The sequence below is a fragment of the Streptomyces sp. NPDC059861 genome, from assembly GCF_042731435.1.
In the GTDB taxonomy this organism is placed as follows: Bacteria; Actinomycetota; Actinomycetes; order Streptomycetales; family Streptomycetaceae; genus Streptomyces.
On the sequence record NZ_JBHWJQ010000011.1, the window covers coordinates 1 to 54,722 of the forward strand.

59 protein-coding genes, 1 tRNA gene and 2 pseudogenes (1 of these 62 running past the window's edge) are annotated in these 54,722 nt (G+C 69.7%); 26 read left to right on the plus strand and 36 right to left on the minus strand.

Features of this window, described 5'->3' with window-relative positions:
- Positions 1–35: 35 nt before the first annotated feature.
- Complete coding sequence (locus ACFV6X_RS12175) at positions 36–455, minus strand: STAS domain-containing protein (RefSeq protein WP_385381398.1); 420 nt, start codon at positions 453–455, stop codon at positions 36–38.
- Positions 443–748 (minus strand): hypothetical protein, encoded by a 306-nt coding sequence (locus ACFV6X_RS12180; RefSeq protein WP_385381401.1) that lies wholly within the window; start codon positions 746–748, stop codon positions 443–445. Before ACFV6X_RS12180 ends, ACFV6X_RS12175 begins: the two co-directional genes overlap by 13 nt.
- A 116-nt stretch (positions 749–864) precedes the next feature.
- On the opposite strand from ACFV6X_RS12180, the gene ACFV6X_RS12185 reads away from it, so the two are divergent.
- Positions 865–1,524: a TetR/AcrR family transcriptional regulator gene (locus ACFV6X_RS12185; protein ID WP_385381404.1), complete on the plus strand. Its 660-nt coding sequence runs from the start codon at positions 865–867 to the stop codon at positions 1,522–1,524.
- 22 nt (positions 1,525–1,546) lie between these two features.
- Here the strand turns inward: ACFV6X_RS12185 and ACFV6X_RS12190 are convergent, their stop codons facing one another.
- Entirely contained in the window at positions 1,547–2,782 is a 1,236-nt protein-coding gene (locus ACFV6X_RS12190; protein ID WP_385381407.1) for a cytochrome P450, read from the minus strand.
- Between the two features lie 161 nt (positions 2,783–2,943).
- On the opposite strand from ACFV6X_RS12190, the gene ACFV6X_RS12195 reads away from it, so the two are divergent.
- Positions 2,944–4,113: a steroid 3-ketoacyl-CoA thiolase gene (locus ACFV6X_RS12195; RefSeq protein ID WP_385381410.1), complete on the plus strand. Its 1,170-nt coding sequence runs from the start codon at positions 2,944–2,946 to the stop codon at positions 4,111–4,113.
- Here ACFV6X_RS12195 and ACFV6X_RS12200 read toward each other — a convergent pair.
- Together ACFV6X_RS12200 and ACFV6X_RS12205 are read right to left on the minus strand one after the other, a co-directional pair.
- A complete protein-coding gene (locus ACFV6X_RS12200; protein WP_385381413.1) occupies positions 4,097–4,306 on the minus strand; it encodes a DUF397 domain-containing protein in 210 nt (69 codons plus the stop codon). The two genes, ACFV6X_RS12195 and ACFV6X_RS12200, sit on opposite strands and share 17 nt — an antisense overlap.
- Entirely contained in the window at positions 4,266–5,114 is an 849-nt protein-coding gene (locus ACFV6X_RS12205; RefSeq protein ID WP_385381415.1) for a Scr1 family TA system antitoxin-like transcriptional regulator, read from the minus strand. Before ACFV6X_RS12205 ends, ACFV6X_RS12200 begins: the two co-directional genes overlap by 41 nt.
- 92 nt (positions 5,115–5,206) lie before the next feature.
- Between ACFV6X_RS12205 and ACFV6X_RS12210 the strand changes: the two genes are divergently transcribed.
- Positions 5,207–5,641: an ATP-binding protein gene (locus ACFV6X_RS12210; protein ID WP_385381417.1), complete on the plus strand. Its 435-nt coding sequence runs from the start codon at positions 5,207–5,209 to the stop codon at positions 5,639–5,641.
- A 51-nt stretch (positions 5,642–5,692) separates the two neighbouring features.
- Here the strand turns inward: ACFV6X_RS12210 and ACFV6X_RS12215 are convergent, their stop codons facing one another.
- Positions 5,693–5,824, minus strand: a complete 132-nt coding sequence (locus ACFV6X_RS12215; protein ID WP_385381420.1) for a hypothetical protein — start codon at positions 5,822–5,824, stop codon at positions 5,693–5,695.
- Entirely contained in the window at positions 5,821–7,896 is a 2,076-nt protein-coding gene (locus ACFV6X_RS12220; protein ID WP_385381423.1) for a bifunctional glycosyltransferase 87/phosphatase PAP2 family protein, read from the minus strand. Before ACFV6X_RS12220 ends, ACFV6X_RS12215 begins: the two co-directional genes overlap by 4 nt.
- A 360-nt stretch (positions 7,897–8,256) precedes the next feature.
- Between ACFV6X_RS12220 and proP the strand changes: the two genes are divergently transcribed.
- From proP to ACFV6X_RS12235, 3 genes are all read left to right on the plus strand, one after another.
- The gene (gene proP / locus ACFV6X_RS12225; protein WP_385381425.1) at positions 8,257–9,738 is read left to right on the plus strand and encodes a glycine betaine/L-proline transporter ProP; all 1,482 of its coding nucleotides are present in this window, start codon (positions 8,257–8,259) and stop codon (positions 9,736–9,738) included.
- A 298-nt stretch (positions 9,739–10,036) separates the two neighbouring features.
- The gene (locus ACFV6X_RS12230; RefSeq protein WP_385381428.1) at positions 10,037–10,303 is read left to right on the plus strand and encodes a MarR family transcriptional regulator; all 267 of its coding nucleotides are present in this window, start codon (positions 10,037–10,039) and stop codon (positions 10,301–10,303) included.
- Between the two features lie 45 nt (positions 10,304–10,348).
- Positions 10,349–11,020: an O-methyltransferase gene (locus ACFV6X_RS12235; protein ID WP_365445516.1), complete on the plus strand. Its 672-nt coding sequence runs from the start codon at positions 10,349–10,351 to the stop codon at positions 11,018–11,020.
- A gap of 17 nt (positions 11,021–11,037) precedes the next feature.
- Here the strand turns inward: ACFV6X_RS12235 and ACFV6X_RS12240 are convergent, their stop codons facing one another.
- Entirely contained in the window at positions 11,038–11,430 is a 393-nt protein-coding gene (locus tag ACFV6X_RS12240) for a hypothetical protein (protein ID WP_385381431.1), read from the minus strand.
- Positions 11,431–11,701: 271 nt separating this feature from the next.
- On the minus strand, positions 11,702–12,004 hold the full coding sequence (locus tag ACFV6X_RS12245; protein WP_385381434.1) for a hypothetical protein: 303 nt from the start codon (positions 12,002–12,004) through the stop codon (positions 11,702–11,704).
- Between the two features lie 150 nt (positions 12,005–12,154).
- Here ACFV6X_RS12245 and ACFV6X_RS12250 point away from each other — a divergent pair, with 150 nt between their 5' ends.
- Positions 12,155–12,370 carry a winged helix-turn-helix domain-containing protein gene (locus tag ACFV6X_RS12250; RefSeq protein WP_385381435.1) on the plus strand — a complete coding sequence of 72 codons (216 nt, stop codon included), beginning with the start codon at positions 12,155–12,157 and terminating at the stop codon, positions 12,368–12,370.
- A gap of 399 nt (positions 12,371–12,769) precedes the next feature.
- Here the strand turns inward: ACFV6X_RS12250 and ACFV6X_RS12255 are convergent, their stop codons facing one another.
- The 6 genes from ACFV6X_RS12255 to ACFV6X_RS12280 form a co-directional block, all read right to left on the minus strand.
- The gene (locus ACFV6X_RS12255; protein WP_385381438.1) at positions 12,770–13,579 is read right to left on the minus strand and encodes a hypothetical protein; all 810 of its coding nucleotides are present in this window, start codon (positions 13,577–13,579) and stop codon (positions 12,770–12,772) included.
- 919 nt (positions 13,580–14,498) lie between these two features.
- Complete coding sequence (locus ACFV6X_RS12260; protein WP_385381441.1) at positions 14,499–14,867, minus strand: helix-turn-helix domain-containing protein; 369 nt, start codon at positions 14,865–14,867, stop codon at positions 14,499–14,501.
- A 757-nt stretch (positions 14,868–15,624) separates the two neighbouring features.
- Entirely contained in the window at positions 15,625–16,242 is a 618-nt protein-coding gene (locus ACFV6X_RS12265) for a helix-turn-helix domain-containing protein (RefSeq protein ID WP_385381444.1), read from the minus strand.
- Positions 16,235–16,447, minus strand: coding sequence for a hypothetical protein (locus ACFV6X_RS12270; protein WP_385381447.1), 213 nt, complete (start codon positions 16,445–16,447; stop codon positions 16,235–16,237). The genes ACFV6X_RS12265 and ACFV6X_RS12270 overlap by 8 nt, the downstream gene beginning before the upstream one ends.
- A 127-nt stretch (positions 16,448–16,574) precedes the next feature.
- Positions 16,575–16,790, minus strand: a complete 216-nt coding sequence (locus tag ACFV6X_RS12275) for a hypothetical protein (RefSeq protein WP_385381450.1) — start codon at positions 16,788–16,790, stop codon at positions 16,575–16,577.
- A 282-nt stretch (positions 16,791–17,072) separates the two neighbouring features.
- Positions 17,073–18,596, minus strand: coding sequence for a recombinase family protein (locus ACFV6X_RS12280; RefSeq protein WP_385381453.1), 1,524 nt, complete (start codon positions 18,594–18,596; stop codon positions 17,073–17,075).
- A gap of 81 nt (positions 18,597–18,677) precedes the next feature.
- On the opposite strand from ACFV6X_RS12280, the gene ACFV6X_RS12285 reads away from it, so the two are divergent.
- Positions 18,678–19,046, plus strand: coding sequence for a DUF1992 domain-containing protein (locus ACFV6X_RS12285; protein ID WP_385381828.1), 369 nt, complete (start codon positions 18,678–18,680; stop codon positions 19,044–19,046).
- 55 nt (positions 19,047–19,101) lie between these two features.
- Here ACFV6X_RS12285 and ACFV6X_RS12290 read toward each other — a convergent pair whose 3' ends face one another.
- Both ACFV6X_RS12290 and ACFV6X_RS12295 read right to left on the minus strand, forming a co-directional pair.
- Entirely contained in the window at positions 19,102–19,434 is a 333-nt protein-coding gene (locus ACFV6X_RS12290; protein WP_385381456.1) for a hypothetical protein, read from the minus strand.
- Positions 19,435–19,697: 263 nt separating this feature from the next.
- On the minus strand, positions 19,698–20,369 hold the full coding sequence (locus ACFV6X_RS12295; RefSeq protein ID WP_385381459.1) for a hypothetical protein: 672 nt from the start codon (positions 20,367–20,369) through the stop codon (positions 19,698–19,700).
- Positions 20,370–20,514: 145 nt separating this feature from the next.
- Here ACFV6X_RS12295 and ACFV6X_RS12300 point away from each other — a divergent pair, with 145 nt between their 5' ends.
- Entirely contained in the window at positions 20,515–20,997 is a 483-nt protein-coding gene (locus ACFV6X_RS12300) for a GNAT family N-acetyltransferase (RefSeq protein ID WP_385381462.1), read from the plus strand.
- A gap of 251 nt (positions 20,998–21,248) precedes the next feature.
- Here the strand turns inward: ACFV6X_RS12300 and ACFV6X_RS12305 are convergent, their stop codons facing one another.
- Positions 21,249–23,303 (minus strand): DHA2 family efflux MFS transporter permease subunit, encoded by a 2,055-nt coding sequence (locus tag ACFV6X_RS12305; protein WP_385381465.1) that lies wholly within the window; start codon positions 23,301–23,303, stop codon positions 21,249–21,251.
- A gap of 190 nt (positions 23,304–23,493) precedes the next feature.
- Between ACFV6X_RS12305 and ACFV6X_RS12310 the strand changes: the two genes are divergently transcribed.
- Positions 23,494–24,423, plus strand: coding sequence for a peptidoglycan-binding protein (locus tag ACFV6X_RS12310; protein WP_385381468.1), 930 nt, complete (start codon positions 23,494–23,496; stop codon positions 24,421–24,423).
- Between the two features lie 98 nt (positions 24,424–24,521).
- On the opposite strand, the gene ACFV6X_RS12315 is transcribed toward ACFV6X_RS12310, so the two are convergent.
- Positions 24,522–25,181, minus strand: a complete 660-nt coding sequence (locus ACFV6X_RS12315) for an HAD-IA family hydrolase (RefSeq protein WP_385381471.1) — start codon at positions 25,179–25,181, stop codon at positions 24,522–24,524.
- A gap of 193 nt (positions 25,182–25,374) precedes the next feature.
- Positions 25,375–25,956 carry a TMEM165/GDT1 family protein gene (locus tag ACFV6X_RS12320; RefSeq protein ID WP_385381473.1) on the minus strand — a complete coding sequence of 194 codons (582 nt, stop codon included), beginning with the start codon at positions 25,954–25,956 and terminating at the stop codon, positions 25,375–25,377.
- 403 nt (positions 25,957–26,359) lie between these two features.
- Here ACFV6X_RS12320 and ACFV6X_RS12325 point away from each other — a divergent pair, with 403 nt between their 5' ends.
- The 5 genes from ACFV6X_RS12325 (at position 26,360) to ACFV6X_RS12345 (ending at position 32,483) form a co-directional block, all read left to right on the plus strand.
- Positions 26,360–27,004, plus strand: coding sequence for an HNH endonuclease family protein (locus ACFV6X_RS12325; protein WP_385381476.1), 645 nt, complete (start codon positions 26,360–26,362; stop codon positions 27,002–27,004).
- A 161-nt stretch (positions 27,005–27,165) separates the two neighbouring features.
- A complete protein-coding gene (locus ACFV6X_RS12330; RefSeq protein ID WP_385381479.1) occupies positions 27,166–28,806 on the plus strand; it encodes an alkaline phosphatase D family protein in 1,641 nt (546 codons plus the stop codon).
- A gap of 329 nt (positions 28,807–29,135) precedes the next feature.
- Positions 29,136–31,001 carry an FAD/NAD(P)-binding protein gene (locus ACFV6X_RS12335; protein ID WP_385381482.1) on the plus strand — a complete coding sequence of 622 codons (1,866 nt, stop codon included), beginning with the start codon at positions 29,136–29,138 and terminating at the stop codon, positions 30,999–31,001.
- A 93-nt stretch (positions 31,002–31,094) separates the two neighbouring features.
- Positions 31,095–31,700 carry a VTT domain-containing protein gene (locus ACFV6X_RS12340; protein ID WP_365445551.1) on the plus strand — a complete coding sequence of 202 codons (606 nt, stop codon included), beginning with the start codon at positions 31,095–31,097 and terminating at the stop codon, positions 31,698–31,700.
- A 165-nt stretch (positions 31,701–31,865) separates the two neighbouring features.
- Positions 31,866–32,483, plus strand: coding sequence for a hypothetical protein (locus ACFV6X_RS12345; RefSeq protein WP_385381485.1), 618 nt, complete (start codon positions 31,866–31,868; stop codon positions 32,481–32,483).
- A gap of 314 nt (positions 32,484–32,797) precedes the next feature.
- Here ACFV6X_RS12345 and ACFV6X_RS12350 read toward each other — a convergent pair whose 3' ends face one another.
- Positions 32,798–33,028 carry a DUF2277 domain-containing protein gene (locus ACFV6X_RS12350; RefSeq protein WP_385381488.1) on the minus strand — a complete coding sequence of 77 codons (231 nt, stop codon included), beginning with the start codon at positions 33,026–33,028 and terminating at the stop codon, positions 32,798–32,800.
- A gap of 155 nt (positions 33,029–33,183) precedes the next feature.
- On the opposite strand from ACFV6X_RS12350, the gene ACFV6X_RS12355 reads away from it, so the two are divergent.
- Positions 33,184–34,086 (plus strand): ketopantoate reductase family protein, encoded by a 903-nt coding sequence (locus ACFV6X_RS12355; RefSeq protein ID WP_385381491.1) that lies wholly within the window; start codon positions 33,184–33,186, stop codon positions 34,084–34,086.
- Between the two features lie 52 nt (positions 34,087–34,138).
- On the opposite strand, the gene ACFV6X_RS12360 is transcribed toward ACFV6X_RS12355, so the two are convergent.
- The 3 genes and pseudogenes from ACFV6X_RS12360 to ACFV6X_RS12370 all read right to left on the minus strand — a co-directional run bounded on the left by ACFV6X_RS12360 (position 34,139) and on the right by ACFV6X_RS12370 (position 35,296).
- Positions 34,139–34,504 (minus strand): iron chaperone, encoded by a 366-nt coding sequence (locus ACFV6X_RS12360; protein WP_385381494.1) that lies wholly within the window; start codon positions 34,502–34,504, stop codon positions 34,139–34,141.
- A 10-nt stretch (positions 34,505–34,514) separates the two neighbouring features.
- Positions 34,515–35,099 (minus strand): annotated as a pseudogene (locus ACFV6X_RS12365) (ergot alkaloid biosynthesis protein); the annotation flags it as partial.
- Positions 35,081–35,296 (minus strand): hypothetical protein, encoded by a 216-nt coding sequence (locus ACFV6X_RS12370; RefSeq protein WP_385381497.1) that lies wholly within the window; start codon positions 35,294–35,296, stop codon positions 35,081–35,083. The pseudogene ACFV6X_RS12365 and the gene ACFV6X_RS12370, both read right to left, overlap by 19 nt.
- Before the next feature lie 227 nt (positions 35,297–35,523).
- On the opposite strand from ACFV6X_RS12370, the gene ACFV6X_RS12375 reads away from it, so the two are divergent.
- The 3 genes from ACFV6X_RS12375 to ACFV6X_RS12385 all read left to right on the plus strand — a co-directional run bounded on the left by ACFV6X_RS12375 (position 35,524) and on the right by ACFV6X_RS12385 (position 36,875).
- Positions 35,524–35,859 carry a hypothetical protein gene (locus tag ACFV6X_RS12375; RefSeq protein ID WP_385381500.1) on the plus strand — a complete coding sequence of 112 codons (336 nt, stop codon included), beginning with the start codon at positions 35,524–35,526 and terminating at the stop codon, positions 35,857–35,859.
- A 99-nt stretch (positions 35,860–35,958) separates the two neighbouring features.
- A complete protein-coding gene (locus tag ACFV6X_RS12380; protein WP_385381503.1) occupies positions 35,959–36,582 on the plus strand; it encodes an SMI1/KNR4 family protein in 624 nt (207 codons plus the stop codon).
- Between the two features lie 62 nt (positions 36,583–36,644).
- Positions 36,645–36,875: a hypothetical protein gene (locus ACFV6X_RS12385; RefSeq protein WP_385381506.1), complete on the plus strand. Its 231-nt coding sequence runs from the start codon at positions 36,645–36,647 to the stop codon at positions 36,873–36,875.
- Between the two features lie 545 nt (positions 36,876–37,420).
- Here the strand turns inward: ACFV6X_RS12385 and ACFV6X_RS12390 are convergent.
- Entirely contained in the window at positions 37,421–38,197 is a 777-nt protein-coding gene (locus tag ACFV6X_RS12390; protein ID WP_385381509.1) for an SDR family NAD(P)-dependent oxidoreductase, read from the minus strand.
- Between the two features lie 114 nt (positions 38,198–38,311).
- Positions 38,312–38,944 (minus strand): FMN-dependent NADH-azoreductase, encoded by a 633-nt coding sequence (locus ACFV6X_RS12395; RefSeq protein ID WP_385381512.1) that lies wholly within the window; start codon positions 38,942–38,944, stop codon positions 38,312–38,314.
- Between the two features lie 211 nt (positions 38,945–39,155).
- Between ACFV6X_RS12395 and ACFV6X_RS12400 the strand changes: the two are divergent.
- A pseudogene (locus tag ACFV6X_RS12400) lies at positions 39,156–39,251 on the plus strand (TetR family transcriptional regulator); the annotation flags it as partial.
- 335 nt (positions 39,252–39,586) lie between these two features.
- Here ACFV6X_RS12400 and ACFV6X_RS12405 read toward each other — a convergent pair.
- Positions 39,587–39,661, minus strand: a tRNA-Val gene (locus tag ACFV6X_RS12405).
- 213 nt (positions 39,662–39,874) lie between these two features.
- On the opposite strand from ACFV6X_RS12405, the gene ACFV6X_RS12410 reads away from it, so the two are divergent.
- The 5 genes from ACFV6X_RS12410 (at position 39,875) to ACFV6X_RS12430 (ending at position 44,029) form a co-directional block, all read left to right on the plus strand.
- The gene (locus ACFV6X_RS12410) at positions 39,875–40,765 is read left to right on the plus strand and encodes a DUF4097 family beta strand repeat-containing protein (protein WP_385381515.1); all 891 of its coding nucleotides are present in this window, start codon (positions 39,875–39,877) and stop codon (positions 40,763–40,765) included.
- Positions 40,766–40,842: 77 nt separating this feature from the next.
- The gene (locus ACFV6X_RS12415) at positions 40,843–42,228 is read left to right on the plus strand and encodes a hypothetical protein (protein ID WP_385381518.1); all 1,386 of its coding nucleotides are present in this window, start codon (positions 40,843–40,845) and stop codon (positions 42,226–42,228) included.
- A 134-nt stretch (positions 42,229–42,362) separates the two neighbouring features.
- Positions 42,363–42,947 carry a DUF4383 domain-containing protein gene (locus ACFV6X_RS12420; protein WP_385381521.1) on the plus strand — a complete coding sequence of 195 codons (585 nt, stop codon included), beginning with the start codon at positions 42,363–42,365 and terminating at the stop codon, positions 42,945–42,947.
- 9 nt (positions 42,948–42,956) lie between these two features.
- Positions 42,957–43,181 (plus strand): zinc ribbon domain-containing protein, encoded by a 225-nt coding sequence (locus ACFV6X_RS12425; RefSeq protein ID WP_385381524.1) that lies wholly within the window; start codon positions 42,957–42,959, stop codon positions 43,179–43,181.
- A gap of 68 nt (positions 43,182–43,249) precedes the next feature.
- The gene (locus ACFV6X_RS12430; protein WP_385381527.1) at positions 43,250–44,029 is read left to right on the plus strand and encodes a DedA family protein; all 780 of its coding nucleotides are present in this window, start codon (positions 43,250–43,252) and stop codon (positions 44,027–44,029) included.
- A 386-nt stretch (positions 44,030–44,415) separates the two neighbouring features.
- Here ACFV6X_RS12430 and ACFV6X_RS12435 read toward each other — a convergent pair whose 3' ends face one another.
- From ACFV6X_RS12435 to ACFV6X_RS12445, 3 genes are all read right to left on the minus strand, one after another.
- Positions 44,416–45,228, minus strand: a complete 813-nt coding sequence (locus ACFV6X_RS12435) for an HAD family hydrolase (protein ID WP_385381530.1) — start codon at positions 45,226–45,228, stop codon at positions 44,416–44,418.
- Positions 45,228–47,765, minus strand: coding sequence for a phosphoribosyltransferase (locus ACFV6X_RS12440; protein ID WP_385381533.1), 2,538 nt, complete (start codon positions 47,763–47,765; stop codon positions 45,228–45,230). Before ACFV6X_RS12440 ends, ACFV6X_RS12435 begins: the two co-directional genes overlap by 1 nt.
- Positions 47,766–47,881: 116 nt before the next feature.
- Positions 47,882–49,078, minus strand: a complete 1,197-nt coding sequence (locus ACFV6X_RS12445) for an HpcH/HpaI aldolase/citrate lyase family protein (RefSeq protein ID WP_385381535.1) — start codon at positions 49,076–49,078, stop codon at positions 47,882–47,884.
- Between the two features lie 209 nt (positions 49,079–49,287).
- Here ACFV6X_RS12445 and ACFV6X_RS12450 point away from each other — a divergent pair, with 209 nt between their 5' ends.
- On the plus strand, positions 49,288–50,154 hold the full coding sequence (locus tag ACFV6X_RS12450) for a TerD family protein (protein WP_385381538.1): 867 nt from the start codon (positions 49,288–49,290) through the stop codon (positions 50,152–50,154).
- 430 nt (positions 50,155–50,584) lie between these two features.
- Here ACFV6X_RS12450 and ACFV6X_RS12455 read toward each other — a convergent pair whose 3' ends face one another.
- The 6 genes from ACFV6X_RS12455 to ACFV6X_RS12480 all read right to left on the minus strand — a co-directional run.
- On the minus strand, positions 50,585–51,322 hold the full coding sequence (locus ACFV6X_RS12455) for a Tellurium resistance (RefSeq protein WP_385381541.1): 738 nt from the start codon (positions 51,320–51,322) through the stop codon (positions 50,585–50,587).
- 138 nt (positions 51,323–51,460) lie between these two features.
- Positions 51,461–52,594, minus strand: coding sequence for a DUF475 domain-containing protein (locus ACFV6X_RS12460; RefSeq protein ID WP_385381544.1), 1,134 nt, complete (start codon positions 52,592–52,594; stop codon positions 51,461–51,463).
- Positions 52,595–52,652: 58 nt separating this feature from the next.
- Entirely contained in the window at positions 52,653–53,228 is a 576-nt protein-coding gene (locus ACFV6X_RS12465) for a TerD family protein (protein WP_385381546.1), read from the minus strand.
- A gap of 101 nt (positions 53,229–53,329) precedes the next feature.
- On the minus strand, positions 53,330–53,905 hold the full coding sequence (locus ACFV6X_RS12470) for a calcium homeostasis/redox stress adaptation protein (RefSeq protein WP_385381549.1): 576 nt from the start codon (positions 53,903–53,905) through the stop codon (positions 53,330–53,332).
- A 112-nt stretch (positions 53,906–54,017) separates the two neighbouring features.
- Positions 54,018–54,476 (minus strand): peroxiredoxin, encoded by a 459-nt coding sequence (locus ACFV6X_RS12475; protein ID WP_385381551.1) that lies wholly within the window; start codon positions 54,474–54,476, stop codon positions 54,018–54,020.
- A gap of 109 nt (positions 54,477–54,585) precedes the next feature.
- Positions 54,586–54,722, minus strand: partial view of a DUF3052 domain-containing protein gene (locus ACFV6X_RS12480; RefSeq protein ID WP_365445614.1) — the 3' end only. The gene runs 301 nt beyond the window's last position; 137 of the gene's 438 nt are visible here — the last part of the coding sequence; its start codon lies off the right edge, out of view; the stop codon is at positions 54,586–54,588.

Genomic DNA, 54,722 nt, shown 5'->3' on the forward strand with positions numbered 1-54,722 from the left:
GGCCCCCGATCCCCGGGGCCGCCGCCTCCCGCATGTCACCCCGCTCGCCCGGCCTCGACGACGCCCGCCGGCCCGTGGCCGTCCGTCCGCGTCACCGGGGGGTCCTCGTCCGGGCCCGGGGTCAGAGCCTCCGCGAGAGTCGCGTGGACCGGGATCAGCGTCGCCAGAGCCGTGATCCGCAGCACGAGGCTGATCATCCCGTCCGGGCACACCAGGCGCAGCCGGCCGTGTCTCCTGAGCACGGCCCGGTGCGCGCCGACCAGTACGCGCAGACCGCTCGCGTCGCAGAACTGCAGCCTCGACAGGTCCAGCACGACCCCGACCGGCGCGTAGGCCGCGACGATGCCGTCGAGGTATCCGCGCAGCGCGTCCGCGGTCGCGATGTCCAGCTCGCCCGTGACCTCGACCACGGTCCAGCCCTGGCGGCGGCGGTAGGAGACCGTCAGAGGATCCATGACGCGTGCCCTGCCGTGGAGGCGGCGGTCGGCAGCGGGGTCGCCGTGAAGACGCCGTCGGGGTCGAACCGGGCCTTGGCGGCCAGGAGACCGTGGCGCCGGGCCGCGAGCACCGCGGCCCGCACGTCCTCCTGGCCGTGGGCGTGGACGACGAGGGCGGGGCTGGTGGGCGCGGCGCCGTTCCGGACGCGTCGCGTGGCCTCGTAGGCCGTGCCGGATGTGTGGACCTGATCCGGTGCCAGGCGTGCGACCAGTTCCTGAACGGCGGCCGTGGTCCTGGGTTGTGCGCTCATGATGCGGCCCCTGGGGCGAGTTCTCTTCAGCAGAGTGTGGCTCTAGCGAGAAGAGCACTCCCCCGATTTTCAGACGCAAACTACTCTCAGTAGACCCGGGCTGTACACTCGTCCCCATGAGTCCTCGGAGCGAGCGTCCAGGCGAGCCCGGCACCGCCGGCGGGAGGCGACCGGGCGAGCGGCCCAGTCGCCGAGCGGAGTACGCGGAGGCGACCCGGCGCGCCGTCATCGACGAAGCGCGCCGCCTGTTCAGCGAGCGCGGTTACTTCGCCACGAGGGTCGACGACATCGCGGCGGCCGCGCGCGTCTCACCGGCGACGGTGTACGTCATCGGCGGCAAACAGGGCCTCTTGCGGATCCTGGTGGACCGCTGGTCCGCCGCGCCGGAGGTCGAGACGGCACGGCAGGAGCTGGAGGAGGCCGGTGACCCGGCAGAGATCCTGCGCGTCGTGGCGGACCTGACCCGGCGGATGCGCGAGGACTACGGCGACATCATGCGCGTGGTGCTGGCCACGGCCCCGCACGACGCGGCGGCGGCCGAGGGCCTCGCCCTCGCCACCCGGCGCTATAGCGACGGCACGGCGGTGGCCGCCCGGCGCCTCGCGGAACTCGGCGCGCTCCGGGACGGCACCGACGCCGACGGGGCCCTGGACATCCTGTGGTTCTACTTCGGCTACCAGGGCTTCTTCACCCTCGTCGACGACAACGGCTGGTCCCACGCGCAGGCCGAGAAGTGGCTCCTCGACGCCGCGCGCCAGGCCCTGCTGCGACCGTGACGACGGCGGCGCCCCGCCCTGGCTAGCGCGCCGTGACCCGCAGCTCCTTCACCCCGTTGATCCACGCCGACCGCAGCCGCCGCGGCTCCCCCACCAGCCGCAGGTCCGGCATGGCGTCGGCGAGGGCGTTGAAGATGAGGTCGATCTCCAGGACCGCGAGGGATTTGCCGAGGCAGTAGTGGGGACCGCCGCCGCCGAAGCCCAGGTGGGGGTTGGGGTCACGGGTGATGTCGAAAGTGTCCGGGGAGTCGAAGACCTCGGGGTCGTGGTTGGCCGAGGCGTAGAAGATGCCGACCCGGTCGCCCTTGCGTATCCGCTTGCCGCCCAGCTCGGTGTCCTGCGTCGCCGTCCGCTGGAAGGACACCACCGGCGTCGCCCAGCGCACGATCTCCTCGGCAGCCGTCGAGGGCCGCTCCCGCTTGTAGAGGTCCCACTGCTCGGGATGGGTGAGGAAGGCGTGCATGCCGTGCGTGATGGCGTTGCGGGTCGTCTCGTTGCCCGCCACCGCCAGCATCAGCACGAAGAACCCGAACTCGTCCGAGGCGAGGTTGCCCTCGTCCTCCGCCGCCACCAGGGTGCTGACGATGTCCCGCGCCGGGCACTGCTTGCGGTCGGCGGCCATGTTCATGGCGTACGCGATCAGCTCGGTGGCCGATTCCTTGCCGACCTCCTCCGTGATGGCGTACTCGGGGTCGTCGTACGCGATCATCTTGTTGGACCAGTCGAAGAGCTTGGCCCGGTCGTCCTGCGGTACGCCGATCAGCTCGGCGATCGCCTGGAGCGGCAGCTCGCACGCGACCTCCGTGACGAAGTCGAACGGCCCGGAATGCGCGCGGGCGCCCTCGACTATGGCGTGCGCCCGGGCCCGCAGCCGCTCCTCCAGCGCCCGGATGGCCCGGGGCGTGAACCCCCGTTGCACGATCTGCCGCACCCGGGTGTGCTCCGGCGGGTCCATGTTCAGCAGGATCAGCCGCTGCATGTCGATCGCGTCGCGCTCGATGTGCTCGTTGAAGCGGATGATCGCGGTGTTGAGGGTGGAGGAGAACAACTCGGGGTGCGTGGAGACGTGCTTGACGTCGGCGTGCCGCGTGACGGCCCAGTAGCCCTCGTCCTGGAATCCGGCCAGGTTCACGGGCTGGGCGATCCAGGTCACCGGCTCGACGCGGCGCAGTTCGGCGAACTCCGGCAGGGGCACGCGATGGTGCAGCAGATCGGGGTCGGTGAAGTCGAACCCGTCGGGAAGCGCTGGACAGGGCATGGCGGCTCCAGCCATCTGACGGCCAGTCAGGAAGTGCCGTGAACGTAACGGCGGACTCCGAAGACTGCAAGACCCTTGCGGTGACGGACGTCACGTCAGCAGACTGCACACAGAACTAGAACACGTATCAGTTGCTGGTTCTGGACGAGAGGACCGCCTTCATGGCCGCCGAACCCGTCATCGTCGAAGCCGTCCGCACCCCCATCGGCAAGCGCGGCGGCGCGCTCGCCAATCTGCATCCCGCCTATCTGCTGGGCGAGACGTACCGCGAACTCCTCGGCCGCACCGGCATCCCCGCCGACTGCGTCGAACAGATCGTCGGCGGCACGGTCACCCACGCCGGCGAGCAGTCCATGAATCCCGCGCGGACCGCCTGGCTGACCATGGGCCTGCCGTACGAGACGGCGGCGACGACGGTCGACTGCCAGTGCGGGTCCTCGCAGCAGGCGTCCCACATGACCGCCAACCTCATCGCGGCCGGCGTGATCGACGTCGGCATCTCCTGCGGCGTCGAGGCGATGTCCCGCGTACCGCTCGGGTCGGGCTCCAGGCACGGGCCCGGAAAGCCGTTCCCCGACGAGTGGAACGTCGACCTGCCCAACCAGTTCGTGGCGGCCGAGCGCATCGCGAACCACCGCGGACTGACCCGGGAGAACGTCGACGCCCTCGGCCTGCTCTCCCAGGAGCGCGCCGCCAAGGCCTGGTCGGAGGAGCGCTTCAAGCGCGAGACCTTCGCCGTACAGGTCCCCACCACGGAGGACGAGCAGCACGCCGGGCAGGGCATGTGGCGGCTCGTCGACCGCGACGAGGGGCTCCGCGACACGTCGGCGGAGGCACTGGCGGGGCTCAAACCGATCATGCCGACGGCCGTCCACACGGCCGGCAACTCCTCGCAGATCTCGGACGGCGCGGCGGCCATCATGTGGGCCTCGAAGCGCATGGCGCGTGCGCTGAAGCTGAAGCCGAGGGCGCGGATCGTGGCGCAGGCCCTCGTCGGCGCCGACCCGCACTTCCACCTGGACGGCCCGATCGACGCCACCCGCGCGGTGCTGGGCAAGGCGGGGATGTCCCTGAGGGACATCGACGTGGTCGAGATCAACGAGGCGTTCGCGTCAGTGGTGCTTAGCTGGGCGCGGGTCTTCGAGCAGGACCTGGAGAAGGTCAACGTCAACGGCGGTGCGATCGCGCTCGGGCACCCGGTCGGAGCGACGGGTGCCCGGCTCATCACGACGGCACTGCACGAACTGGAGCGGACGGACAAGGAGTTCGCGCTGGTGACGATGTGCGCGGGCGGCGGACTCGCCACCGGCACGATCATTCAGCGGCTGTAGCCCCGGACCACGAGACGAACGCCGTGAAGGTGGCGGGGTCGAAGGTGAGGACGGGGCCGGTGGGGTTCTTCGAGTCGCGTACGGCGACGGTGGTTTCGCCGAGCTGTGCGCACTCGACGCAATCGCCGCCCTGGTCACCGCTGTAGCTGGACTTACGCCACTGGGCCACCGTCAACATCGCGTTGCTCGCCATAGCGTTCCTCCATCACGCGCCGGATCAACTCCGCCGAGTCCCTGAGGGAGAGAGCGGCGGCCTGGAGATGATCGTAACGGAGCGAGCAGTCGATGACGGTGTCCGGATTGGCGGTCGGATGCCCGCTGCCGTACCCCTCGGTGTAGACGATGGTGGGATCGCTCGGGAAGCGGTAGAGGTTGAACGAGCCTTGCAGACCTGCGTGCGCCCCCGCCGAGAACGGCAGCACTTGGATGTTGATCCGGGGGGCATGCTCGAACGCCAACAGGTGGGCCAGTTGGTCCCGCATGGTCTCCGGGCTGCCGATCTGCTGGTACAGCGCGGCCTCGCTGAGGATCGCCCAGAAGACCGGGGGCTCCTCCTTCTCGAAGGTGCGCTGGCGGGCGAGTCGCACGGCGGTGCGGTCGTCGAGGTGGCTCTGGTCCAACGCGCCGAGCACCGCCCGCGCGTAGGCCGACGCCTGGAGAAGACCGTGCACCATATGGGTCTGGAAGGTGCAGATCTCGACGGCCCGCACTTCAAGTTCCGCCGTCTGCTGGAACCAGGCCGGAAGTTGGCTGCGCAGCACCAGCTCGGTCAGCCGGGAGAGCAGGCCGCCCGTCCCCAGTGCCGCGTCCACCCGTTCACTGAACGCGGGTGTCGGGAGCTTGCGCGCGGTCTCGATCTGCCCCACCAGCGAGCCGGTGTAGTTGATGATCTCGCCGAGCTGTCGCTGCGTCAGTCCGGCCACCTCACGATGGCGCCGCAGCTCGTAGCCGTAGTAGTCCAGCGGCGAGGCACCCGGGTCGAGGGCGTTGATGTGGGTCACGCACGGTCCCCTCTCACGCGACTCCGCCCACAACGGGACGGGTTGTATCCGTTCCGTTGCCCACAGTAGTGACGGCTGGCCAGCCTCGTAGCGTGAACGAATACATTCCACCGGCCTACTTGGCCCCTCGCCCCGTCCAGTACCGCATGAACCTCACCGTGGGCGAGCACTCGGCACGGCATGTGCGCCGTATCGTCCGCTCGCTCCTGACGGAGTGGGAGATGACGGAACTGACCGAAGCGGTGGAACTGGGTGTGACGGAGCTGGTCGCCAACGTCGTACGGCATGTCCGGGACCGGCGCTGCGTGCTGCTGGTGCTGCGGCTGAGGACGGGGGTGCGGGTGGAGGTGTCGGACGGATCGCCCCAACTCCTCGCCCCCGCCCTCACCTTGGCCCCTGACGCGGAGAACGGCCGCGGACTGGTGCTGCTCGACGCGGTGGCGGACAAGTGGGGCGTGGAGCCGGGTGCCGACGGCGGCAAGACGGTCTGGTTCGAGTGCGGGACCGTGTCCGTCGTCCTGCCGTGAGGACATTCGCAGACTCGGGGACGGCGCGAGTGGCGCGAACCGTCCCCGCGCTCACTCGCCGCCCAGCGACTTCAGCTCACGGGACAGAAACCCGTTCTCAATCAGGTCGAAATGATCGAGTCCGGTGATGTTGAACGAGACATTCGCAGTCGGCGAACCATGACGCCGCAGCGCGTCCCTCATTCCCGCGAGATGCTCCTCGTAGTCGGCGGAGAGGACGATATTGACCACGTCCGCGATTTCTGCCGCGCTTCCCGCTCCGCGTCGACCGCCGCCGTCACCGTCCGCGCCCGCGGACCCTGGAACAGATACGCCAGCCCGAAGCCCGCGCCCACCACGATCGCGCCGCCCACCGCGTCCAGCACCCAGTGGTTGCCGGTCACGACGATCGCGGTGACCGTGAAGGCCGGATGCAGCAGGCCCAGCGCCTTCATCCACACCTTGGGCGCGACGATCGCGATCACGACGCCGCACCACAGGGACCAGCCGAAGTGCAGCGAGGGCATGGCCGCGTACTGGTTGGTGAGGGAGGTCAGGGTGCCGTAATCCGGCTGGGAGAAGTCCTGGACGCCGTGGACCGTGTCGATGATGCCGAAGTCCGGCATCAGGCGCGGCGGGGCGAGCGGGTAGAGCCAGAAGCCGATCAGGGCCAGCAGGGTCGTCAGGCCCAGCGTCGAGCGGCCCCAGCGGTAGTCGACGGGGCGGCGCCAGTACAGGACGCCGAGGACGGTCAGCGGGACGACGAAGTGGAACGACGTGTAGTAGAAGTCGAAGAACTGACGGAGCCAGTCGACCTTCACCGTCGCGTGGTTGAGCGTGTGCTCGATGTCGATGTGGAGGAACCGCTCCAGGGAGAGGATCTGCTCGCCGTGCGCCTCGGCGCGCTCCCGGCCGCCGGATATCGTGCCGCCGGTGGCCGCGAGCCGGACCTGCGAGTACGCGGCGTACGTGACGCGTATGAGGAGCAGCTCCAGCAGGAGGTTCGGACGGCCGAGGACGCGGCGCAGGAAGGGCAGCAGCGGTATGCGCTGCCAGCGGGCCGGGACCGGCCGGGCGTACCGCGTGGGGATGGGGTCGCGGTAGTGGGGCGAGGTGCGCGACAGGAACGGCACGGCCGTGGCCGCGGCGATCGCGGCGAGCAGGACGGCGTTGTCGCGCAGCGGGTGCAGCGCCGCCATGTTCGGCAGGAGCATCTTCGCCGGGAGCGTCATGACCAGCACCACCGCCACCGGCCACACCAGGCGGTCGGAGGCGCGCCGGCCGACCCGGCCGACCACCGCGAGCAGCACCCACAGCAGCTGGTGCTGCCAGGCCGTCGGCGCCACGACGATCGCGGCACAGCCGGTGAGGGCGACGGCGAGCAGGAGCTGCCCGTCGCGGGCGTAGCGGACGGCCCGGCGCAGGCCCAGGGCGGCGACCACCGCGCCCAGGGTCAGGAAGAGGGCGATCTCCAGCGGGCCGGACAGGCCCAGCCGCAGCAGCGCGCCGTGCAGGGACTGGTTGGCGAGGTCGTCGGCCCGCCCGCCGAGACCGACGCCGGCCATGTGGTGCACCCAGTACGTGTACGAGTCGTGCGGCATCGCCAGCCACGCCAGCGCCGTGGTCCCGGCGAAGGTCGCGCCCAGGGAGGCCGCGGCCTGCCGGCGGCCCGTGAACCACAGCAGCGGGGCGAAGAGCAGCACCGTCGGCTGGAAGGCGGCGGCGACACCGATCAGCGCGCCCCCGGCCCGTTCGCCGCGCACCGCGAGGCAGCCGAGCAGCACCAGCAGGACCGGGATGATGCTGGTCTGGCCGAGCCAGAACGCGTTGCGCACCGGCAGGGACAGCATCAGCAGGCAGATCGCGACGGGTGCCGCGACCAGCGTCGTACGGCGGCTGACGGGGCGCGGCAGGGCGCGGGCGGCGACCAGGCCGAGCACGACCACCAGCAGCAGCGTGCCGAAGGTCCAGCCCCAGCCGAGCGCCTGCTCCGCCGCGCGCGTCAGTGGCTTGAGCACCAGGCCCCCGAAGGGGGTGCCGGTGAAGCGGGTGGAGTCGTAGAGCGAGCCCTCCACGTGCAGCACGCCGTCCGGGCCGACCCAGGTCTCCAGGTCGGTCAGCCGCTCGCCCCGGGGAGTGCCGAGGACGACGGCGATCTGCCGTATGCCGAGAATCGCGGCGACCAGCCACAGGGCCAGGCGCGCGGCGCGCAGCCGTGCGCCCGCCGTCGCTCCGAAAGCCCCCACCGGTCTTCCGCCGTGTTCCGCGTTCGCCACGCCTCGTCGGCCTCCCGCCCCATCGATCGCGCACCCTGTGGGGTCGCACCGCCCCCCGGAGAAGGGACGCAGGCAACCCCTCATTCACCTGACGTCCGCTCTCCTTTTGTCCGGAAGACGATAGTGGGAGGGGGGTCGGGTTGCTTCGGCCGGGCGCGAGATAGATCACAGGGCGTGGACCGGAAAGGCGGCCGGACGCGCGTCGACAGTCCTGCACACGGCACCTTTATGTGCCCCATGCATCGAAATGGCCACCCTACGTAATCGGGACAAGACCCCCTATCGTCGACTTTCGGCCTGCCGCCGACGCTGCCGCGTGGGCCCGTCCCTGTCCCCGTCGAAAGGTAGGCGAGCGAAGTCTTGTCGAGTGCCAACGTCGCCGCACCGAATCCGTTCCCCGTCCGTACCCGCCCGCCGGTACAGGACCCCACCGTCACCGACCCCGCCCTGGTCAGGCGAGCCGTGAAGGCAGCAGCGCTCGGCAACGCCATGGAGTGGTTCGACTTCGGTGTCTACAGCTACATCGCGGTGACGCTCGGCAAGGTCTTCTTCCCGTCCGGCAACCCGACGGCGCAGCTCCTGTCCACCTTCGGCGCCTTCGCCGCGGCCTTCCTGGTCCGCCCGCTGGGCGGCATGGTCTTCGGCCCGCTGGGCGACCGCGTCGGCCGCCAGAAGGTCCTGGCGCTGACGATGATCATGATGGCCGTCGGCACGTTCGCGATCGGCCTGATCCCGTCGTACGCCGCGATCGGCGTCGGCGCGCCGATCCTGCTGCTCGCCGCGCGCCTCGTACAGGGCTTCTCCACCGGCGGTGAGTACGCCGGCGCCTCCACCTTCATCGCCGAGTACGCCCCCGACAAGCGGCGCGGCTTCCTCGGCAGCTGGCTCGAGTTCGGCACGCTCGCCGGCTACATCGGCGGCGCGGGCCTGGTCACCCTCATGACCGCGCTGCTCTCCTCCGAGGACCTGCTGTCCTGGGGCTGGCGGATCCCGTTCCTGATCGCGGGCCCCATGGGAATCGTCGGCCTCTACCTGCGGATGCGCCTGGAGGAGACCCCGGCGTTCGCGGCGGAGGTCGAGAAGGCGGAGACGGAGCGGCCGAAGGTGCCGCTGCGCGAGATGGTCACGGGCCAGTGGAAGGCGCTGCTGCTGTGCATGGGCCTGGTGCTGGTCTTCAACGTCACCGACTACATGCTGCTGTCGTACATGCCGAGCTACCTCACGAGTGAGCTGCACTACGACGAGACGCACGGCCTGCTGGTCGTCCTGGCGGTGATGGCCCTGATGATGATCGCCCAGCCGTTCACGGGCGCCCTCACCGACCGCGTCGGCCGCCGCCCGGTCATCGCCGTCGGCTGCGCGGGCTTCCTGCTCCTCTCCGTCCCCGCCCTGCTGCTGATCCGCCAGGGCAGCCTGCCGGCCATCGGCCTGGGCATGGGCGCGCTCGGCCTGCTGCTGGTCTGCTTCACCGCGGCGATGCCGTCGGCCCTCCCGGCCCTGTTCCCGACCCGGGTCCGCTACGGCTCCCTCTCCATCGGCTTCAACATCTCGGTCTCCCTCTTCGGCGGCACGACCCCCCTGGTCGTCACGGCCCTGATCGGCGCGACCGGCGACATGATGATGCCCGCCTACTACATGATGGCCGCGGCCGTGATCGGCGGCGTGGCGGTGTGGTTCATGACGGAGTCGGCGGGACGGCCACTGCCGGGGTCGGCACCTTCACTGGAACCGGCGGAGGCAGAGGCGGCCGCGAAGCCGGCGGACACCGCCGAGCCCGCGGGCGCCGCGAAGGTGCCAGGTCCCGCCAGGGCCGTGGAGGCCGTGAACGCCTCGGGACGCTGAGGACGGCGCCGGGCCCGGGCTTCGGCCCGGGCAGTGGCCGGATCGGCGACCGTGCCCGCGGTCTGGGTCCGGGACGCGCGGTGCCGGCTGGTGTCCAGGCGGGCCGCGACCCGGGCCAGGGCCCGGACCCCGGGACGGGTGGCGATGTGGAGGTGCGACACCTTCACCGGGGCCCAGGTCACCGCCCCACACCACCGTGCCGTCGCAGTCCGCCAGGATGTCCCGCACGATCGCCTCCTGATGCGGCCACAGACGCTTTTCGACGCGAAGTCCGCGCCGACCGTCCCTGTCCCGGCTGTTGGGCCGCCCCCGCGCGGCCGTCCTGGAGGAGAGCGCGGCGTCCAACGGCACGACGGGCAGGGAACTGGCCCGGCGGCTGGGCATATCGGCCGCCTCGGCGAGCGAGCACGCGGCGACCATGCGGGACGCGAACCTGATCACCAGCCAGCGGGTGACGAACACCGCATGGCACACCCTGTCGCCCCTCGGCCAGGCACTGCTCGAAGGCCGCCTTCGCCCCATTGGCCCCGTGGGGCAGGAACCTGCACCCACCCCCACTCGTTAGACCATCTAGTTAGCACCTCTAACTAGATGACGAGAGGCAGAGCGCATGAGCGAGTCGCAGATCTGGGACACCGTCGACGCGTACTTCACGACCCATCTCGCCGGCGACGACGAGGCCCTCCAGGCGGCCCTGCGGGACAGCGACGCGGCCGGTCTGCCCCCGATCGGTGTCACGGCGAGCCAGGGCAAGCTCCTCCAGCTCCTCGCCGAACTGCAGGGCGCCCGCGCCATCCTGGAGATCGGCACGCTCGGCGGCTACAGCACGATCTGGCTGGCCCGCGCCCTCCCGGCCGACGGCCGCCTGGTCACGCTGGAGTACGACCCGAAGCACGCCGAGGTCGCGAGCCGCAACATCGCGCGGGCCGGTCTCGACAAGGTCGTCGACGTACGCGTCGGCGCCGCCCTGGACTCCCTGCCGCAGCTCGCCGACGAGAACCCCCCGCCCTTCGACCTGGTCTTCATCGACGCCGACAAGGCCAACAACGCCCATTACGTGGAGTGGGCGCTGCGGCTCTCGCGCGAGGGCAGCCTGATCGTCGTCGACAACGTGGTCCGAGGCGGCCGCGTCGCCGACGCGGACAGCTCCGCGCCCGACGTGAAGGGCACCCGCGCCGCCATCGAGCTCATCGGCTCCCACCCGAGGCTCTCCGGCACCGCGATCCAGACGGTGGGCGGCAAGGGCTACGACGGCTTCGCCCTGGCGCGCGTCCTCGGCTGACGGGGCCGCGCCGCCGCTCAGACCTCGTGGTAATAGCCCACGTTCACGCTGCGCGGTCCGGTGCGGTCCTGGATGACGATCTCGCCGTTGCCGCCCCTGGGCAGCGGCAACGTGCCGCCGTACGCGAGCGGCTGCGCGTACTCGCCGGACACCAGCCGGACCTCGGAGGAGGGGTCCGGCTGCGAGCCGCGCAGCCAGGTCACCTGCCAGTCGCCGTCCGGCCCGCACAGGAACTCCAGGTGCACCCGCGAGACGAACAGCCATTCGTCGGGCGTCGCGAGCCGGCACACGGTTCTGTCCCGGCCCACCCGCAGCATCGTTCCCGGCTCGCTGGGCGCGTCAGCCATGATCATGCCGGCCGTGACACCCGCGTCCGCACCGGAGACGGTGGCCATGGTCAGTTCGAGCACGTGCGCTCCCTTGCAACGTCCTGAGGCGGCAGCCCGGTTGGCCTGCCGCCGCCGCATGATAAATCGCCCGGCGCGGCGGCGTCCGGCACAATGGCCTCATGACCGAGCGAAAGCCACCGGGTGTCAGCTTCGAGTCCTGGACGGACAAGCAGATCCAGAGGTTTCCACAAAGAACCTGTCTGACCAGCCATGATGACTGTCTGTGCATCTGGGCATGAGAAGGCCCCTGGTCATCGGCGCAACCAGGGGCCCCAGACAGGAGGAGAGACAGCTACTCCATGGAGTCCAGCCGCTCACCGCGACAGCCAGCCACATCAACGGCAGCCTTGGCAGACTGATACAGGAACCCCAGAGCCATGGTCAGTTCATGCTTGGTCGTGCCGCTCTGATCCAACAGCTCCTTGACCTTCCTCAGATCCTCCATGGTCGCCTCCAAGATGGCTTCCTCCATGCCGTCCGCCATGGACGAGATGACACCCCCCGGCTGACAGAACCCCGCCTTCCCCGCAGCGTCCGCCGGCATCCTGCGAAGGCTCTTGGCCTCTCCGTGCTGTCCCTCTGGGATGATGCTCACGGTCCCTACCTCCATAGGGGCAAGGGTCGGCAGGTGAGTCGCTAGCTCCCTGCCGGCCCGCCTTTCGTAGCTCACTCTGTAGCAAGCTATTCGCGGATAGCGAGCATAGCGCGGATGCGTCACACAGTGCAGTAACCGAGCATGATCCGCATGGACGCAGCACAGCCACCGTGGCGACGCGTTGCCACTGCACTTGAGCAGCGGATAGCCGACGGCACCTACGCCCCAGGGACACGCCTACCGGGGACCGTGCCCCTCAGTGTGGAGTTCGGTGTGGCTCCGAGCACCGTGGCCAAGGCTGTGCAGGATCTCAAGAGGCGTGGTCTCGTCACCGCTTCACCGGGATGGGGCACGTTTGTCGTGTGACGTTTCCTAGGGCCTTGATAGGCATTGAGCATCTTTACTCGAATGCCGTTGCCTGCCATTCCTACTGGCATTCCCATGCCTGGTTTCAAGTGCCATCCATGCCGTTATGCCGGCATGTCATGCGCTCCCGCGGATTATCACGCCATGGGTACCCATGGGGTAATGCCTGCGAATGTGTTGAGAGACCCCGCCGGGGGTGCCTTCCTCCAATCGTGTACAGGTTTCCAAGTTTTCGTGATCTAGGAAAATGAGGGCACTTCGGGTGCCCAAACACAAAAGGGCGCCCCAGGGTCATTAAACCCTGGGGCGCCTATTCTTCCAGAGGCAACTACATGGCTAATAGAGTTGCCGCAGCACCTTTACGGCACTGCTATCCCTGAGTGGCTTTCTCGGGGAATCCTATCCGTCAAAGTGCCGGCTGTAGTCCTCAGACGAGAGCGCAGCAATGTTGTAGACAGCCTCGGCCCGTACATCGTCCTCAGGGCTGTTACCAATAGCCGTGGCAACCTCATCCGACCGGGGATGTACGGGCGCAGCACCGCCCCAATCAACCAGTTCGGCGTAGGCCACCACAGAGCCTTCCTGGTACGTCTCCAGACCAATAGCCTGTGCGGCCCCACGGGTAAGCCTGCCGTCCGCGGTGAACTCAAGAGCCTCGGTATCCGCGTAGTCTGCCCAACCCTCGCCGGCCGAACGATTCATGCGGGAGTCTGTGGCTGCCCATAGTAGCCGGTTGACCGCAGCAGTCATACGAGCCTCTGCGTCTCTGGCAGCCTCTACAGCAGCAGACCAATCCTTGTGAACCTGAGAACACTCCTCCAGAGCCTTACTGGCCAGGGACGGCATCTCAGCAATGATGGCGTCTTCCGCCGCCCGGAAAGCCTCTGCGTAAGCGGCTTGCATAGCCGCAACAGTTCGCTTGTATCCCTCTGCCTTGGACCGGTAGGGGGCCAAAAACTCATCACGGCTGGTCAGAGGCTTACCGTTCTTCACAGCCTCTTTGTCCAGCTTCCTCAGTTCTACTTCCGCCTTGCTGATAGCCGGAATCCGCGCACCATGAGGCCCCGGCACAGGAGCATAGTCCGCATTCTCAAGTTGGTAATCCTGGAGTGCCTTGAGTGCCTTATCCCTGGCAGCAATCAACTTCTTGGTGCCTGCGGAAAGGGTATATCCGGCAGGCATGGGCTTGATAAAGAGACTGTTAGGCATGACGCCTCCAATAAGTCGTGTAATCGATGCGTTCCCTGTAGGCCTGTGCTCCGTTGACCAGTACGCAGAGGAGATACAGCAGGGAGCAGATAGAGAGCAGAGGTTCCATTATTCGACCCTGCCAAACTGGCCGGCTCGTACAGCGTCAATGACCTCCTGTGGCGTCAAGTCATTGAGCTGTGCATAGGTGTCACGGCTGGTCGTAGCCGTGTCCGTCGTTGTCTGGGTACATTCCATAGGACGACTCCTAAGAGGCCATGAGAGTTGAGAAGTATCGAGCGCCCGTGCGTTCACTGACACCAAACACCTTGGCAAGAGTCTTGGCAGAGACCCTGTCCCCTACCGCATCAAGGTTCTGCGCAGCGTCCCTAAGCGCCTGCAAGGAAGGCTTGGAGCGACCCTTAGGGAGACTCGCCAGGCACTCGTCAGAGGTTGGAGCCTCTGTCTCGTTTTCGTCACTCTCAGGGCCCTCACGTCCCGAATCGCTGTCATTGACAGGGACAGTCTCCTTTGGCGTAGCGCAGAGGTGGAGCATGTGACAGGCCGCAAGTGCTGGTACTGAGCTGACAGCCGAAACCAGGAACGGACCAGAAGTCATGTAGCCACTGGAGATTAGGTGTCCGACCACCTGCGCAGACAGAGCCAGACCCAGGGCTACGCCGCTGCCAGCAATGGCAGACTTCCGGCCCTTTGTGCCACGGGGCCTAGTGGCAGCAATGACAGCAGATGCCGCGGAGTACAGGGAAAGCGTCAGAGGCATGAGGAACTCAAACCCGTTTCCAAAGCCACTGGCACGGGCTAGCTGAATCTCTGCCGGCATTGAGATAACGAGAGCAGAGATGAGAACCAACGGACGGGAGATTACAGCGGTAAGTCTGGCGTAGAAAGGTGTCGTGTTCAATGTCGTGTGTCCTAACGTCTAGTCGTTGTAGGCCATGCGGACAGCCGCACGAATGGCGGGGTCCTTGACGTCAGCCAGAAGTACCCGCAGAGGGATACCTAGCACCTTGGCCATAGTCACCTGGTGATTCAGCTTGGGATTCCGTTCCCCGGAAGCCCATTTCTCAGCAGAGCCGAGGTATACACCACAAGCGTCAGCTATCTGCTTGTGGGTAACGCCCTTGGCTTGCCTTATTGCAGACCACGTGTGCCTATTCCAAATGCTTGCCTTGGCCACGTCCACCACTTCCTTAGAGTCGTTATGTCGTGTGGAGACTTGAGGGGTTGGTAGGCATAAAAAAACCTCATCCCCTGTGCCACACGACAAGACACAGGGGATGAGGCTCACCTAGGCAAACCGAGACCAGAACCTAGGAGGTGCGAGAGTCACAACAGCGGAGGAACGACAGAGAAGAGAAAGAGGAACTTGCCCTTTTGAATCCCTACTTCCTAACTTCTCTCTCACTATAGATGTCGGTATCACTAGGGGGTGTTCTGTGACAGCCATGAGGGAAGTGAGAGCCAGATCACAAGAGAAGGAGTCCGCTCCCTGCCGGCCTTGGTCCTGTGCAAATGGGGCGCAGCTACAGCCTGACAACGCCTCAGAACGGCGTACTGAGCTTCCAGTAGCCCCTACAGAGCCACGGGACAGAGTCCGTTTGGCGGACCTTGAGACAGCAACTAGCCCTAGAAGGGCCTAGCTTCGGTTCTGAGAGCCTTTCAGGCGGAGCCTAGGCAAGGAGACCAGGAAGCTACTCAGGGGCCGCTACAGAGCCGCACAGAGGCTCTGTCCGGGGCGGGACAATCTCTAGCCTCAGTAACTGAGTCTGACTCGACTAAGTCTCGTGTCTCACTGCCAGCCCTTGAAGGCTGGCTAGTTCGACTCTCCCTCACTCCGTTCGGTCGTTCTGCCTTGGCTGTCTGAGAGCCCCTTGGCCCTTGAGAGGCCAAGGAACCTTCTACTTACTGAGTTGTATGTTAACTACCTCTCTCTTAAGGAGAGAGGTATGTATGTTTGGGGGGTTGTCCTGACCCTCCCTGTAGAAGGTTGCTACGACCCTCCCTTGCAAGGGTTGTCCTGACCTCAGGTTTCTAGGGGAGGGTTCTCACGACCCTCCCTCAATCCATGCTCTCTTCACGCCAATGTGCCTGATCTTGGCTCCACTCATCCTGTGCCGGGCAGAGGGCATCATGCCGTTCTCTCGGATCCAGCCTTCCTTGGTGAGCCGGCTGAGCCGCTTACGGAAGTTGTCCCTGTCTATGTTGGCTTCCTCGGCCAAGGTCTCATTGGAGGCAGTGCAGCCACGGCTATTGGCGCCACAGTGCAGCGCCACAACACCAAGGACACTCTTGTCAGCATGATTCAGACCTGATCGGTAGACGTGTCGCATGTAGTCCATATTCCGGTCTGTCATGTCGACCCAGTCAGGGTCATTGATGAGCGTAAGGCCGTTCCTGCCAATGGCCTCTGACACTTCCTCCGTCTGCTCTGCCTCAGGGCCGTAGACCTCTGCCAGGATCTCCGCAAGTTGCTCATCCGATGGAATAACCGGCCCTTCCTCGGCCGGCTCTTCCTGCTGCGCCGCGGCAGTCTTCTGACGATACGCGGTCAGTTGGGTACTGAACTCCCATGGACTAGGCCGGCCCCAGCTATCGGCAGGGTCATACCCAAGTGCCTTGATTTCCTCTGTCGTAGCGTCACCAAAAATGTCAGCATCAAACATGCTTGTCCCCAATCTTCTGTGCAATCCCTGTCATTTCGACAATGGCGTAATCCCCAAGAATGTCATGGACAATTTCCGTGGCCTCTGACATCTCCACTTCAAACAAAGATGCCGCAAACCAAATAGCGGCCCTTACTTCCATGCCGCCGAACCAGACGGCATATCCGAGTTTCTGGACTACCGTCTCTTTCTGCGTCTCGGTCACTTCCTGTCCCTTCTTAGTCGACGCCAACGGTGTTGACGCCTAGGCATGGCAAAGGACCCGTAACTGTTGTTACGGGTCCTCACGGGGTACTGCCTATTCAGTTAGCGTCGCACGTAGTGCGCAGCGACTATGCCTCGAACTCCATCCGATCCAACATGTCGTCAACCCAAATCCCAGTGAGGAACTCTGCCGCGCTTTCCTCGTTCATTGCCGCTGACTGTGCGTAGACCTTGACCGCTGCTGACAGCGTCAGAACTCCAGCTTCCCAGAGGTCCCCGAGAGCGTTGACCAACTCGGCCAGGACTTCCAGCCGGCCAGTCTCAATCCCTGACAGGTCTTCCATGTCAGATCTCCCCCTGTCCGGGGAGGATGCTCCGGAGTGCCTCCCGGAGCGCGCCTATGGCGTAGGCCATGGCACGGGGGTCACCGAAGTCCACGTTCTCAGCCTCGGCAAGGATGCGCCGTGCGTTGGCGACGATCCACTCTGATGGGCCTTGGTCCTGCTCAGGACGATGTGCGTTGGGGGTGGTGCCTCGCATAGGATGTTCCTCTCCTCTGGAGACACCGGGGAGTGATCTTGTTTGGCGACAGGCACTCCCCGGTGCTTTAACAACGGTGTTGCGGGTTATTCCCCGGACATGTACCCGAGGCTGGTCAGCCTGGCTGTCCTCTCCTCAGGGGTCTCAGGCTCAGGGGTGACGTTGAACGTCTTGCGCCCTACCTCAACGCGGTAACCGGACTTGATCAACTGTTTCCTTCGGCCTTCCAAGTCCAAGGTCCCCCACAGCTCTTGGAACGTCTGTCCCGTGTCCTTCTCAGACCAGTGACCCTCTACAACCGGCTCTGCTGCTAGCTCCGCCTCTCGTGTGCGGAGGGCATGCATACGGTCCTTGTACTCCTTGGGGTTGTCCTCGAACTCCCCCTCTACGTACAGATGCCGCAGACGTGAGATGCGCTTCCGGGTGGACTCAAGCTCCCTGGTGTTGTCCGAGCCAGGGACCCATACCTTCTCGATCACCGGTTGGTTCCCGTAGCGTTGTAGGAAGTAGATCTCAATCCACTCTTCTACTTCCTCGGCACGGACCGAGATACCTCGGCAACGGTTCTCCTTGGGCCATGCGCCACAGACGTAGTACCGGTACTCAACTCCTGATGGATTGTGCATGGATGACTTGTGCGTGGCTTTGCTGCCACACTCCCCACACCAGACCACGCCATACAGAGGTGACGTGCCGTTGACTCGCCGAACCGTTGTCTTGGTCCGTGCCTCTACGGCTGCCCGAAGCGATTTCCATTCCTCGTCCGTGAAGATGGGCTCTGCCACCTGCACAGGCTGCCCCTGGCTGTCGTAGAGCACTTCCCCCTTGTGTTTCTTTTGTCCGAGAAGGGCAGGATCACTGAGCAGTGATTTGATCGTTGTCTCACTCCACAGCTCAGGCACACCCTCTGCTGCGCCACGTCGGTGAACAGGCTTGTCCCGTCGGATACGGGCCCTGTCCCGCGCCGTGTGCTCCCCCTTCTCATTGAGGTACTTGGCCACGGCGAAGAACGATTGCCCGTCAAGGATCTGACGACGCATCTCATGCAAGACCTTGACCATGTCAGGATCCTGCTCAAGGTACGTGGCAGTCTTCCCGTCAATGAACCTCTTGACTGGAACGTAGCCGAACGGGGGGATGCCTCCTGTCCATCGAGTCGTGAAGCGTCGCCGTTCGTGGCTGTCCTTAGCGCGTTCCTTGATTCGCTGGAGTTCCTTGGCCGGCCCGATGGACTGCACGTAGGCAATGGCTCTTCCTTCCGGCGTACGGAAGTCAAGCCCAGGGTTGTCCAGAACAACAAGCGTCTTGTCCCACTTGAGGATCTGAGCCATGAGCGCATGAGCGTGCATGTCGTCACGGGACAATCGGTCAAGTGTGGTAACCCACAGCTCATCCCACTTACCGCGGCTCTCCTCTGCCAGCCACGGACCCAATTCCTTCCGATGGAACGGGTCAACGTCGCCAGACACTGAGAGGTCTCGTGCCACGCCAACGACAGTGACGCCCTCCGCCTCTGACTGTCGGCTCAGTTTGTCGTGCTGGCTCTCGATGGAATCTGACTTCTCGTTCCGGTCGTCAGAGATACGCTCCGCGAACAGGACCCGTCGCACTGGCTGACCTCTCCCCCAGGGGTGCGGCCCCCTGCCGCTCCCTCTGTCTCCAGGGTAGCGCAGTTTTGTCATTAGGTCTGGATCCATAAGCAGATCCGGGACGCCGAGGCGCGCGGCGACTTCGCCCACCTGCCGGGCGCCGGCAAGCCCCTGCCCAAGGACGTCGAGGGCACCTACGACGAACAGTGGTGGATCAAGCGGAAGTTGGCCCGGGAGGGCATCTCGGTCCTGCCGCCCACCCTCGCCCTGCGCAAGGAGGCGGAGGACGCGCTGTCGGCCGCGATGCGGGCGCCCTCCGAGCGGCTCGTGCGGAAGATCGTCGAAGAAGTCAACGTCAGGATCCGCGACGTCATGTTCAAGCCGCCGCCCGGCCCCCCGCTGGGTCTGAAGCCGTACGACGTGGACGACGTCGTACGCCGGTGGCGGGAGGGCCGGGCGGCGGCCGAATAGCTGGTTCTCGCTGGTTCGGCGGCTCGGTGGCCGAACAGCCGGCTCAGCGCGCGGCTCAGTGGCGCAGCAGCCGCTCCGCGAGCTCGCGGTAGTCCCGCAGGGCGAGACGGAGCTGTTCGGTGTCGGAGGTCGCGGGGGTAGCCTCGTCGGTCGCCTCCCAGGACCTGCGCAGGGTGCGCCGCCGCTGGGTCACGGCCTCGGTGAACCGGGCCGCTATCTCCTCCAGCACATGGTCCGCCTCCTCGATGGCGGCCCGCGGCCCGTCCACGAACGAGGCCACCGCCTGCTGCAACCGCAGCTCGAACTTGCCGGTCTCCTCCCCCGGCAGCAGCGGGGCCAGGCGCGCGGTGGGGGCGGAGGGGTCGGCCGGGGTCCTGGCGGGACGCACGGGGGCCTCCGTAGCGGCGGCCCCACGAGCTTCCCGAGCCCCATGAGCCTCCTGAGCAGCCTCACGGGCCTCCTGAGCTTCGCGTGCCCCGGCTCCCCCAGGCGCCACATCACCCGCACGAAGCGAAGCACCGGTCCCGCCGGGAACCTCCCTCGCCGTATCCGGCGCCGCGTCCCGCCCGACGAGGTCGTCGCGCCGCGCGGTGCGGTCCGGCTCCGGCGGCTCCCCGACGCCCATGGGCCGTGTCACGTCGGCCATGTGTCTCAACTCTCCTTCGCGTGGCGCCCGAAGGCCGCCGGCAGATGCAGCCGGCCGGAGCCGGCGTGGGCCGTCGTCCTGGTCCGCTCGGCGGGCGGCCGCCCGTGGCGGTCGTCGCGCGCCGGACGCAGCAGGTCGTCGAAGAGGGCGCGGGCCTCGACCATGGCCTCACGCATCTCCTCGGTACCGGCGCCGCCGTCCCGCGCACCGCTCACCGCCGTACCGGCGATGCTGTGGACGCGCCGGTAGCCGTGCACGTGGTGCGCGTGGTGCACGGACAGCGCGGCGTACTGCTCGTCGTACTGTCCGCCGTCCGGGAAGCCCCGGACGGCGGCGAGCTCGGCGAGCAACTGGTCCGCCTCGGTCACGGCGTCCTGCGGCGAGTCGACGAAGCGCTCCTGGGCGGCCGTCCAGCGGGCCTCGAACCGCTCGCGCTGCGCCGGTTCGAGCGGCCGCTCACGCAGCCTGCCGTGCCGCTCCACGCGCTCGGCGAGCTCGCGTTCGGCGGCGGGGGCGTCCCCGTCGTGCCGGGCCACGGCCCGGTCGTACTCCGGTCCGAAGCGCCGCCTCAGGTCCCGTCCGCCGCCCGCGCCACGGCCGCGCAGGGTCAGGGCGGCCACGATGAGGGCGACCGCCGCCACAATCACGATCAGAGCAATGATCCAGCCAGTGGACATGAATGCCTTCCGGGTTTTCGACCCGACCGGCCCATCGCCGGGCCGGTCCGCCGACCGGGTTGCCCGCAAACCCCCACCCAAACGAGGCCGGCCCCGGCGGGCCGCACGGAGAGGTACCCCGCCGCACCCCCGGACAATGGTGAGCATGACCTGGACGATCACCCCGGAGCCCACCGACTCCCCGGCCGCCGTGGCACTCTGGCGGGCGTACTACACGGAGGTCAGCGACCGCTGGTACCTGCTGCACCAGGGCCGTGCGACCGACCCGGCCGAACTGGAACGGGAGATCGCCGCCGACACCGGCAAGGACCTCACCCTGCTCCTCCTCGCACACCACGACGGCACCCCCGCCGGCACGGCAGGCATACGCCTGACCCCCGACCCCACCACCGCCGAACTGACCCGCGTGTTCCTCCTGCCCCACCTGCGCGGGAGGGGTGGAGCCGCCCGCCTGGTCACCGCGGCCGAACGGGCTGCCCGCACCCTCGGCGCGACCAGAGTGATCCTCGACACCAGAGCCGACCTCACCGAGGCCCGAGCCCTCTACACCCGCCTCGGCTACGAGGAGACCCCGCCCCACAACACGGCCCCGTACGCCGACCACTGGTTCACGAAGCACCTCACCTGAGAGGGCACCACGCGCCCGCACCCGCGCACGGCGGGAAGGGGCCGTGCCGGGGGGTGTCCGCCCGCAGCGGTTGGCGCGTCGACACGGGTGAGTCGGTGAGAGACCGATTCCGCGCCGTTCCGAGGACGGACACCCCCCCGGCACGGCCCCGACGTGAACCGCGCCTTGGGCGCTACAGCAACCAAGCACCCACCCGCACAGCCACACCACAAGCAGGACCACCCCGCCCCCCGGCCCCCACCCCCCGCCCCTCACCGGAACCGAGCCACCGGCTGCCCCTCGTGCGGCTCCTCACGATCCGACCCGCACAGTTCCTCGTTCAGCTCCCGCACCAACTGCACCAGATCCGTGGGCCGCTTTGGCCCCCACCAGTCACCGAGCAACTCCGCGAGCGACTCCTCACGCGCCGTCGCCAGCCGCTCCGCGACCACCCGCCCCTGCTCGGTCAGCGTCAGGTCCAGCCCCTCGCGCACGGCGAGCCGCCGTTCCTCGACCTGGCGGGCGCCGTCGAGGATCACCCCGAGCGGCACCGAGCTGCGCTCGGCGAGCGCACCGGGCTCCACCCGCCCGTATCTCTTGATCCGCAGCAGCAGCCAACTGGCCGCCGGCACAAGGTCGTACCCCGCACGCGCGGAGATCTTCCGGTAGACCTCGTGCCGCCCCTCCCGCGTGCCGAGCACCGACAACGCCCGGCACACCTCGTCGTACGACGACCGCTCCACCGGATTGCTGGCCAGCGTCTCGGAGACGTCGGGCGCCGTGACCGACACCCGCAGCCGGTCCTCCTTGAGGAACCACGCCAGCACGAACGCGAGGAGGGCGACCGGAACGGCGTACAGGAACACATTTGTGATGGCGGACGAGTACGCGTCCAGCGCCTGCGCGCGCAACTCCGCCGGCAGGGCGGCGATGCCCCGCGAGTCGGCCTCCAGGCTCTCCACGGTCACTCCCGGCGGCAGCGGAACCCCACGGAAGGCGGACGCCAGTTGCTCGCCGAGACGCCCCGCGAAGACCGAACCGAAGACGGCGACCCCGAACGCGGCCCCGATCGACCGGAAGAACGTCGCACCGGACGTGGCGACGCCCAGATCCTCGTACGAGACGGCGTTCTGCACGATGAGCACCAGCACCTGCATGACCAGCCCGAGCCCGAAGCCGAAGACGAAGAAGGTCCCACTGATCACGGCGTTGGAGCTGTGCTGGTCGAGGTGGTGGAGGAGCAGCAGACCGAGGGTGGTCACAAGGGTCCCCGCGATGGGGAAGACCTTCCAGCGCCCGGTGCGGCTGACGATCTGCCCGGAGCCGGTCGAGGCGAGCAGCAGCCCCAGCACCATCGGCAGCAGGTGCACACCCGACCAGGTCGGCGAAACACCCTGCACGACTTGCAGGAACGTCGGCAGATACGTCATCGCGCCGAACATCGCGAACCCGATGATCAGGCTGATCGCCGCGGTGAGGCTGAAGGTGCGGACACGGAACAGCTTGAGCGGAAGCACCGGTTCGGCCGCCCGCCGCTCCACCACCACGAAGCCCACCGCGAGCACGGCCGCCAGCACGAGCAGCCCGACGATCTGCGGGGAGCCCCAGCCCCAGGTGGTGCCCCCGAGGGAGGCCACCAGGACCAGGCAGGTGGCGACGGCGGCGATCAGGAAGGTGCCGAGGTAGTCGATGACATGCTTGGTGGCGGTACGCGGCAGGCGCAGCACCGAGGCGATCACGACGAGCGCGACGGCCCCGACGGGCAGGTTGATGTAGAAGACCCAGCGCCAGCTCAGATGCTCGGTGAACACCCCACCCAGCAACGGCCCGAGCACGCTCGACGCCCCGAAGACCGCGCCGAACAGCCCTTGGTAGCGCCCCCGGTCACGCGGCGGGACCAGATCCCCGACCATCGCCATCGACAGCACGATCAGCCCGCCGCCGCCCAGTCCCTGGACCCCGCGGAAGGCGATGAGCTGCGTCATGTCCTGCGCGATCCCGCACAGCGCGGAGCCGATCAGGAAAATCACCACGGCGATCTGGAACAGCCGTTTGCGCCCGTACTGGTCGCCGAGTTTGCCCCACAGCGGGGTCGCGGCGGTCGAGGCCAGCAGATACGCGGTGACCACCCAGGACAGATGCTTCAGGCCGCCCAGTTCACTGACGATGGTCGGCAGCGCGGTCGCCACGATCGTCTGGTCCAACGATGCCAGCAGCATGCCGAGCAGCAGCGCGCCGATCGACACGAGTACGTTCCCGGACACCTGCTCTCGATCCACGGCACCCGGTATCTGAGCGGCCCTGCCGCCATGCGATTCCCCGGTCATGCACACCTCCCGAGGCTGCCTCGTCCGGCCTGCACTACCTCATCCATCGTGGGCGGTGTGCCCGGTTATGGCCTGTCGAGCCCGACGGAAAGCGGTCGCTGCGGCGCGATTACGGGGGGCCGCCGACAGGACGTACACGGAATCTGCATAATCTCTGGGACCACGGAGCCGCGAGGGGAGGGACGGAAGCGTGGCGAAGCCGAACGAACACCGGTGCCCGGAGTGCGGGACGCCCAGGGAGGCGGACAACACCCCGTCCTGTGCCTGCGGCGAGCGCGCCGCCGAGGCCCTGCGCGACGCGCGCACGGCGGAACAGGCGGCGGCGGAGGACTTCGACCCCCTGCGCATACGCCCCTATGTGGCACTGAACGCGACGACACCGACCGAGCCGGCCCTCACGGCGGACGCCTCACCGCCCGGGAAGCCTGAGCTGTCGGCGTTCCCCGAGGGCCCTGAAGGACGTGAGGATCCCACCGAGCCTCACGCGCCCGACGAACTCCTCGAAGCCGAAAACGCCGGGGAACCGGGGCCCCACCCCCGTCGCCGCCGCACCACACTCCTGGCAGCCGCCGCGATACTCACGGTGGCCGCCACAGCGGGCTTCGCCGGCGGGCTGTTCTCCTACGACCCCCCGGCCCGGGACGGCGCGGCCCCGGAGTCGGTACGGGAGGCGGTCCCGCAGGCCCGCACGACCCCGCCGGTCCCGGCGCCCACGGCCACGGCCACGTCGGCCACCCCCACCCCGGAATCCCCGTCCCCCACACCGACGGCAACGGCGACCTCGTCGCCGACGCTCAGACCGTCACCGTCGCCCCCGTCACCGACGCCGACCCGCTCGTCCTCACCCACCGCCCGCGCCACGGACACCGAGACCCCCGCGGACCGCGACGAGCCGCCCCCGACGCTGCGCCGGGGCGACTCCGGCCCCGAGGTCACAGAGCTCCAGCTCCGCCTGCGCCAGTTGTACCTGTACAACGACGACCCTCACGGCCACTACACGCACGGGGTCGAGAACGCCGTACGCACCTACCAGTGGGCCCGCGGCATACGGACCGACGAGCCGGGCGTCTACGACGAGGAGACCCGGCAGCAGCTGGAGTCGGAGACGTCAGAACCCTGACGCACCCCGACCTGGGACCCCGGTCGACCCGACGGATCTACGGCCTCAGCGGCACCGGCACCCGCACCGACACCGGAACCCGCCGCCGCAGCGCCCCCTCACCTGAACGAGACCCGGATCTCCCCGCTCCGGGCAGCCTCCACCCGCACCCGGGTCAGGTCCTCCACCAGCACGTCCGGCCGGTGCACCGCGGCCCGCGGCCCCACCCCGACCACCCGCATCCCCGCGGCACGCCCCGCCGCGATCCCGGCGCCTGAGTCCTCGAAGACCAGGCAGTCCTGCGGAGCCACGCCCAGCTCGGCGGCCCCCTTCAGGAACCCCTCGGGATCCGGCTTGCTCGCGCCCACGGACTCGGCGGTCACCCGCACCTCCGGCAGGGCCAGCCCCGCCGCGGCCATCCGCGCCGTGGACAGTGCCACGTCGGCCGAGGTGACCAGGGCATGCGGCAGCCCCCGCAGGGACGCCAGGAAGTCCTTCGCGCCGGCGATCTCGACGACGCCGTCCATGTCGGCGGTCTCCGCCGCGAGCATCCGGGCGTTGTCCGCCAGGTTCCGCTCCATCGGCCGGTCCGGCAGCAGCACCGCCATCGACGCGTACCCCTGCCGCCCGTGGACGACCTTCATGACCTCGTCCCCGTCCAGCCCGTGCCGCTCGGCCCACCGGCGCCAGATGCGCTCCACGACGGCGTCGGAGTTGACGAGGGTGCCGTCCATGTCGAGCAGGAGGGCGCGGGCGGTGAGCACGGTGGTGGCCGTCATCGGCTGCTCCAGTACGGGAGAAAGGGGCGGTGGCGAAGGCCGCCGGCCCCGGGAACGAGGTGACCCCGGGGGGGACAAGGCGGCCCCGCCCGCCGGTCAGGGGAAACGGGCGGGAGCCACTTTGTTTCTCCACGGTACAAAACAAGCCGCCCGACCGCCAGCGCCGTGGCCAGACCTTCACCTGCCGTTCAGCTCAGCCGGTGACGGCTTCCCAGAGGCTCCACACGCCCAGGCCCAGCATCAGCAGCGCCGCGATCTTCGTGATCAGACCCAGCGGCACCCGCTTCATCAGCGCCCTGCCGCCGACGATGCCCAGTCCGGCCACCGCCCACAGCGCCAGCACCGCGCCGAGGCCGACGGACAGCGGGTCGTCGTACCGGGCGGCGAGGTTCGCGGTCATGATCTGCGTGAGGTCACCGAACTCGGCGACCAGGATGAGCATGAAGCCCGCCCCGGAGACCTTCCAGAAGGACTGGTCCTCCGGCTTGCGGATCTCCTCCTCGCCGTCGTCCTTCTTCAGCAGCAGCACGGCCGCGCCACCCAGGAAGAGCACACCGGTCAAGGCGTGCACGAGCTGCTGCGGCAGCAGCGTCAGGACGCTGCCCGCAGCGACGGCGAGCGCGACATGCAGCGCGAAGGCCGCGGCGACGCCGGCGAAGACGTACGAGGCGCGGTAGCGGGTGCCGAGGACGAGCCCGGCGAGCGCGGTCTTGTCGGGCAGTTCGGCGAGGAAGACGACGCCGAAGACGAGCGCCGTGACGGTCAGGCTGATCAAGGTTCCTCAATCGGTCGGGGCCACCGGCCGAGAGTCGCTGCGAAACGTCAGACCTCGGCACGGCAGCACACGTGGCACCCGTGCCGAAGGGCACGGGCGTGTACTGCTCTGCCGAAGGTCTCGCTGGCCGGCCTCGTCATCGAGGCCCGCCTCCGGGCGCCGGCTCAGATCCCTCGCGGGCTGAGCAGTATGTCGACGGTCCGGCGAAGAGCTACTCCCCTTCTGCGCCTGCCATGGTACGCGACGGCCCCTACGGCCCCCTGAGCGGAAAGTTCCGTCTTGAATCTTGTCGTGTCATGAACGTGTCACTAGCTTCTCACCGAACGCACACCCGTTCGCAATACGGCATCGACAGCATTCCCTCGCCCGCTCGCCAACACCCCCACACTCCAAGGGAGTCCGCATGCCCAGGTTCTACGCGCGTCGACGGCTCAGCATAGTCGCGGCGGTCAGTGCCTTCGCCGCCTCCGTCGCCCTGTTCAGCGCCCCCACCGCCTCCGCCGCGCTGCCCACCCCGGTCAGTGGCGCCACGGCCCGCTCCTACCTCGCCCAGCTGACCGTGACCTCCGAAAACCGCACCGGCTACAACCGCGACCTCTTCCCGCACTGGATCACCCAGTCCGGCGCCTGCAACACCCGGGAGACCGTCCTCAAGCGCGACGGCTCGGGCGTCGTCACCGACTCCTCCTGCGCCGCCACCAGCGGCAGCTGGTACTCCCCGTACGACGGCGCCACCTGGTCCGCCGCCGCCGACGTCGACATCGACCACCTCGTCCCGCTCGCCGAGGCCTGGGACTCCGGCGCAGGCAGCTGGACCACGTCCCGGCGCCAGTCCTTCGCCAACGACCTGACCCGCCCGCAGCTCATCGCGGTCACCGACAACGTCAACCAGGCCAAGGGCGACCAGGACCCGGCCACCTGGATGCCGTCCCGCACCGCCTACCGCTGCACCTACGTGCGCGCCTGGGTCCAGGTGAAGTACTACTACGGCCTCTCGGTCGACTCCGCCGAGAAGAGCGCGCTCACCAGCTACCTGGCCTCCTGCTGACCCACCCGGCCTCCGGCTGATCGAACGCGCGACATTTCTCGCGCGGGAACCTCCCCGCCGGCCTCCGTCGTTCCGTACCGTACGGGGCGACGGAGGAGGCCGGCCGCACGCGCACCGAGCGCCCCGGAGGCGGGCCGACCAGAGAGAAGGCGGACCATCACGTGGCGGCACTGCGCCTGGGACCACTGCTGAGATACGTCGACGGCTCGACGGCGACCGTCTGGGTCGAGGCGAGCCGCCCCTGCACCGCCGAGGTGCGCTGCGCCGACGGCGCCCACGGCACGGCCCGCACCTTCCAGGTCGCGGGCCATCACTACGCCCTCGTGCCGGTGACCGGCCTGACGGCCGGGACGACGACGGCGTACGAGGTACTGCTCGACGGCACGCACGTGTGGCCGCTGCCCGACTCGCCGTTCCCGCCCTCGGTGATCCGCGCCGGGTTCGTGGCGGACACCGTCCGGGTCGCCTTCGGCTCCTGCCGCTGGGCCGCGCCCCCGGCCGACGGGAAGGACCCGGTCGGCCCCGACGCCCTGGACACCCTCGCCGCCCGCATCGCCGCCGACCCCGAGGCCGTACGCCCGGACGTCCTGCTGCTCCTGGGCGACCAGGTCTACGCCGACGAGACTTCCGGGGCCACCCGGCGCCGGCTGGCCACCCGCCGCGACCTGAAGGAGCCGCCGGGCAGCGGAGTGGCGGACTACGAGGAGTACACCGAGCTGTACTACGAGTCCTGGCTCGACGCCGACGTGCGCTGGCTGCTGTCCACCGTGCCCAGCTGCATGATCTTCGACGACCACGACGTCATCGACGACTGGAACACCTCCGCCGCCTGGCTCGCCGACATGCGCGCCACCGACTGGTGGCAGGAGCGGGTGCTGAGCGGCCTGATGTCGTACTGGGTCCACCAGCACCTCGGCAACCTCTCACCGGCCGAGCTGGCCACCGACCCCCTCTACGCCGCCGTACGGGACACCCCGGACGCCACCGGCCTGCTGCGCACCTTCGCCGCCGAGGCCGACGCCGACCCGACGACCGTGCGGTGGAGCTACCGGCGGGACTTCGGGCGCGTCCGGCTGCTGATGGTGGACAGCCGCGCCGCGCGCGTCCTGGCCGAGGGCAGCCGCTCGATGCTCGACGCCGGTGAGCAGGAGTGGCTGCGCACCGAGGCCCTGGCCGAGCCGGGATCGTACGACCACCTCCTGATCGGCACCTCCCTGCCCTGGCTGCTGCCGCACCTGGTGCACGACGCCGAGGGCTGGAACGCGGCGCTGTGCCGGGGCGAGAAGGGCGAGCGCTGGGCGCGCTGGGGCGAGAAGATGCGGCGGGCGGCCGACCTGGAGCACTGGTCGGCCTTCCCGGAGTCCTTCGACGCGCTGGCGGCACTGATCGCCGAGGCGGGCTCGGGGGACGCGGCACCGGCGACGGTGTGCGTGCTGTCGGGGGATGTGCATCACGCGTACGTGGCCGAGCCGACCTGGCCCTCCGGCGGGCCGGACGCGCGCGTGCTCCAGCTCACCTGCTCGCCCGTGCACAACTCCATCCCGCTGCCGATACGGATGGGCTTCCGCTTCGGCTGGAGCGGCGTCGCGCGGTTCCTGGGCCGCCGGATCGCGGGCCACGGCAAGGTGCCTCAGCCGCCGATCGACTGGCGCTGCACGAGCGGGCCGTGGTTCGGCAACCAGCTCATGACGCTGACCATGAACGGGCGTTCGGCGCGGCTGCTGCTGGAGCACACCGAGCAGGACGGACAGGGCGGAGCGCGGCTCACGACCGTGGAGGAGTCGGTTCTGACCACCCCATGAGGTACATCCGGGACCTGTGGGACCCGCGTTGGCTTCTGGTGTTCCCGACGGCATGATGAGGCGGACCGTCCGCTTCCCTTGGACGATCCGCCGCACTGCGCCCCACATGCCCGGGAGTCACCGCCTTGTCTGCACCGACCGCGGAATCCATATCGGAGTCCTCCATATCGGGGGCCGCACGCGGGACTTCTCCGGAGGCTTCACGCGGGACGGCCCCTCCGGGAGCGTCACCCGGGACCTCTCTCGAAGGGGCGCCGCCGTCCGCGACCGGGTCCGCCCCCGCCCCGGTCTCCGTCGCCCTCGTCGGCGCCGGGCCGCGCGGCACCAGCGTGCTGGAGCGCCTGTGCGCCTCGGCCACCGAAATCCTCCCGCCCGGGACACCGCTGACGGTGCACGTGATCGACCCGGCGCCGCCCGGCCCCGGACGCGTCTGGTGCACCGCCCAGTCCGCCGAGCTGCTGATGAACACGGTCGCCTCACAGGTGACGTTGTTCACGGACGAGAGCGTGGACTGCTCGGGGCCGATCCGGCCGGGCCCGAGCCTGCACGAGTGGGCGAGCGACGACCTCGGTCCCGACGACTACCCGACCCGGGCGCAGTACGGCCGGTATCTGGAGTGGGTGTTCGCGCGGACGGTCCGTCAGGCGCCGTCCGGGGTGCGCGTCGAGACCCACGCCGCCCGCGCCGTCCGGCTCGACGACGGCTCCGACGGCCGTCAGGTCCTCGCCCTGGACGACGGCAGGCTGCTCACCGGGCTCGCGGCCGTCGTCCTCGCACAGGGCCATCTGCCGACGGCACCGGACGCGGAACAGCGACAGCAGACGTCGTACGCCGCCCGCAACGGCCTGCGGTACATCCCGCCCGCCAATCCTGCGGACGTCGACCTGACCTCCCTCTCGCCCGGCGAACCGGTGCTGCTGCGCGGCCTGGGCCTGAACTTCTTCGACCACATGGCCCTGCTGACCACCGGCCGTGGCGGCCGCTTCGTCCGCACCGAGGAGGGACTGCGGTACGTCCCCTCCGGCCGCGAGCCCCGCCTGTACGCCGGCTCCCGGCGTGGCGTGCCGTACCAGGCGCGGGGCGACAACGCCAAGGGCCCGTACGGCCGTCACGAGCCCCTGGTGCTCACGCCCGAGGTGATCGCCGGCTTCCGCAAACGCGCCGACTCGGGGGACGCGCCGGACTTCCTGACGGAGATCTGGCCGCTGGTGGCGAAGGAGGTCGAGACGGTCCACTACGCCACGCTGCTGGACGGCTCACGCGCCTTCACCGAGCGCTACCTCGCCGTCCCCCATGGCGACCCCCAGGAGGCGCGGCTGCTCGACGAGTTCGGGGTCCCGGCCGCCGAACGCTGGTCGTGGGAGCGGATCTCCCGTCCGTACGCGGACCGGACGTTCGACGGGCCCGGCTCCTGGCGGGACTGGCTCCTGCCGTATCTGCGCGAGGACGCCGCGCAAGCCGCCCTGGGCAATGTGCACGGCCCGCTCAAGGCCGCCCTCGACGTGCTGCGCGACCTGCGCAACGAGATCCGGCTGATCGTCGACCACGCCGGAGTGACCGGCGTGTCCCGCCGGGACCACCTGGACCGCTGGTACACCCCGCTCAACGCGTTCCTCTCCATCGGCCCGCCCCGGCGCCGCATCGAGGAACTGGTCGCGCTGATGGCGGCCGGGGTGGTGGAGGCGCTCGGGCCGCGGCTGGAGGTGCGGTGCGCCGACGGGGCGTGGGTGGCGCACTCGCCCGAGGTGCCGGGGTCGGCGGTGCGTGCGACGACCCTGGTCGAGGCACGGCTCCCGGAACCCGACCTGCGCCGCACCGCCGACGAGTTGCTCACCCGGCTTCTGACGAGCGGGCAGTGCCGGCCGCACACGGTCGACGGGTACGAGACGGGCGGGCTGGACGTGACCCAGCGGCCGTATCGCCTGATGGACCGGCAAGGAGTGCCGCACGGGAGGCGGTTCGCGATCGGCGTGCCCACGGAGGGCGTGCACTGGGTGACGGCGGCCGGGGCACGGCCCGGGGTGGACTCGGTGACGCTGTCGGACACGGACGCGGTGGCTCGGGCGGTGCTGCGGGTGGCGGCGGAGGCGGGAGCCGAGCCGGTGCCGGAACCGGGCGCGGAGCAGGGGGCGGAACGCGATGGAGGCCTGACGGCGGCCGACCGAAGCGGACGTCGTTCTTCGGTTTGTACGTGAACATTCCGTACCGAACAGACGAGCCCCCTGTGAACCCCTTGTCACACCCCCGGCGTACTCTGTGATGCTCACGGGGGATGACGGGGAGTCGCGGTGCTGGAGAGTGTGGGGTCACTGACGGGCAGTCCATGGATCTACGCCATGGTGGCAGCGTCGGTCCTGCTCGACGTGTTCGTTCCGGTGCTGCCGAGCGGAGTGCTGGTCATCATGGCGGCGACGGCCGCGGCCGCGGGCTCCGGTGCGGCGACCGGCCATGTCCCGGCCGACGTCCCCGACATCCTGCTCCTCACCCTCTGCGCCACCACCGCGTCCGTGCTGGGTGACCTGGTTGCGTACCGCCTGGCCTGGAGCGGCGGCGCCCGCCTGGACCGCGCGCTGGCCCGCTCGCCCCGCCTCAGCACCGCGCAGGAACGTCTCGGCACGGCACTGGCCCGAGGCGGCGGCGCCCTGGTCGTCCTGGCCCGCTTCGCCCCCGCCGGCCGCTCGGTGGTCTCCCTCACCGCGGGCGCCGCCCACCGCCGCTTCCGGGACTTCGTCCCCTGGTCGGCCCTGGCGGGTCTGTCCTGGGCCATGTACAGCGTCGCCCTCGGCTACCTGGGCGGCCACTGGCTGGGCGCGACCTGGCTGGCCACGGGTGTCTCCCTGCTCGCACTGTTCGGGGCAGGGGCGGCGGCCACGTATCTCATGCGGCGAGCCTGAGAGTTCGGCGTCGGCGTTCACCGGTCGACGCGCACCTTTTGCGGGGCTCTGGATGCCGAGCCACTACCGGACGTGCACGATGGGACACGTACCGGGGCAAAGTCGTACGAAGTGTGCGTACCGCCGCTCAAGACGTCCGCCCTCCGCCGCATAGGAAGGGACCACATGGCGACCACACCACAGCAACGGGCCCAGGCGCGGACCGCGCTGACCGGGCTGCTGCTCGGGGCCGCGGGCGCGGTGGCACTCGTCTCCTGCGGCGGCGGGGGCGACGCGAGCGACGGCACCGCCTCTCTTCGGCCGACCCCCACGGGCCCCTACACCGCGTCGTTCTCCGGCACACCGGCGTCCGCTCTGGCCTCACTGAAGGGCTCCGCCCAGGCGCGGGCCTCGGCCGCGGCCTCCTCCGCCTCCGCGCGCGCCTCCGAGTTCGAGGCGTCGGTGTCGGCGGAGGTCGCGCGCGCCAACGCGGCCGCGCAGCGGGAGCTGAAGGACGTCGAGGGGCGGGGCAACGCCATGGCGGACGTGTCCCTGACCGGAAAGCCGCGGGCCGACACGGGAGACCTCCTCGCGGTCGCCGTGAACATCGCCAACCGCACGGACGAGACCGCGTCCTACGCGGTGCAGGTCGAGTTCCGCGACTCCGACGGCAAGCTCGTGGAGACCCGGTACGTCGGCGCGGAGGACCTGGCGCCGGGCGCCCGGGAGCAGCCTCTCGCCATCAGCCGCACTCCCGCCGGGCAGCAGCTGACGGCCGAGATCACGAAGGCCCAGCGCCACTGACGCCCGAGCCACCGCCCGGACGGCGCCGGGTCTCGTCCCCGGCCCGGCCGGGAAAGCCCCGCTTTCGCCGCCGGGCCCAGCCGGGAACGCCCGGCGCTCACCTGACCCGCCGGGAACGGGCTCACTCCCGCCTCCGGCGCGGCCGACTCTCCCCGCCTGGCCCCAGCAGGCAAAGCCTGCCCCCCGCCCGACCCACGGCTCCCCGGGACCCTCAACGCGGATCGCGACCCGGCCCGGCGGACCCCCGCCGCGAACCCGACGCGCACCGCCACCGGCCCGCTGGACGCCCGCCCTCGGGCTCTCGGCTCGGAGCGCTACCCGGCCCGGCGGGTCGGCTGTCCTCGGACCTCCAGGTCGGTCAGCAGATCGGCCGTGGCCTCGGCGATCGCGTCGACGGCACGGTCGAAGGCCTGGCGATTGTGGGCGGCGGGCGCCCGAAAGCCGGACACCTTCCGCACGTACTGCAACGCGGCGGCCCGGATGTCCTCCTCGGTCGCCTCCTCGGGCAGCACGGGGGGACGAAGCGTTTTGATGCTGCGGCACATGCCCCCAGTCTCACCCCGCGCACGCCCGTATGTCTCGCAGTCCGCACGTCCCACAGCCAGTCGCAAGCGGCGCCACCGGCGCGCCCGCCCGCCTGCCATGATCGCCTACGAGGCGGCCACCGGCCCCGGAGCCGACCGACGAGAGGAGCCACTCCATGGCGCACGACAAGCTGACCGTCGCCGTACTCGGCCCCGGCGGCGTGGGCGGACTGCTCGCCGCCCTGCTCGCCCGCGCCGGCCACCGCGTGATCTGCCTGGCCGGCGACACCACGGCCGAGACCCTGCGCAGCACCGGCATCCACGTCCGCAGCTCCCGCTACGGCGACTTCACCGTCCCCGTGGCGGCCGACACGGAACTGCGCGAACCGGTCGACGCCTGCCTGATCACCGTCAAGGCGACCGCCCTCGACGCCGCACTCCCCCGCATCCCCGCCCCCGCCCTCGGCGACGCGCTGCTCGTCCCGTTCCTCAACGGCGTCGAACACCCGGCCCGTCTGCGCTCCCGCTACCGGCCCGACCAGGTCGCCCCGGCCGTCATCCGCGTCGAGTCCACCCGCGTCGCGCCCGGCGAGATAGCACACACCAGCCCCTTCACCGAGATCGACCTCACCGGCGACCCCGTCCCCCGGCACCGTCTCGACATCCTGGCCGCCGCACTCACCGGCGCCGACCTCACCACCCGCGTCCTGGACGACGAGGCGGCCGCCCTCTGGGCGAAGATGGCCTTCCTCGCCCCCTTCGCCCTGCTCACCACCCGCTACGGCCTCCCCCTCGGCGACATCCGCGCCCACCACCGCGACGAACTCACCGCCCTGGTCGCCGAGACAGCCGCCGTCAGCGGCGCCTGCGGCGGCCCGGCCAACCCGGCCGAGGCGCTGGCCCGCTTCGACGCCTTCCCCCCGGGCACCAAGTCCTCCATGCAACGCGACGCCGAGGCAGGCCGCCTCCTGGAACTGGACGCCATCGGCGCCGCCCTCCTGCGCGCAGCCGAACAACACGACGTACCGGCACCCGTGGCGACAAGGCTGGTCCAGGAACTACGAGCCGCCGGCCACTGACGCCGCCCACCACCCCGGCCCTCTCCCCGTGCGCGCCTGCGACCGGCGGCGCTCAGCAGACCTGCCCGGGCCCGGCGGCCGTCGCCCTCAGCAGGTCGCGCACCAGGTCGAAGTCGATCAGCTCGGGCTTGCGGAAGCGCAGGCAGCCCTTGCCCATGTCGTGCCCGGCCAGCCGTTCCTCGAAGGCCTCGCGGACGTCGCCGCGCATCAGGTAGAGGGAGACGTACTGCTTCTGGCTGGCGAAGGCGATCTCGGCCGTGCCGTCCCGCTCGTAGGCGGGCATCCCGTACGCCATCACCTCACGGAACCCCGCCAACTCCCCCCGGCACAGCGCCCGCAGCCGGCTCAGCGCCTCCCGGCGCTCCTCCGGCACCTCGGCGAGATACGTGTCGACGTCTTCGGCCTTGCTCTGCACCATGGCCCCGAGCCTACCGAGGGCCGGCCGCCTCCACATGGGCGCGGAAGGTGCGCGGTGGCCGGCCGGTGAGCCGCAGGACGGTGCCGGTCGTGCGGTCCTCCGCCCCTTCGGCGATCGCCCGGTCCATGCCGGCGAGCATGGCGGCGAACTCGTACGGGACGGCGGCCGCCAGACGGTCGCGCATCTCCCCGTAGGTCAGCGGGTGATGGACGACCGTACGCCCGGTCACCTCGGTGAGGACCGCGGCGACATCGGCGTAGCTGAGCGTCTCCGGGCCGGTGAGCACGAGGTCGGAGTCGGGCGCCTCGGCAGCGGTCAGCGCGTGCACGGCGACGGCCGCGATGTCGTCGGCGTCGACGAACGTCACCCGCCCCTCACCCGCCGCGGTCTTGATCACGCCCTCCTCGCGGATCGTCCGGGCGTGCAGATGGTCGCCGGTGAAGTTCTGCATGAACCAGGACGGCCGCAGCACCACCCACTCCCCGAACAGCGACGGCAGCGCCTCGTGCACCTGACCCACGGCCGGTCCCCCATCCCCTCGGCCCCGACACCCCGCCCCGGGAGCGCGTCCCCGCCCTACTCGACGCCCTGCTCTGCTTCAAGCTCGACCCCCGCCACCTCTCCCTCGCCCTGGAGGAGGCGGGCGTCGGCAACAGCCCGTACCGCGACCCGCACCACGACTGGTGGCACGCCACCCTCCGCGACACCCTGGACCGGCTCCCCGGTCTCCCCGGCACCGACTTCACCGCCCACGCCCTGCTGGCCGCGGTCCGCGCGGACCTCGTCGACCATTCGCCGGGCCCGATGAACCTCTCCCGAGATCACCTGCGAACGGAGCTGGCCGCCTTCACGGCCAGGATCCTGAGCGCGGCACCCCCGCCCGCACCCAGCCACCCGTGACCCCTCACTGACCCCAAACTCGCGGGTCAGAGCCCCGCAGCCCTCGCAGGTACACCCGTTCGCGTGAACCGCCCCAACTCACTCGCCACTCAAATTCGAACAGGCGTACCATTGCGGCCGTGGCGACGACCTACGACTTCCCTAGCGACCTCCGCGCCGGCCAGGAGGAGCTGCATCAGGTCCGGGCCGAGCTGTCGGCCCTGCTGAAGCGGCTCCCCTGGTCGGTCGAGCCCCTGGACGGCTTCAGCGACGCCGGCGGCTGGCGCAAGATCGAACGTCCCGCGTCCCCCGGCTGGACGGACGACGAGCAGGCCGAGGTCGAAAAACTCCGCCGCCGGGAACGCGAACTCGCGATCTTCGTCACCACCCACCGCTACTGGTCGGAAGTGACGGGTCCGGACCGCGTGGCCGCCCGAGCCAAGCTCAAGCACCCACAGGAACCGCCCCCGAGCTGACCTCACCCACCCCCCGGCCGTCAGCCACTCCCCCGAAGCCGACCCGAGCGGGATGAGCGTCGACTCCAGGTCCCATGGCAGGTGGCAGGATGCCCTGTCATGGCCGCACCGATCAGTGAGTCGTGGACGCGAATCGAGAACTGGCTGGTCGAGCATGCGCCGGCGACTTACGCCGCGCTGGCGCCGCCCGCGGATCCGGCGAGCATCGCCGCGACCGAACGCGTCATCGGCCGGCCGCTCCTGAAGCCCTTGGTGGTGTCGCTGCTGCGGCACGACGGTTTCCTCGACCAGCGGTTCTCGCTGCTGCCAGGGTTCTACACACCGATGAGCGCACGTGAGATAGCGAATGAGTGGCGGCGTTTCACCGGCTTCCATGACAAGCACACGGCAGACGAGGGAGGAGAGGAGGTGGACTACGACTTCATGAAGATCGGGGTCAGTCACGTCCTGTACGGACACCCGCAGTTGATCCCCATCGCGCGGGACGTCACCGGGGGCTGCCTGGTGATGGACCACCGACCCGAGATCGACCGGGGGCGCGTCCACAGAGCCGAGCCCGTGGAAGGCATCATGCGGGGATCGCATGAGATGTGGACGTCCCTGCCGGTGCTCATGGAAGCGATCACCACCTCTCTTGAGGTCGGCAAGCCCCTCGACGACTACACGCCGGCAGTGGACGAGGAGCAGAGGTTGTACTGGGACTTCAGACCGGCTGGGCAGTGACCGGACCTTGCATCGGCCATGAGGCAGCAGCGGACAGCGAGGTCGGTGGAGTCTCACTGGACGTGGCAACTGCACAGCGATCGCTGGAGTGGCTGGCCGAACGGGGAGTCACGACCGTCTTCAAGGTCGACGGTGACCGCATGGTTGAGCGCAGGAAGGCATGGAGGGTCACCGTCAGTGGTGGGCCGCTTGGCGAGGACTCGTTCTCTCGTGCGGACCTGGTCACGGCCGACGCGTGCCTGGACTCGTTGCTCGCTCACCTGGAGAGCACGGGCCTGTCGCCTTTCGCGTGATCAGCACACCGCTGGCGGCCGCACAACGACGGCATCATGGTCGTCACGGACGCTGGGGGTCTGAACCTTTCCGGCCTCGCTCGTCGACGTGCTGGCGCGCCATCTGCCGCCGACGCGCGAGGTTGTGCGCCGCATGGGCCTCTCGTCCGTGCAGGCGGCTCATCTGGCACATGAGTGCACGGCGGCCATGAACAGCCGGGAAAGACCAAGGCCCAGGTCTCCGGGTGTCTACCCGCTGACCTGGGCCTTCGATGTGTACTGCGACGGTGGGCGCGGACGGTTTCGAACCGCCGACACCCGCCTTGTGAGTTCGTTCCGAGCCCACTCCGGCTGCTGCCGTCGACTCGCGCGACGGCCGGACAGAGACGCTGGTGCACGCCCCCTCACAGTCAGCCGTGGATGTCGGGAGCCTTCTGATCCGTGACAGATACACGCGCATGGTCGCGGGGCACCGCCAGTGGCCGGGAAGTGCCGCCGGGCCCGACAGGTCCGCTGTACCGGGCGGCACTCCGGCCCGGGCCTGTGGTTGTCACGTCAAGCAACCCTCACATGGTGCTGGTGACACCGCCGTCGACGGAGAGGGAGGTTCCAGTGACATAGGAGGACAGGTCGCTCGCCAGGTAGACAGCCGCGTCGGCGATCTCGCTGGGCTCAGCGATCCGGCCGATCGGGATGTTGGGTGCGGGCTGCTGGGGGGCGCCTGAGAGAGCCGCTGCGTTGGAGCGCAGCATCTCGGTGTTGACGGAACCGGGGTGGATGGCATTGACCCGGATGCCCTGGGCTCCGTACTTCGCGGCCAGGGAGTAGCTCAGCAGGCGGACCGCTCCCTTGCTCGCGCTGTAAAGGGGGGTGAGTGCGCTGCCGCGCAGGCCGCCGGCCGAGGAGATGTTGATCAGCGAGCCAGGTTCGCCGCGGCGCAGCCAGGCTCGGATGGCTTCCTGCGCCCCGATCCACGTGCCCTTGACGTTGATGGCCATCATCCGGTCGAAGGCCTCGTCCTCGGAGGCGAGCGGGTCCTCCTCCAGCTGGAAGACGCCCGCGTTGTTGACGTAGACGTCGAAGCCGCCGAGTTTCTCGGCCTCGACGATGGCGGCGCGCACGTCGTCTCGGCGGGTGATGTCCGTTTTGACGAAGACGGCTTCGGCTCCGCGCTGACGTACGAGATCCACGGTGGTGGCGCCGCCCTCGCGCGGGGTGTCGCGCACGTCGGCGACGACGACGCCGCGGGCGCCCTGCTCGGCGAACCGGAGGGCCATCGCGCGGCCGGTGCCGCTCGCCGCTCCGGTGATGACCGCGACCTTGTTGTGCAGGAGATCGTTCATCGGTGTTGTGCTCTTTCCATGACGACGGGGTACTGGTGTGCGTACCCCTGGCGGGCAGTGACGCGGTTCCTTCGCGAGGTCGGCACGTCGTGGTGGGGCCGTCCCTCGTTGCGATCAGACTTCGGCGAGGGCGCGGCCGGTGTCCCGGGCGGTGGCCAGGGCCTGGGAGTGCTGCTGTTCTGCCAGGTCCTTGAGGCCCTCCATGCCGGGGGTGTGGGCGGCAAGCGTGAGCTCGCGCTTGATGAGGGTCACATCGGCCTTCCAGATGTCACCGACGATGCGCTGCAGGTACGCGGTGGAGTGGTCCCAGCCCTCACGCGGGGCCCCGGGCCCGTAGCCACCGCCGAGCGTGGTGATCAGCGCCGTGGGGGTGGCCTTCAACAGAGGAGTGGTGGGCCCGGAGCCCGCAATCACGAGGTCAACCCATGTTTTGAAGTGCTGGGAGACCCCGTAGTTGTAGAAGGGCACGGCCAGGATGACGGCATCGGCGTTCTCCAGTTCTCCGGCCAGGGTGGTGGCGAGGGCGAGCGCGTCACGCTGGGCAGCGGTGCGCTCTGGCTCGGGAGTCATTCCGGCGGTGGTGGCCAGCGCCCAGGCGTTGGCGGGCAGGGGGTCGGTGCCCAGATGGCGTCGGTGCACGGTGCCCTGAGGGTGAACGGTCGCCCACTCGGTCTGAGTGCGGTCGGCGATCTCCGCGCTGGCCGAGGTGGCCGGGAAGATGCTGGCGTCCAGTCGGAACAGGTTCATAGGTCTCACTTCTTCTGAGATCGAGCCGCGCGTGCGCAGCGAGAAGGTGCCTCACGCCGCAGTTACGCGCCGGCTCCTTGGCGCATGCTCAGTCGCTTGCAAATCGCAAGTCGTTCCGGAAGGGACCGTAGACGGCTCCGCGTGACTCCGGTAGAGGATCACGAGTTATGCGCGTATAACGGGTTCCTATACCCCCGCTCGACGCCATGAGGAGTGCGGCGCGGAGCGGGTGACGATGGATGGGCTCGCCGAACGTGCAGGTCTGGGGAAGGGGACTGTCTACCAGGCCTTCGGCACCCGGGCGGGCAGCATGCTTGCCGGGTGCAGCACCGAGGCGCCGGCGAAGAACTCACCGGCCGCATCCAAGACGGCGGCGTCTGAGGGCAAGTCCGATGCGTTCTGCGACTCGCGTATCGCCAAAGGCGACCTTCAGGGGCCTCAACGAAGAGCTGTGAGGTACCGAGGCAGGCCAGAGGCGCCCTTGCGAACGTCTACGCCCACGTCGGGCAGGACACCCAACGCGAGGCCGTCAGCCACATGGACCGGCTGCTCACGAGGCGCCTACAGCGCGAGAGGTTCGCCCCTGATGTCAAGTCCCGATGCCAAAGACCCCCAGCCATGATCGGCTGGGGGTCTTTGGCCTGGTGGGCGCGGACGGTTTCGAACCGCCGACATCCGCCTTGTAAGGGCGGCGCTCTACCGCTGAGCTACGCGCCCAGGACGAGTCGACAGCCTACATTGCCAGGGGCAGTGCCCTGCAAACCCGTGTCGACGGGCGGGGGAAGGTCGGGGGATAACCCCACCCTGGATTCGGGAGTGGACCGGATCCCCTGGTGAGGGCCGGGTCCGTACGGTCGAGTGGTCGCCTTCCCCGCCGTTCAGGCCCCTACCGGGAGGCGTTCCGCAGACCGCCTCAGGGGGAGATCCGTCATGGCCCGTACCGTTTCCGCTTCCGTGTCCGCCCGCACCGCCGCCCTCGCCGGCGCCGTCGTGGTCGTCGTCGCGGGTGTCACCGGCTGCGGTGCCGCCGCCGGGGACGACCCGGAGCCCGAGCGGCGGTCCTTCCCGCTGCAGGGCTCCACCCTCACCGTCGACTCCGACGACTCCGCCCTGGAACTCGTCACCACGGACGCGGCCCCCGAGGGCCGTGTCCAGGTCACGCGCTGGTTCGAGGGGACGGTCGTCATGGGCAAGGATCCCGAGGTGACCTGGGCCATGGACGGTGACCGGCTGGTCCTGCGGATGAAGTGCTCCGGCTTCGTCGCCGACTGCTCGGCCAAGCACCGCATCGAGGTGCCGCGCGGCGTCGCCGTCGAGGTCAAGGACGGCGACGGCAGCGTGCGCGCCAGCGGCTTCGAGGAGGCGCTGAACATCCGTACCGGCGACGGCTCCGTCCGCGTCCAGGACGTCACCGGCGCCGTGCGGGTGCACAGCGGTGACGGCTCCGTCCGCGTCGAGGACGCCACCGGCGCCGTGAAGGTGTCCACCGACGACGGCTCGGTGCGCGTCGACTCCGCCAGCGGACCGCTGGACCTGCGCACCCAGGACGGTTCCATCCGCGCCGACGTCACCTCCCGCCAGGTCCGCACCCACACCTCCGACGGCTCCACCCACCTCGAACTGGGCGCCGTACCCGACCTGGTGGACTCCAGCAGCGGCGACGGATCCGTCACCGTCTCGGTGCCCCGGGCGACCTACCGCGTGAGCACCGAGACCGGCGACGGCGGTGTCGAGGTCTCCGTGCCCCGCGACGACGCCAGCCGCCACCTCGTGTCCGCCCGCACCAGCGACGGCAAAGTCACAGTACGGACAGCGAACTGACCGCCCCGTGTGTTCGTCCTTAACCGGTGGGAGAATGACACCACCGGGCAGGGCGGATGACAGCACGGGAGAGGGATGTGACGGCGACACCACCTCAGCCGGACTCGCCGTCGAGAGCGCCTGTGCGCCACCGTGCCACAGCGGCTGTCCGTGACGCCCTCACCCTGCTGAGCCTGCCGTTGGTCGCCGCCCTCGTACTGCCCGCCGCCTTCGCCGGCGGCGGCACCAGGCGCTGGTTCGGCGGACGGGCCGAGAACCAGCGTGCCGAGGCGCAGGCCGCGAAGGACGCCGCCGCGGCCGCGTTCTACGAACTCGACACCGCCCAGCGCGATCTGCGCATCTCCATCGAGACGATCGCGGCCGTCGACGACTCCCCCGCCGCCCGCCGCGCCGCCGCCGACTTCGAGGCGCTCGGTCACCGCATCGACGAGGCCAGCCACCGCTACATCGACGCCGTCGACGCCCACGACCTCGACCGCGACGACCTGGAGGCCTCGGCCGCCGCCCGCGCCCGCACCCAGCTCACCGAGGCCAAGGACGAGCTCGGCCGGGTCAAGCAGGACCTGGACCGCTTCGCCGACGGCCTCGGTCCCCTGCTCGGCAAGGCCGAGACGCAGCTCGCCCGCCTGGCCCCCGCCGTCGAACGCGCCCGCCAGTCCCTGCTGGCCGCGTCGAACGCCCTCGACACCGTACGAGGATCAGGGCTGAAGGCGGACGACCTCGCCGCCCGTCTCGCCGCCCTCGCCCCCGAGCTGACCAAGCTCAACCAGGGCGCCGGCCAGCACGGCGTCCCCCAGACCCTGGAACGGGCCGAGCGGGTCGCCCGGGAGGCCGAGGCCATCCGCGCGGAGGCCGAGCGGCTTCCCGAGCGGGCCGCCGAGATCGACCGCCGCCTGGTCTCCCTGCGCACCCGCGCCGAGGCCCTGACCACCCGCGCCGGACAGGTCGAACCCGTGCTCAGCGAGCTGCGGCGACGGTTCACGGCAGCCTGCTGGCAGGACCTGCAGCCCGTCCCCGCGCAGGCCGCGGAGAACGTCCGCCAGGCCGAGCAGAAGCTCACCGAGGCCCAGACGGCGCGCCAGGCCCAGCGCTGGCCCGACGCGACCGCCCTGCTGTCCACGGCCCGGGCCCTGCTGAACACCACCGACGAGGCCGTCTCGGCCGCCGGTGACCGCCTCACCCGGCTGAACGCCGTCCAGAAGGACCCCCGGAAGGAGATCGAACGGACCCGCTTCGCCATCCGGGACGCCCAGCGGCTCGCCATGGCCGGGCGCAACACCCCCGATCCCCGTCACGCCCGTCCCCTGGACGACGCCGTGGGGCGGCTGGAGCGCGCGATCGGCACCCTGGAGGGCCGCCACCCGGACTACTGGCACTTCCTGACCGAGACGGAAGCGGTCCGGCAGGCCGTGGCCGGCGTCGTCTCGCAGATCCGGGACGAGCGCGGGGGCACGGTCCACTGACCTGCCCGCCGAGCGGCCGCTGAGCTGGGCCTGAGCACTGATGTCGCCTCCCTGTGTTGCCCACCCTGCCCTGGCGGGCAGATATTGAAGGGAAAGGGACGCACGGCCTCCGCTATCGCCCCGAGGGAGGCGACATGGCCACACACGCAACGCACGGAGAAGCACGGCAGCGGATCCAGTTCGACAAGCACCTCCCCGTCGACCACCGCCTGAACCAGGTCTACCGCTTCGGCGCCGGACTGATGGGTCTGGTCCTGGTCGCGTTCGGCATCCTCGGCCTGATCGACAAGATCGGCTTCTTCGACACCCGCGGTGACCAGGTCGTGGGCCTCAACACGAACGGCACACTGAGCGTCCTGTCGATCTGCGTCGGGCTCCTGCTCTTCGTGGGCATGGTGATCGGCGGCAACTTCGCCTCCACGCTCAACATGGTGGTCGGCATCGCGTTCATCCTCAGCGGATTCCTGAATCTGGGGCTCCTGGACACGGACTACAACTTCCTGGCCTTCCGGATCCAGAACGTTCTGTTCAGCTTCGTATTCGGTGTGGTCCTGATGTTCTTCGGGATGTACGGGAGGGTCGGCTCGGCCCTGCCCCACGACAATCCGTACTGGCGGGCCCGCCACCCCGACATGGTCGAGCAGGAACCCCGGGAGCAGAGTCGTGGTGCCGCCACGGCGCGCGACCGTTCCCTGCCTCCGCCGGGGAATGCCCGTTAACCTGTGGGCATGCCTCGCTACGAATACCGCTGCCGGACCTGCGGCGACACCTTTGAACTGAGTCGCCCCATGGCCGAGTCCTCCGCCCCCGCCACCTGCCCCACTGGCCACGACGACACGGTGAAGCTCCTGTCGACCGTCGCGGTGGGGGGCTCGGCCTCGGCCTCGGCCCCCGCACCGCAGGCGGGCGGTGGCGGTGGGGGCGGGTGCTGCGGCGGGGGTTGCTGCGGCTGACGCCGTAGGCGGCGGGCGCCTGGTCTTCCTCAGGCTCTCTTCAGCTTCGGTTTTCTAGCGTGGCCGGCATGACAGCCATCGCAGCGCAGCCGGCACCACAGTGGATCAACGACCTCATGGCCACCCTCGGCGCCCCGGGCGCCGGGCTCGCGGTCGCCCTGGAGAACCTGTTCCCGCCGCTGCCCAGCGAGGTGATCCTGCCCCTGGCCGGGTTCGCCTCCAGCACAGGACAGATGAACCTGTACGCCGCGCTGATCTGGACGACGGCCGGCTCGGTGATCGGCGCGCTCGCGCTGTACGGCGTGGGCGCGCTGCTCGGCCGGGACCGCACCCTGGCGATAGCGGCGCGGCTGCCGCTGGTGAAGGTCTCGGATGTGGAGAGGACCGAGGCCTGGTTCGCGCGGCACGGCACGAAGGCCGTGTTCTTCGGACGGATGATCCCCGTCTTCCGCAGCCTGATCTCCGTGCCCGCGGGGGTCGAGCGCATGCGCCTGCCGGTGTTCCTCGGCCTCACGGCACTGGGCAGCGCGATCTGGAACACGGTGTTCGTCCTGGCCGGCTACACCCTGGGCGAGAAGTGGACCGAGGTGACGGCCGTGGTGTCCACGTACTCGAAGGTCGTCCTCGGCGCGTCCGCGGCGGCACTCGTGGCCTTCATCGGCCTACGACTGCTGCGCCCGGGCGGCGGCGCGAGGAGGCGGGGAGGGCGTGATGACGGGGCGGGGCCGGCTTCGGGGGAGAGCGCGGGCGCGCATGCCGATGCGGGCGCTGACCGAGGTTCCGGCGGAACAGCTGGTGCGGGCACAAGCGAGGGGCCGGCGCGAGCCCCGTTACGGTCAGGTCGCTAGGCGCACGCAGGACCGGGGGCGGCGCGGAGCGGAACCCCGAGCCGAGCCGGCAGCGCTCCGCCCCCGCGGGACCGACCGTAGGACGGCCACGAACGCAGCTCCGACCATGCCGGCGCGGAGCGGAATCCCCAGCCGAGCCGGCAGCACCCGCCGGCCGGCAGCGTCCCGCCCAACAGGCACCGCCCCAACAGGCACCGTCCGGCCGGCAGCACCCCGCCCCCAACAGGCACCGTCCGGCGGCACCGTCCGGCCGGCGGCACCCCGCCCCCAACAGGCACCGTCCGGCCGGCAGCACCCCGCCTCTGACAGGCACCCGCCGGCCGGCAGCACCCGACCCCGACAGCGCCCGCGAGCCAGCAGCACCGCCAGTCGGCAGCGCCCCGCCGCTACCCCCGCTCCCCCGCCGCTCGCAAGAACTCGCGCAGGATGCGTTCGCCTGCCAGTACCCCGCGCTCGGGGAGGGAGGTGATGTCGGGGGCGGTCCAGCCGCTGTCGGCCAGTTCGCCGTGGTTCGGGCGCCAGCCCTTGTCCGCGACGAGCAGGAGGTCGGCGTCGAGGAGGGAGTCGCCGGCGGCGACGGTGAGGTCGGCGCCGGTGCGCCGGACGACCTCGCGCACGGCGGCGCTCTTGGTGAGCGGCTTCGGCACGGCGTAGATCTTGCGGCCCTGGAGGGAGACCGTCCAGCCGCGGTTCTCCGCCCACACCGCCAGTTCCTTCACCCAGTCCTCGGGCAGCAGTTCGCGCTCGACGACGAGGTAGGCGAAGAGGTCGTCGGCGACCCGGTGCTTGCGCACCCAGACCGGATCGGCGGCGGTCAGCAGATGGTCCTGCACCTCGTCCAGCGAGGCGCACTCGTCGGCCAGCCGTGCCAGGACGCTCGCGTGCCATGCGGGGTCGGAGACACCGTCCACCAGCAGATGCCCGCCGTTGGCGCAGATCGCGTACTTCGGTGTGGGGCCCGGGAGGTTGATGCGCAGGTACTGCTTACGGGTGCGGGTCGTGGTCGGCACGAAGACCGCGGCGTCGGCGAGGTCGGTGAGCAGCCCGGCCGCCGTCTCGGTCATGTACGACAGCGGCTTGCTCTCGTGCACCTCGACGCACAGCAGCCGGGGCGCCCGCGCGTCCGGCATGGTCAGCGCCAACGCGGCTGCGGAGTAGATGAGCGTACGGTCCAGGTCACTCGCCACCAGCACCGGCATCAGAGAGCTACCGCCTTTCCGTCGGCGCCCGTCGCGCCACGTGTGAACTTGGGATGGATCAACCCCACGCAGGTGTAGGGGAGTTCGGCGACCTCCTCGACCGGCACGCCCCGCTGCTCGGCCAGCAGGCGGACATGGTCGAGGTCGGGGCCCGCCCCGGCCCGGGCCAGGATCTTCCAGGGCACGCGGCGCAGCAGCACGCGGGTCGTCTCGCCGACGCCGGGCTTGACGAGGTTCACGTCGTGGATGCCGTGCTCCTCGCTGATGCGCTCCACGGCCGCCCAGCCCTCCCAGGTCGGGGTGCGGTCGGCGGACAGCAGCTCCTTGCTGGTGGCGTCCACCGCCTCCATGACCTCGTCGAAGCGGGCGGAGATGGCGTCGAGGAAGAGGGCGGAGACGTCGGCGACGGCGAGTTCGCGGTAGAACTTCGCGCCGTGGTAGTCGTGCGGGCCGACCAGGTCGGCGCGCAGGACGGTGCGGGATATCAGGCCGGACACCGTGGAGTTGAGGCAGGCGGACGGGATGAGGAAGTCCTCGCGGGTGCCGTAGGTGCGGACGCATGAGCCGGGGTCGGCGAGCACGGCGATCTCGGGGTCGAAGCCGGTGACGCCTTCCGCTTCCTCGAATTCGCGCAGTGCGGCGGCGAGTTCGCGGGTGATGGCGCCCTTGCCGGTCCAGCCGTCGACGAAGACGACGTCGCGGGGGTCGTGCCGGTCGGCCAGCCAGCGCAGCGCGTTGGCGTCGATGCCCCGGCCGCGGACGATCGACACGGCGTAGTGGGCCAGGTCGAGGCCGTGCCGGTGCTGGGCCCAGCGGCGCATCAGGACACCGACGGGGGTGCCGGCGCGGGCGAGCGAGACGAGGACGGGGCGGGGGGAGCGTTCCGCGAGAACGGTTTCGGTCACGACGCCGACGGCGTGGGCGATGCGTGCGGCGGAGGTCTCCAGGGCCGAGTGGAAGAGGGCCTGGTACTGCTCGCTGGGCTGGTACTCGACCGGCAGTGACTCGGCGTAGTGCGCGCCGCCGCTCTGGATCGCCTCCTCGCGCTCCTCGGTAGGCGCCTCCAGGGTGACGTCCGACAGGTCCTGGAGCAGCCAGCCGACGTCTTCGGCCGCGTAGCTGGAGAAGGCGGGGCCGCGAAGGGGCTCGGGCAGCATGGCGGGCCTTTCGGGGGCGGGCGGGGTCCCGGGGACGTAGGACGGGACGACCGCGAGCAGGACGTGCGGGGTGTGGCGCGCGAGCCGGCCGAGCAGGCCGTCGGGGGCGTGCAGGGCGGGGGTGTCGCCGGTCGAGTCGACGACGGCGATCACGGCGTCGAAGGCGGCGCCGGCGACGTTGTAGGCGTAGCGCTCGCCGGGGCCGTCGGCGGGGTGGTCGTGGGCCGGGAACACGAGGCGGGTGCGGATGGCGTAGCCCGGGTCGTCGACCGCGAGGACGGGAGAGCGGGTGGTCGTGGAGAAGCGGATGTCCGCGGGAGGGACGAGGTGCTCCAGTTCGCGGGCGAGGCGCAGCGGGGCGTACATGAGCTCCTCGAAGCCGAGGACCAGTACCCGCCGGGCGCCGGGCGGGAGGGCCTCGGCGAGGCGGGCGCCCATGGCGGGCAGGGCGTTCTCCAGGCGGGTGCGATGGGCGGCGGTGAAACCGTGCCGGCCGCCGTCCGGCACCCCGGCCGGCCAGCGCAGATCGACCCGCTCGACCCGCCCGGCACCGGCGTCGGCACCGGCCACCACTCCGGCCGAGGCTCCCGCGGTCCGCTCATGCTCCGCGACCAGGGCCTGCCCCTTCTCCAGCACGCCGTCCGGGAGCCGCACCGTCCCGCGGAAAGCCGTTATCAGGTCGATGCGGGTGCCGATCTCGGTGGCGAAGTCCGTCAGGCGGTTCTGGTCGGCGGTGGAGCGCATGTCGACCAGGGCGACCACGATGTAGCGCTCGCGGGGGTAGCGCTCGTGAAGGGCGCGGATGGTGTTGAGGACGGTGTTGCCGGTGGAGAACTCGTCGTCGACGAGGACCAGCGGGCCGTCCCCGGCGAGGAGGCGGGGGTCCTCGGGGAGGAGGAGGTGGGACGTGGCGTGGGAGTGGGACTCCTCGAAGCCGGCGGCCCGGGCGACGCCGGGTACGGGGCGGCGGGTGGAGTGGAGGTAGGGGGCGTCGCCGAGGCCGTCGGCGACGGCGTGACCGAGGCCGGTGGCCGTCTCGGCGAACCCGACGACGACCGCGCGACGCGCCCCGGCGGAGCCCAGCAGCTCACGCACCCTGCGTCCGAGGGCGAAGCCGGAGCCGTACACGACGGACGGGGACTGCGGGACGTGCTTGCCGAGCACGTTCGACACGAGGAGGTGGGCCCGCTTGGGGTTGCGCCGCAGGGCGAGCCCGAGCATGCCGGTGAGGGTGTCGTCGCCCACGAGCTCGACCCCGAGCCGCTCGGCGACCCAGCTCCCGGACCAGACGCCGTCGCCGTGGTCGCCACGGTTCACCCGGCCGACCTCGTCGGACCCGTCGCCCCGGTCGGCGGCACCCTCGTTCACTGCGTTGTCCATGCGTTCCCTGTGTTCGGCCATTGCTCAGTGGTTGTCGTCAGCGGTTGTCGTCGGCGGTTGTCGAAGGGCTTCAGAGATCTCGCCGGTCGTCACGCCCGGGGCCTGCGCAGGGCGCCTCACCCGGGGATCCCCGCGGCCAGCAGCTCCACGAAGCCGATGTCCTCATTGGCGACGCCGAAGACCTCCGCGCGCAAGAGGGTCCGCTCGGCCCAGGCGCGGTGCGGCTTCACCTCATTCATCTTGTTCGTGTACGCCGACCGCAGCACGCCGCCGCCCAGCAGTTCCGGCCGCAGGATGTCCTGGGCGTCGCTGAACTCCTCGTGACTGACGACGGACAGCGCGTGCACGGGCAAAACGTGCGAGGGGTGGATGCAGGTCTTGCCGAGCAGACCGTTGGCCTGATCCAGCGTAATCTCCCGCAGCAGCCCGTCCATGGAGTGCTCGATCAGGGCCTCGCGGAGCTCCTCGGCCTGGCCCTCCAGGAAGGGGCTGCGCCGCAGCTGAGGCTTGAACATACGTTCCTGCACCCGGAAGTACTCCCACACCGGCCCGGTCACGGTGAAGCCCGTGCCGTCGGCCCGCCCCAGCATGTTCACCACGTCGGCGATGACGGAGGCGACGATCTGGACGTCGTAGGCCGTCATGTCGGGGGCCCTGCGCAGGCCGTAGGAGGAACAGAAGTCGGTCACGCCGAGGCGGAGGGCGAGGACGCGCTCGCGATACTTGTCGACGGCCCGGAAGATGCCCTCCAGGGTCTCCACCCGGGACTCGCGGTAGAGCAGCTCGGGGGATTCCAGGACCGGCATGGCGAAGAGTCGCCGTCCGGCGGCGGCCTCGGCGATCGCGAGGGCCTCCAGGAAGGGCATGCCGCGTTCCTCGGTGAACTTCGGCAGTACGAATCCGGACAGCAGCCGGACGGCGGGGCCGATGCGGCGGACCAGGTCGGGGATCTGCCCGGGTGTGCGGACGCGGATGAACAGGAGGGGGAGGTCGGCGCCGGAGCCGCGCTCGGCCTGTTCGGCCCGTTCAGCCCGTTCGGCGAGCTCGGCGAACTGGCGTACGAGGTTCTCCTCGCCGGCCAGGACGTCCGCGTCGCCGATCGAGTCCTCCAGGCACAGCACCATCGAGACCACGCCGCGGCCGGTCTGCTTGACGATGTCCTCGGCGAGCCGCGGCCTGGTGGCAGGGCTGTACAGCGTGGCACCCAGGGCCGCGGCGAGCAGCCGGGCCGAGGAGTCGGCGGTGAATTCGCACGGCTCCCGGTGGAAGAGGCGGTGCCGCACCTCAGGGGCAATCTGCCCGAAATGACGCATATAGCTTCCCCGTGGTGCTCGATCGGCCTGTGTTCCGGCTGAAGGTGGCCGGTAATAGTACGTAGGAGTCCATGTCATGGGTTCCCGCCGAGCATGAATTTCAAGTAACGCAGGGACGGGCAACGCTCTCTCGGCGGCGCCACGGGGCGGCCCGGGGCCCGCTCGACCCCGCATTGTCGTGAGCAGGACCGAGAGGGCAGGATGACCGCATGACGCACGCGATGTTGAAGGGGTCCAACGTCCCGCTCGAAGTCACGACGGTACGCGCCGTGCTGCGCTGGACGCCTGGGCAGGGGGTCCCGGATGTCGATGCCTCGGCGCTGCTCCTCGGCCCCGACGGTCGTGTGCGCTCCGACGAGGACTTCGTCTTCTACAACCAGCCCCGGCACCCCGCCGGAAAGGTGTGGCGGCTCGGCAAGAAGCGCGTCGCCGAGGGCCTCACCGACACGATCCAGACAGACCTGACCGGTGTCGAGTCCGACGTCAGCCAGATTCTCCTGGTCGCGTCGGCGGATGGTGTGACGTTCGATCGCGTACGGTCACTGCGCATCCTGCTGTACGACGCGTCGGCGCCCGAGGGTGAGGCGCTGGCCTACTTCGACGTCAAGCCGGAGACCGGCGAGGAGACCGCGCTGATCTGCGGTGAGCTGTACCGGCGCGGGGACGGGTGGAAGTTCCGGGCGCTCGGTGAGGGGTATTCGAACGGGCTGAAGGGACTCGCGACCGACTTCGGGATCTCGGTGGACGAGTCCGAGGCGGCGGCGGAGGGGACGGCGGCCGCCGCGGCGCAGGCTGGGCCCGACGTGTCGCGGCCGCTGCCGCCGGAGCAGCCGACGGCAGTGGTGCCCCAGCCCGCCGCGCAGCCGACGTACGGCTACCCGCAGCAGCAGCCCGCCGCCACGCAGCCCGCGTACGGCTATCCGCATCCGGCCGCCCAGACCGGCTACGGCTACCCGCAGACGGCGCCACCGACCGCCCAGTCCGGCTACGGCTACCCGCCGCCGGTCCCGGTCCCCACGGCCCCGGACCCCGACTTCCGCCTCCCCCCGCAGGGTCCCCAGTTCATCGGCCGCTGAGCCCACCCCGGCAGCCACCGGGGGCCCGCCCCGTCGCCCGCCACCACCCTGGGCGGGGCACCGCCAGACCCCGATCCAGCAGCGCCCCACACCCACCGGGGTCCCGGCTACCAACCCACTCCGGCGACCACCGGGGCCCGGCCCGCCGCCCACCAGCGCCCAACACCCGCCGAAGACCCGGCCCAGCAACCCCGCCAGGAGCTGCCCCGGCGACCACTCGGGCCGGCCCCCGCCCACCAGCGCCGCCAGACCCGATCCAGCAGCGCCGCCGGCACCCACGCCCCTGCGACCAGGACAGCGCCCAGCACCCGCGAGACCCGGCCCAGCAACCCCCGGAGGGCCGCCCCCCAACCGCCAGGACCGGACCCCCGACCGCTGGACCCGCGGCCTGTGCCGCCGGCACCCGCGCACCCGCGCCCCGGCGCGAACCTCACCGCTCGGACTTGGCCTTGTGGCCCCTCCCCCACTGCAGCCCCCACCCGTACAAACGGTCCAGCTCCGCCTGGAAGCCGTAGACGAACTTCACCTCGCGCCGCACCCAGACCTCGTTCTTCACGTTCTCGATCATCACGACCGCGCAGGAGCGGGCCTGGGGGTGGCGTTCGTCGAGGCCGATCTCGATGCGGGGGCCGTTGCTGGGGTAGAGCGTGACGATGGCGTGGGTGCGGTCGAACGCCGGGGTCTGGTCGTAGATGTAGACGAAGACCAGCAGGCGCTTGATCGCCTCGCGGTGGTCGAGGTTGACGTAGATCGTCTCGCCGGACGCCGAGCCGAACCGGTCGTCGCCGCTGAGCTTGACGTACGGCGGTGCGTTGACGTCGCCGAGATAGCCGCCGAGAGGCTGTACGACGCCCTTGGTGCCGTCCTGGAGCTCGTACAGACATCCCAGGTCGAGGTCCACGTTGACCATGCTCTGGCTGTGGCCCATGACCTCCGGCGGCTTGAGCGCCTTGAAGGGGTGCCGCAGCAGGCTCTCCCGCTGGGGCCCGCCGATGTCGGAGCTACGCATCCGCCAGGTCAGGTTGATGCGCAGATGCCCGGTCTCCGCCCCCTGTTTCGTGAGCGACACCTGACTGTGCCGCTTGGTCAGCTCGATCGCGTTGCTGGCCGCGCTGCCCGAGTCGAACTCGGCCGCACGCCCACGCCAGAGCCCGTCAAACAAGCCCATTCCCGCCCCCTGACTCCCCACTCACCGTGCCGTGCCGTGCGCCGTGCTGTGCCGGACAAGACCGACGGGGCGGCCCCGAGGACATCAAGTCGTCCTCGACGGCCGCCCCGCACAGAGCGTTCCTCACCCGAACGGGCGTCACACCCCGGACGAGACCTCAGTCTTGTCCGAGCCCGCGTTGCCCTCGGCGGCCGCCAGCGCGCGATTGCGGCGCACGGAGGACCAGAAGGACCAGGCGATGAGGACGACACCGACCATACCGGTGATGATCTCGGAGATCTCGTACTGGATGGTGACCAGCAGGATCACGGCGAGCGCGCCGATGGCGTAGTGCGCGCCGTGCTCCAGGTAGACGTAGTCGTCCAGGGTGCCCTGGCGGACCAGGTACACGGTCAGGGACCGGACGTACATGGCGCCGACGCCGAGACCGAGGGCCATCAGCACGATGTCGTTGGTGATGGCGAAGGCACCGATCACGCCGTCGAAGGAGAACGACGCGTCCAGGACCTCCAGGTAGAGGAACATGAAGAACGCGGCCTTGCCGGCCATGAGCATGACGGGCTTGCCCGAGCGCTTGGCCTCTTCCTCCTGCTCGTGCTCGCGCTCCTCCTCTTCCTCGAGCTTGTCCTCGAAGTAGCCGGAGAGACCGCCGACGATCATGTACGTGATGAGGCCGGCGACCCCGGAGAGCAGCACCGTCTCCGCCTTGTCCGCGGGTCCGGCGTGCAGGTGGGCGTGGGTGGCGAAGGTCATCGAGGTGACCAGCAGGACGACCAGGGCGATGCAGACCGACAGCATGTCGACCTTGCCGAGCTTGGCCAGCGGGCGCTCCAGCCAGCCCAGCCACTTGATCTCCCGGTCCTCGAAGATGAAGTCCAGGAAGATCATCAGCAGGAACATGCCGCCGAACGCCGCGATCGCCGGGTGGGCGTCGGTGACGAGTTCCTGGTAGCGGTCCTTGTCGGTCAGGGCGAGATCGACGGCCTCGATCGGACCGAGTTGCGCGCTGATGGCGACGATGACGACGGGAAAGACCAGCCGCATGCCGAAGACGGCGATGAGGATGCCGATGGTGAGGAAGATGCGCTGCCAGAAGGCGTTCATCTTCTTGAGGATTCCGGCGTTGACCACTGCATTGTCGAAGGACAGCGAGATCTCGAGGACGCAGAGGATCGCCACGATGCCGAAGGCGGTCCACCCCCCGTAGAAGACCGCCGCGACCAGGCCGAGCGCGGTGACCGCGAACGACCAGCCGAAGGTTTTCAGAACCACTGGCTACCCAATCCCTTGTGTACGGGGTGGACGGGTCTCCCCCGCGCCGTACCCGGCTTTACGAAACGTTGACCCCAAAGTCTAGAGCGATGCCCCGCAGCCCCGACGCGTACCCCTGGCCTACTGCCCGGAACTTCCATTCTTGCTGGTAGCGGTAGACCTCGCCAAAGATCATGGCGGTCTCCGTGGAGGCGTCCTCGCTGAGGTCGTACCGGGCGAGTTCCTGGCCGTCGGCCTGGTTGACCACCCTGATGAAGGCGTTGCTGACCTGGCCGAACGTCTGGCCGCGCTCGTCGGCCATGTGGATCGAGACAGGGAAGACGATCTTGTCGCACTGGGCGGGCACCTTGGAGAGGTCGATCAGGATCGACTCGTCGTCGCCGTCGCCCTCACCGGTGAGGTTGTCGCCGGTGTGCTCCACCGAGCCGTCCGGGCTCTTGAGCTGGTTGTAGAAGATGAACCACTCGTCGCCCATCACCCGTCCGCTGCTGCACACCAGGGCGCTGGCGTCGAGGTCGAACGGGGCTCCGGTGGTGGAACGTGCGTCCCAGCCGAGCCCGACCATCACCTGAGTGAGGTTCGGCGCGGCCTTGGACAGGGAGACGTTGCCCCCCTTGGCGAGCGTGACGCCCATTGCTTGTCCTCCCCTGGGTGCTGCCTGATGTGGTTGTCCTGCGCGTCCGGCGCCGCACGCAAACGTGCGGCGCCGGACGGGCGGAACGGAAGGGCCGTGACTCAGACGTTGACGCCGAAGTCCTGCGCGATGCCGCGCAGGCCCGAGGCGTAGCCCTGGCCGATGGCGCGGAACTTCCACTCCGCGCCGTGCCGGTACAGCTCGCCGAAGACCATCGCGGTCTCGGTCGAGGCGTCCTCGGACAGGTCGTACCGCGCGATCTCGGCGCCGCCGGCCTGGTTGACGACGCGGATGAACGCGTTGCGGACCTGGCCGAAGGACTGCTGGCGGTTCTCGGCGTCGTAGATGGACACCGGGAAGACGATCTTCTCGATGTCGGCGGGGACGCCGGCCAGGTTGACCTTGATCTGCTCGTCGTCGCCCTCGCCCTCACCGGTGATGTTGTCACCGGTGTGCTCGACCGAGCCGTCCGGGCTCTTCAGGTTGTTGAAGAAGATGAAGTTCTGGTCGCTGCCGACCTTGCCGGAGTTGTTCAGCAGCAGCGCGCTCGCGTCGAGGTCGAAGTCCGTGCCGGTAGTGGTGCGCACGTCCCACCCCAGACCGACGATGACCGCGGTCAGGCCCGGGGCCTCCTTGGTCAGCGAAACGTTGCCGCCCTTGCTGAGGCTGACTCCCACGAGTCCTCCATTGGTGTCCAGGGGCGGGTGCCCCGTCGTGCGTTGGTATCGGATCAAACGAGTCGATCCTAGTGACGGGTTCCCGACCGCCGCAGGCCCTGGGACCGAAGAATCACAGGGCGTCGAGTGCCGTGACGTACTCGCTCAGGTCGCGGGCGTCCGGAAGGCCGTTGACGACGGTCCAGCGGACCACGCCCTCCTTGTCGATGACGAAGGTCCCGCGCACCGCGCAGCCCTTGGCCTCGTCGAGGACCCCGTAGGCGCGAGAGACCTCGCCGTGCGGCCAGAAGTCGCTGAGCAGCGGGTACTCCAGGCCCTCCTGCTCGGCGAAGACGCGCAGGGTGTGGATGGAGTCGTTGGAGACGGCGAGCACCTCGGTGTCGCGGTCGGAGAACTTCGGCAGGTTGTCGCGGACCTCGCACAGCTCGCCGGTGCACACGCCGGTGAAGGCGAAGGGGTAGAAGATCAGCACGACGTTTCGCTCACCGCGGAAGCCCGAAAGCCGCACGGCCCGGCCGTGGTTGTCCTTCAGCTCGAAGTCGGGGGCCTTGTCGCCGACCTGGATGGCCATCGTCGTCCCTTCGGTGGGGCTGTTCGGGTGGCCTCCACCCTACGCAGCGATCACCGACGGCCGACGGACGGGCCGACCTCGGCCGGCCCGTCCCACGTTCAACGAACGGTCACCGCTTGGACTTCGCGGCCTTCGGTGTCGCCAGACGGCTGCCGCTCCAGTCCTTGCCGACGCTGACGCTCTTCGACGCGGTCAGCCCTGCCGTGGTCGCGGCTTCCGAGATGTCACTCGGCTCCACGTATCCCG

Coding starts and splice junctions, on each gene's coding strand:
- ACFV6X_RS12395 (WP_385381512.1), bottom strand. CDS start 38,944: ATGAACCTGTTCCGACTGGACGCCAGCATCTTCCCGGCCACCTCGGCC.
- ACFV6X_RS12300 (WP_385381462.1), top strand. CDS start 20,515: ATGACCTGGACGATCACCCCGGAGCCCACCGACTCCCCGGCCGCCGTG.
- ACFV6X_RS12275 (WP_385381450.1), bottom strand. CDS start 16,790: ATGGAAGACCTGTCAGGGATTGAGACTGGCCGGCTGGAAGTCCTGGCC.
- ACFV6X_RS12305 (WP_385381465.1), bottom strand. CDS start 23,303: ATGACCGGGGAATCGCATGGCGGCAGGGCCGCTCAGATACCGGGTGCC.
- ACFV6X_RS12390 (WP_385381509.1), bottom strand. CDS start 38,197: ATGAACGATCTCCTGCACAACAAGGTCGCGGTCATCACCGGAGCGGCG.
- ACFV6X_RS12430 (WP_385381527.1), top strand. CDS start 43,250: ATGACAGCCATCGCAGCGCAGCCGGCACCACAGTGGATCAACGACCTC.
- ACFV6X_RS12410 (WP_385381515.1), top strand. CDS start 39,875: ATGGCCCGTACCGTTTCCGCTTCCGTGTCCGCCCGCACCGCCGCCCTC.
- ACFV6X_RS12250 (WP_385381435.1), top strand. CDS start 12,155: ATGGACGCAGCACAGCCACCGTGGCGACGCGTTGCCACTGCACTTGAG.
- ACFV6X_RS12440 (WP_385381533.1), bottom strand. CDS start 47,765: ATGGACAACGCAGTGAACGAGGGTGCCGCCGACCGGGGCGACGGGTCC.
- ACFV6X_RS12265 (WP_385381444.1), bottom strand. CDS start 16,242: ATGTTTGATGCTGACATTTTTGGTGACGCTACGACAGAGGAAATCAAG.
- ACFV6X_RS12355 (WP_385381491.1), top strand. CDS start 33,184: ATGGCGCACGACAAGCTGACCGTCGCCGTACTCGGCCCCGGCGGCGTG.
- ACFV6X_RS12370 (WP_385381497.1), bottom strand. CDS start 35,296: ATGGTCGACGAGGTCCGCGCGGACCGCGGCCAGCAGGGCGTGGGCGGT.
- ACFV6X_RS12450 (WP_385381538.1), top strand. CDS start 49,288: ATGACGCACGCGATGTTGAAGGGGTCCAACGTCCCGCTCGAAGTCACG.
- ACFV6X_RS12215 (WP_385381420.1), bottom strand. CDS start 5,824: ATGAGGGACGCGCTGCGGCGTCATGGTTCGCCGACTGCGAATGTCTCG.
- ACFV6X_RS12345 (WP_385381485.1), top strand. CDS start 31,866: ATGGCGACCACACCACAGCAACGGGCCCAGGCGCGGACCGCGCTGACC.
- ACFV6X_RS12235 (WP_365445516.1), top strand. CDS start 10,349: ATGAGCGAGTCGCAGATCTGGGACACCGTCGACGCGTACTTCACGACC.
- ACFV6X_RS12475 (WP_385381551.1), bottom strand. CDS start 54,476: ATGGCCATCCAGGTCGGCGACAAGGCCCCCGACTTCGAGCTGAAGGAC.
- ACFV6X_RS12455 (WP_385381541.1), bottom strand. CDS start 51,322: ATGGGCTTGTTTGACGGGCTCTGGCGTGGGCGTGCGGCCGAGTTCGAC.
- ACFV6X_RS12425 (WP_385381524.1), top strand. CDS start 42,957: ATGCCTCGCTACGAATACCGCTGCCGGACCTGCGGCGACACCTTTGAA.
- ACFV6X_RS12350 (WP_385381488.1), bottom strand. CDS start 33,028: ATGTGCCGCAGCATCAAAACGCTTCGTCCCCCCGTGCTGCCCGAGGAG.
- ACFV6X_RS12295 (WP_385381459.1), bottom strand. CDS start 20,369: ATGTCCACTGGCTGGATCATTGCTCTGATCGTGATTGTGGCGGCGGTC.
- ACFV6X_RS12195 (WP_385381410.1), top strand. CDS start 2,944: ATGGCCGCCGAACCCGTCATCGTCGAAGCCGTCCGCACCCCCATCGGC.
- ACFV6X_RS12255 (WP_385381438.1), bottom strand. CDS start 13,579: ATGCCTAACAGTCTCTTTATCAAGCCCATGCCTGCCGGATATACCCTT.
- ACFV6X_RS12190 (WP_385381407.1), bottom strand. CDS start 2,782: ATGCCCTGTCCAGCGCTTCCCGACGGGTTCGACTTCACCGACCCCGAT.
- ACFV6X_RS12185 (WP_385381404.1), top strand. CDS start 865: ATGAGTCCTCGGAGCGAGCGTCCAGGCGAGCCCGGCACCGCCGGCGGG.
- ACFV6X_RS12180 (WP_385381401.1), bottom strand. CDS start 748: ATGAGCGCACAACCCAGGACCACGGCCGCCGTTCAGGAACTGGTCGCA.
- ACFV6X_RS12325 (WP_385381476.1), top strand. CDS start 26,360: ATGCCCAGGTTCTACGCGCGTCGACGGCTCAGCATAGTCGCGGCGGTC.
- ACFV6X_RS12380 (WP_385381503.1), top strand. CDS start 35,959: ATGGCCGCACCGATCAGTGAGTCGTGGACGCGAATCGAGAACTGGCTG.
- ACFV6X_RS12175 (WP_385381398.1), bottom strand. CDS start 455: ATGGATCCTCTGACGGTCTCCTACCGCCGCCGCCAGGGCTGGACCGTG.
- ACFV6X_RS12465 (WP_385381546.1), bottom strand. CDS start 53,228: ATGGGCGTCACGCTCGCCAAGGGGGGCAACGTCTCCCTGTCCAAGGCC.
- ACFV6X_RS12445 (WP_385381535.1), bottom strand. CDS start 49,078: ATGCGTCATTTCGGGCAGATTGCCCCTGAGGTGCGGCACCGCCTCTTC.
- ACFV6X_RS12200 (WP_385381413.1), bottom strand. CDS start 4,306: ATGGCGAGCAACGCGATGTTGACGGTGGCCCAGTGGCGTAAGTCCAGC.
- ACFV6X_RS12420 (WP_385381521.1), top strand. CDS start 42,363: ATGGCCACACACGCAACGCACGGAGAAGCACGGCAGCGGATCCAGTTC.
- ACFV6X_RS12435 (WP_385381530.1), bottom strand. CDS start 45,228: ATGCCGGTGCTGGTGGCGAGTGACCTGGACCGTACGCTCATCTACTCC.
- ACFV6X_RS12360 (WP_385381494.1), bottom strand. CDS start 34,504: ATGGTGCAGAGCAAGGCCGAAGACGTCGACACGTATCTCGCCGAGGTG.
- ACFV6X_RS12315 (WP_385381471.1), bottom strand. CDS start 25,181: ATGACGGCCACCACCGTGCTCACCGCCCGCGCCCTCCTGCTCGACATG.